This is a genomic window from Sphingosinicella sp. YJ22, from assembly GCF_011320075.1.
Lineage (GTDB): Bacteria > Pseudomonadota > Alphaproteobacteria > Sphingomonadales > Sphingomonadaceae > Allosphingosinicella.
In genome coordinates this window covers 1-52228 of record NZ_JAANPA010000018.1, presented here as the reverse complement: position 1 = coordinate 52228, position 52228 = coordinate 1, and the positions used below count along the sequence as shown (strand labels likewise).

The window sequence follows — 52228 nt, the reverse complement described above, 5'->3', positions numbered from 1 at the left end:
GCAAGCGAGCGTCCAGGCTTCCAGGGATAATCCCGAAGTCCGAGCCCCCTCACCCCAACCCTCTCCCCGTCGGGGAGAGGGAGTTTGCTGATTACTGTCGGTTGCCGGGCTGCGGAGCCGCCTGAGGCTGACCAGCCGGCGGCGGAACCTGCGTGCCGGAACCCTCGGGAGCCGGACCGGCGCCCGGACCCGCGGGAGCGGGACCGCCCGGGCCGCCCGGAGCGCCGGCGGGTCCACCCGGACCGCCAGGAGCGCCACCGGGGCCGCCGGGGCCACCCGGTCCACCGCCCATCATCTGCTGCATCGCCGCCATGCCTTCGAGGATCGAGCCGACGCGCAGGCGGAATTCGAGCACCTCGTCATTGGCGACCGGAGCGCCCGGCGGAAGCGCCTGGCCGAGCGCGACCTGGGCCGGCGCCCACACCTGATAGACGCCGCCTTCGCGCATCTGCAGGATGACGTCGCGAAGGCCCGGGAACGGGCTGTCGACGCTCACCGGAAGCGGCTGGCCGCTGCGTGCGGTGCTGTCGAGAACGGTGCCGTCGGCCTTGCGGATCTCGAACTCGAGCCCGACCAGGTCGGCCGGGGTCACACTCGGGCCGGTGCCGGTCTCGACGACGCGGTAGCGAACACCGTTGGACGCCTCCGCGACCTGCTGCTTGGCGGTGCCGATCCAGGCGAGGCCGACGCCCAAGAGGACGACGGCGATGATCCCGATCCACAGCTTGGCGATGGAGCCCTTCTTGAGCGGCTGGAGCGGAACGGCGGTGACCGACGACATTGAGGCTGATCCCCCTAGGAGCCTAGCGCGGCACCCGCGCAAACGAAAAGAGGCGGCGAGATGTATCGCCGCCCCTTCCGGATGCCAAGGCTAGTTTGGTCGCAGGACAAGGCCCGCGCCCCGAATCGTCATGCTGAACTTGTTTCAGCATCCATTTTCGAACCGCACAGCGGGCGGGAAGATGGACCCTGAACCAAGGTTCAGGCCGACGACTTGTTATTCTTACCGAACGCCGTCGCGCTCGGCCCGCTTGCGCTCAAGCTTGCGGGCGCGGCGGATCGCGGCGGCGCGCTCGCGGGCGCGCTTCTCGGACGGCTTCTCATAGTGACGGCGCAGCTTCATCTCGCGATAGACGCCCTCGCGCTGCAGCTTCTTCTTGAGCGCGCGCAGCGCCTGGTCGACATTGTTATCGCGAACGATGATTTGCATAAAAGCCGTCAGCTCCGTTTCAATTCTGGCTTGATTGCCGGGGGCGGGCACTTGGGCTCCAGCCGCCGTCAGTCCAAACGCATATAGCACAAAACAGGTTTCGCCGCGAGACGGGTCCCGCGACGTTGGCGCGCCCCCTAGCAGGGGAAGGTGCGGGGATCAAGCATTCAAGGGTCGAGCGGCCCGAACTCGGGTTCGGTTTTGCCGAGCCGCGCCTTCACCGCTTCGCCAAGGTCGGCGCTGACGAGGGTCCCGGCATTCCAAAGCGCGACGTCGCGCAGCCCCTCCTCGACCGGGCGGCCGCGGCTGTAATTGAGGCTTCGCTTGGCGCCGGCGACGGCGAGCGGCGACTTGGCGGCGATGGCGCGCGCGATCTCGAGGCCCGACTCGATCGCGGCCTCGCGGCTGTCGGCGATCTGGTTGACGAGGCCGTGGCGCGCCGCCTCCTCGGCGCCCATGCGGCGGCCGGTATAAGTGAGCTCGCGAAGCACGCCGTGGGGAATGAGGAAGCCCAATCGCTGCAGAGTGCCGAGGTCGGCGGTGATCGCCACGTCCACCTCGGCGACCTGGAAGAAGGCGTCGGCGCTGGCGACGCGAAGGTCGCAGGCGGAGGCAATGTCGACCCCAGCGCCGATGCAGCCGCCGTGGATCGCCGCGACGACCGGCACCCGTGCCTGCTCGACCGCGCTGAACGAGTCCTGCAGCCATTCGATGTGGCGAAGCCGCGCCTCCGCCGCCCGGCCCGCGTCGCTCGCCGGCGGGAACTGGCTGGAAGCATATTCGAGGTCGAGCCCGGCGGTGAAATGCCGCCCCTGACCCGATATCAGGATCGCCCGAACTGCCGGATCGCGCCCGACGCGCCGGAAGGTGTCGCCGATCGCCGCGAACATCTCGCCGTCCATGGCATTGAGCTTGTCCGCCCGCGCCAGCTCGACATGCGCGACGCCGCCGTCCTGCGTCACCGTGACTCTCTCGCTCACTACCATTCTCCGTTCGAGCTGAGGCTGTCGAAGCCCTGTCCTTTCTTTCAACCGGTGAACAAGAAAAGGACAGCCCTTCGACAAGCTCAGGGCGAACGGATAGGTGGAAGGCCATGAGCCGCCTCATCGTCAACGGCCAGCCGGTCCAGTATCGCCTCGATCCGCGCACGCCCTTGCTGTTCGCGCTGAGGGAGGCGTCGAACCTGACCGGGGCCAAATATGGCTGCGGCACCGGCCATTGCGGCGCCTGCACCGTCCATGTCGACGGCCAGGCGGTGCGCAGCTGCCAGGTCGCGATCGCCGATTGCGAGGGCAGCCAGGTCACCACCATCGAGGGCCTCGCCGCCAATCGCGCTCACCCGGTTCAGCAGGCCTTCCTCGCCGCCAACCTCGTCCAATGCGGCTTCTGCATCCCGGGCATGGTGATGGCGACGGCCGCCCTGGTCGACCGCGGCCAGGCGTCGGCCGACCAGGACATCGACGGCGCGCTTACCAACATCTGCCGCTGCGGCGTCTATCCTCGGCTGCGCGAGGCGATCCGAACGGCGCTTCAGGCGCGTGGCGGACCGGTCCAGGCGGCGCCGCAAGCCGCGCCCGCGGCGGAGCCGGCCCCCGTTCCCGAGCCCCCGGGCGCGCAGCCTGGCGACGAAATCGTCACGCCGACGGAATGATCCCGAAAAAGGACGTGACCCCAAAAGCTTGCGCGCGGATTTCTGGTTAGTTCAGCAACCGCTCATCCGCGGAGGCGCACAGGTCGCCGCACGGGTGGCACGGGCAAAAGGTCGGCCTTGGGCTCGGTCGTACGCCGCCGCGAAAGGAGTAGAGAGTATGAAAAGGGCAGTGACCCTGGTTCTTCTGGCCGCGACCACGGCCCTTACCGTCCCTGCCGCCGTGGCGCAGGATTCGAACGCCAACGAGGCCCGCTCGGAGCGTCGGGAAACGCGCCAAGCCACTCGCGCCGATCGTCGGGAGGCGCGTCAGCAGCGTCGCAGCGACAGCCCGCGCGCCCAGGCTCCGGCCGAGACGGCCCAGGCTCCGGCCGAGACGCAGGTCGCCCCGGCGCGGACCCCGCCGGCGCCGGCCGCCGTCGTCGCTCAACGTCGCGATCGCGACGGCAACCGCAGTGACCGGGGCAATCGTCCCCGGGTGCCGCAGTCGCAGACCGTGCGCGACGCCTGGCAGGGCAATCCCAACGATCCGGCCCGCGCCCGTTACGAGCGTCAGGCGGCCGAGAACGCGCTTCGCTACGGCACCCGCGAGCAGCGCCGGGAGGTCCGCCAGGACATCCGTCAGGATCGCCGTGAAGACCGTCGGGACCGCCGCGAAGACCGTGCGGAGCGTCGCGAGGATCGCCGTGACTGGCGGCAGGACCGCCGCGCGGACCGGCGCGAGTGGCGCCGCGACTGGCGCAACGACCGCCGCTACGACTGGGGCCGCTATCGCAACCAGAACCGGTTCGTGTTCCGGCTGAACCCCTATTACTCGCCCTATGGCTACGGTTACGGCTACCGCCGCTTCGGGATCGGCTCGGTTCTCGACTCGCTGCTGTTCGGCCGCAATTACTGGGTCTCGGATCCGTGGCAGTATCGCCTGCCGCCGGCGCCTCCGGGCTACCAGTGGGTGCGCTATTACAACGACGTCATCCTGGTCGACACCTGGAACGGCCGAGTCGTCGATGTGATCTACGACTTCTTCTGGTAAGCCTTCTTGCCGAAAGCATGGGGAAGCCCGGGGCGCCCGCCGTCCCGGGCTTTTCTCTTGTCAGCCGAAGCCCGCCTGCGCATTTCTGCCGGCGATGAGCGAGGCTGAGAGCAATTACCGAGTCCGCATCGGCGCCTGGGTCAAGGCGCGGCTGATGCGCAATCCCGACGCGATCAAGATCGACGCGGACGGCCTCGACCTGTTCATCGTCCGCGACGTCGCCGACCCGCAGCTGTGCGGCGACCTCATCCGCCTGATCGACGCCGATCTCGTCCCCTCCGGCCTGCTCGGGCCGACCGACGACAAGGACTTCCGCACCAGCCACACCTCCAATCCCCACCCCGATCACCCGCTGGTCAGGGAGCTCGAGCGGCGAATCCACGAGGTGGTCGGGATCCAGCCCGAGCTTGGCGAATATGTGCAGGGCCAGCGCTACGAGGTCGGCCAGCAGTTCAAGCCGCATTACGACTGGTTCGACACCGCCGCGCCCTATTGGCCGCGGATCATGAAGTGCGGCGGCCAGCGCACCTGGACCGGAATGATGTTCCTCAACGAGCCGGAGGCCGGCGGCCACACTGTCTTCACAGAGGCTAAGGTCTCCGTCCGCCCGCGCGCCGGCAACCTGCTGGTGTGGAACAATCTCGACCCCGACGGGAACATCAACGAACGCTCCAAGCATCAGGGCAGCCCGGTCGAGGCCGGCACCAAATATGTGATCACCAAATGGTATCGCGAGCGCACCTGGAAGCCGCTCCCGCCAGATACCCCGCTTTATTGATTTTTCGAGGCGGCGCACCGGGTTGCCCCGGGTGTATCGTCCTTCTAGGACGCATGAACACCCTGTTTACCGTAAGGCCCGCATGACCCGCCGTTCCGCCGCCCTGCTGATTCTGGGCCTCGCCGCCTGCACCACCCCGACCGGCCCCGCGCCGCAGCCCGCGCCGCCGGCCGCCGACGCGCGCGAGGATCAGGGGGAACGCCTGCGCGCGCTGTTCGCGGCGAGCGACGCGGCGATGCTTCGGCGCAACCCGATCACCGCGATCGGCCGCGGCGACTTCACCAATGCCGACCAGCTCGGCGACTATTATAGCGACTCCTATGTCGCAGCCGAGAAAGCGGCGGTGGAGAGCGATCTCGCCGCCCTCGCCAGCATCGACCGCGCCGCGCTCAACGCCACCGACCAGCTCGCCTACGACGTGTTCAAGTTCGGCCGCGAGCAGGACTTGAAGGGCTTCGCGCCGGATATCCTGCCGCTGACCATCGTCCGCCCGATCAACCATTTCGGCGGCCTGCAGAGCTTCTACCCCGTGTTCGCCTCCGGCCGGAGCATCGCGCCGTTCCACGATGTCGACGATTATGAGGACAACCTCGCCCGCCACCGCCAGTTCGGCGCGCTCGTCGATCGCATCATCGCCCGCTTCCGCCAGGGTCTGTCGTCGGGCGTCGTCGACACCAAGCTGACCGTGCGCAACATGGTCGAGCAGATCGACAATCTGCTCCGCGACGCGCCCGAGGCCTCGCCCTTCTACGATCCCATCGAGAATTTCCCCGCCGCGGTCCCCGCCGGCGAGCGCGAGCGGCTGCGCCAGGCGCATCTCGCCGCCATCCGCGACGACATCTATCCGGCCTATCGCCGCCTCCGCACCTTCCTCCAGGAGGAATATCTGCCGCGCGCCCGCGACCAGGTCGGCCTCCTGTACATGGAGGGCGGCGACCGGCTGTACCGGCGCCTGATCGAGGAGAACACCACCCTGCCGCTCGAGGCGCAGGCGGTCCACGAGCTCGGCCTCAGCGAAGTCGCGCGAATCCGCGGCGAGATGGAGACGGTCAAGAGCCAAGTCGGCTTCGACGGAACGCTCGCGCAATTCTTCGAGCATCTGCGCACCGACCCGCGCTTCACGCCGGCGAGCCGCGAATGGCTGCGCAACCGCTATTTCGAGATCGGTCGAACCGTCGATCAGCGCATCGGCGAGCTGTTCTCGCACTTACCGAGCACCCGCCTCGACATCCGCGAGGTCGAGGCGTTCCGCGAGCGCACCGAGGCGGCCGGCTCCTACCAGGACGGCGCGCCGGACGGGTCGCGGCCGGGCGTCTTCTACTTCAACGCCTACGATCTGCCGGCGCGTCCGGTGTGGGGCATGGAGACGCTCTACCTGCACGAAGGCGCGCCCGGCCATCACTTCCAGATCATGCTTGCGGCCGAGAACGAGGCGCTTCCCAACTTCATGCGCTATGGCGGCAATACCGCCTTCGTCGAAGGTTGGGCGCTCTATGCGGAAACCCTGTGGGACGAGCTCGGCATGGAGACCGACCCCTATCAGCGCTTCGGCGGCCTCAACGATGAGATGCTTCGCGCGATGCGCCTCGTCGTCGACACCGGCATCCATGCCCAGGGTTGGACCCGCGAGCGGGCGATCCGCTACATGCTCGAGAATAGCGGCCTCACCGAGACCGACGTCACCGCCGAGGTCGAGCGCTACATCGCAATCCCCGGTCAGGCGCTCGCCTACAAGCTCGGCCAATTGAAGATCCTCGAGCTTCGCGCTCGCGCCGAGCAGGCGCTCGGAAGCCGGTTCGACATCCGCGCCTTCCACGATCAGGTGCTCAACACCGGCTCGCTGCCGCTGACCGTGCTCGAAGAGAAGATCGACACCTGGATCGCGGAGCAGCGCGCCGGCTAAGCGGCGACGGGAAAACGCAGCAGGCGGTCGCGCACCGGCACCAGCGCCTCGGCGCGGCTACCGACCGCGCGCAAGATCTCGGGATGATGGGCCTCGAGCCCGCCGGTCAGCGATCCGAAGGCGGGCAGGATCAGCTTGGTCTCGGCCATTACGAAGCAGCGCCGCGAGACGAGCCGGCCGCGGCGGTGGACCCGGAATTTCGGATGGAAATGGCCGGACAGCTCTGGTCGGGTCTCGGCGGGATCGGCCTCGTGGCGAAGCACCAGGCCGTCGACCGCCGCCTCGACCATCGTCTCGCCGCCGACCAGCGCCGACACGACGGGATCGTGATTGCCGGTGATCCACACCCAGCGGTGGCTTGCCGTGAGCTCGGCGAGGGTCTCGCACGCCTGGGGCGGCAGCCGCTCGCAGCCGCCGACATCGTGGAAGCTGTCGCCGAGGCACCAGATCTCCGCCGGATCGGTCGCCGCGGCGAGCGCGCCGAGATCGGCAAGCGTCGCCAGCGTGTCATAGGGCGGCAGCATCTGCCCGCCGCGCGCGAACCAGCTCGCTTTCTCGAGATGAAGGTCGGCGACGATCAGCGCGCGCCGGGCAGGCCAATAGAGCGCGCCCTGCGCCAGAGCGACGAGGTCGTGACCACAGAACGAAAAGCGAACCATAATCCCGCTATAATGCGGGCGCGCGTGGACTCAAGCGGCTGGAACGGCGCGTCTTACTGCGCGGCCTGGACCTGCGCGACGGCGGCCGGAGCCGGCATCTGCGACGCTTCGGCAGGCGCCGGGCTCGCCCAGATGAAGAGCGCGCCGGCCGCGAATCCCTGCATCCCGAGCAGGATGGGATTGGTGATGATGGCCTTGAGCTTCTTCACGGGGCGGCTCCACGGGTTACGGGCTCCGGTTGGCAGGACCCGCATAAACGAATGATGAATCTGTCGTTGGAAGGCACCGGCGCCGCGACGAACGGCGCCGGTGCGGCGATCAGGACGTCTTAGGCGCGTTCAACCTCGCCTTCGACGCGACCGGCGTCCGCGCCGGTCTTGGTGTCGCCAGCCTTGTTGTCGATCGTCCGCTGCGCCGGGGCGCCGCCGCTGATGTCGATCTTGCGGGGCTTCATCGCCTCCGGAACCTCACGGACCAGCTCGATGGTGAGCAGGCCGTCGGCGAGGTCGGCCGAGGTCACGCGAACGAAATCGGCCAGCTCGAAGCGGCGCTCGAACGCGCGGGTGGCGATTCCCATGTGCAGGAAATTGCCGTCCCGATTGCGATTCTCCGCCTTGCGGCCGGAGATCACCAGCATGTTCTGAAGCGCGGTGATGTCGATCTCGTCGCGGCGGAAGCCGGCGACCGCGAGGGTGATCCGATACTGGTCATCGGTCACCTTCTCGATGTCGAACGGCGGGTAATTGTCCTGGTCCGCGCGCGCGGCGTTTTCGAGGAAATCGAACAGCCGGTCGAAGCCGACGGTGCTGCGACGATAAGGCGAAAAGTCGAATCCACGCATGATATGTCCTCCTTCGAGCAACAGTTCACGTGAGGGAGCGCCCGGTGCGGAGCGCCCCCGGGGATACAGGCCGGACACCTTAAACCTGGTCGCCCGACAGCAGGAATCTGGGTGGAATCGCGCCGCCTTCAAGAGGCTCCGACGGCGAAAATCAGCCGGCTTGCGCGTCCAGCTGGTCGCCGATCGCCGCCGCCAGTTCGTCCATGCTGAACGGCTTGCGCAGCACCGGCGCGTCGCTCCCGAGCGCGGCCTCGATCTGGCCGCTCTCGGCATAGCCGGTGACGAAGATGATGCGCTGCTCCGGCCGACGGTCGCGGACCTGCCGAGCGAGCTCGGCGCCGTTGCAGCCCGGCATGGCGAAGTCGACAAGCATCAGATCGGGCGCGCCGTTGCCGAGCCGGCGGAGCGCCTCTTCGGCGCCGGCCACCGTCTCCACCTCGTGGCCGAGCTCGCCGAGCGCATCGGCGAGGAAGTTGCGCACTTCGGGGTCATCGTCGACGACGAGGATCCGGCACCCGGTGACCCGACACGCGGCGAGGCCGGGCGTTTCGCTCGCCGGGCTGACGGCTTCGCCTTGAGCCTCCGGCACGTGCGGGAGGAGGATTCTGATCGTGGTGCCCCGCCCCTCCTCGCTTTCGATCCGCACGGTTCCACCCGCCTGCTTCGCGATGCCATAGACTTGGGACAGGCCGAGCCCGGTGCCCTTGCCCACCGGCTTGGTCGAGAAGAACGGTTCGGTCGCCCGGGCGAGGACGTGCGGCGCCATGCCGCGTCCGGTGTCGCTGACGGCGATGCAGGCATAATCGCCGGCGGCGAGGTCGCTCCCCGTCGCCTCGCGATGCCGCCCGGTGGTAATGGTCAGGGTACCGCCCTCCGCCATCGCGTCGCGGGCGTTGATGGCGAGGTTGAGCACCGCATTTTCGAGCTGGTTGGTGTCGCACAGCGCGTGGCCGGCATCGTCGGCGAGCATCGTCTCAACCGCAATATTGGGACCGATCGTGTGCTGCAGGATGCTGCGCAGGTCGGCGATCAGCTTGTTGACGTCGACGGACGTCATCGACAGCCGCTGCAGCCGCGAGAAGGCGAGCAATTGGGTGGCGAGCTTGGCGCCGCGCCGGCCCGAATCGAGCGCCGCCTGGGCGAGACGCTGCAGCCGCGGTTCCTCGAGCCGGCGGACGATCATCTCGAGGCCGCCGATGATCGGCGTGAGCAGATTGTTGAAGTCGTGGGCGATGCCGCCGGTAAGCTGACCGACCGCCTCCATCTTCTGCGACTGGCGCAGCGCCTCCTCGGCGCGCTCGCGTTCCGCCACTTCCTGCCGAACCCGCTCGAGAGCGTCGAGAAGATCCCGGGTCCGCTCCTCGACGCGCCCCTCGAGCGCGGCCTCCGCTTCCTTCGCCTCGGTGACGTCGTGGGCGACGCCGATAAATCCCTCGACTTCCCCGTCGGGACCCCAGCGCGGCTGCGAGGTCGAACGGATCCAGCGCCACTCCCCGTTTCGGCCGCGGTAGCGCGCTTCCAGGTTGAACGGCTGCAGGCTCGCTTCTCCGGCGATCGACTCCGCGACGATTCGGTCATGGTCGTCGGGATGGAGGATGGTGCGCCAGTCGAGCGCCGCCGCTTCCTCGTAGCTCAGCCCGACGAAGTCGACATAGGCCTTGTTGACGAAGCTGCGGGTGCGGTCCGGCTTGCTCACCCACATCGGCACCGGCGCCGAGTCCGCGATCAGTCGGAACCGTTCCTCGCTCTCGCGCAGCTTGAGCTGGACGAGGCGCTGCTCGGTGACGTCGTAGCCGGCGACGAAGATGCCGCTGACGCTTCCGTCCGCCTCGCGGGTCGGCTGGTAGACGAAGTCGACGAGTCGCTGCTCCGATGCGCCATCCGACGCGCGGGCAAGCGAAACCCGTGTCGAGTGGCCGGTATAGGGCTCGCCCGAGGAATAGACCTGGTCGAGCAGCTCGAAGAAACCCTGCCCGCTCACATCCGGCAGCGCGTCGCGGACGGTCTTGCCGATGACATCACGCTCGCCGACGAGACGCAGATAGGAGGCGTTGGCGATCTCGAAGACATGGTCGGGGCCGGCAAGCACCGCGATGAACACGGGCGCGCGGTCGAACAGGGTGCGCAGCCGCTCCATCTCCGTCTCGCGCCGCCGTTCCGCGAGCACGGTCGCGGTGGTCTCGGTGCAGGCGCAGAACATGCCCTCGACCGCGCCGCCGTCCCCGCGCAGCGGGCTGTAGGAGAAAGTGAACCAGGTCTGCTCCTCATAGCCCTTGCGGGTCATGGTGAGCGGCAGATTCTCCCAATAGGTCGCCTCCCCGGCGAGCGCCTGGCTCACGATCGGGGAGATGTCGTCCCAGATTTCGAACCAGATCTGCTCGAACGGCTCGCCGAGCGCCGGATGCTTGGCGCCGAGGATGTCGACGTAGGAATCGTTGTAGAGGAAGGTGAGTTCCGGCCCCCAGGCGAGGAACATGGGGAATTTGGAGCTGAGCATGATCCCGACCGCGGTCTTCAGCGACTGCGGCCAGTCCGCGATCGGGCCGAGCGGCGACGCGCTCCAATCGTGACCGCGGACGGCCTCGCCCATCATTCCCCCCGCGCCGAGGAAGGACAGGCTCAAAGCGGGGAGGGTCGGCTCGGCGGGCTGCATGGGGGGCACTTCACTCCCGTGTCACCCGCCCGTTCTCTTACTAGCCAAGTTACCGCGCCTTGAAAACCCGCGCTTTTCCGCTGTTTCAGCCGGCCGACGGGGCCGCCGCCGCGGCCTGGACCTGGCGCATGACCCTCATCAGATTGCCGCTCATGATCTTGGCGATGTCGGCCTCGCTGATCCCTTCGCGGCGCAGGCGCGCGGTGATCCGCGGAAGCAGCGACACGTCCTCCAGCCCGCGCACGCCGCCGCCTCCGTCCCAGTCGGCACCGAGGCCAACATGGTCCGCGCCCATCACTCGGATGACGTGGAGAAGCGCGCGCATATAGGTCTCGAAGTCCGCATTGCTGAACGGCTGGGCGGCCTCCAGCGCGGCGCGGTCGCGAAGCATCTGCCGACGCTCCTCGTCGCTCATCTGGGCCCAGCGCCGCTGGCGCTGCTCCATGTCGTCATGCCCTTCCGAACTCACTCCGGGGGTCAGGAACAGGCTGTTGAGAAACAGCACGCCGCCCGACCGCGCCAGACGCCGAAGCCGCTCGTCGTCGAGGTTGCGGGGGTGGTCGAAGATCGCCTTCGGCCCCGAATGCGACGCGATCACCGGCGCCCGGCTCAGCTCGACCATCTGGTCGAACGCCGCATCGGACGAATGGCTGACGTCGATCAGCATGCCGAGCCGGTTCATCTCGGCGACCCAGCGCCGGCCGAGCGGCGACAGGCCGCGCCAGCGCGCCTCGCCGGTGGTGCTGTCGGCAAGCTGGTTGGTGCGGCTGTGGACCGGGCCGGCCATGCGCACGCCCAGCTTGTGGAAGGTCTCGAGCAGGCTGAGGTCGTCGCCGAGCGGCCAGCTGTTCTCGATGCTGAGGAAGGCGATTCGCTTGCCCTCGCGCCAGGCCTGCTCGGCCTCGTTCGCCGTCGTCACGAGCGCGACGTCGTCGCGATAGGCCGACAGCATGCGGTGGATTTCCGAGGCGCGCAGAAGCGCGGCGTCGCGCGCCTGGCGGTAACCCGCGGGCGTCACCTCGCCTTGCGGGGTGTAGATGACGAAGAAGCCTCCATCGAGCCCGCCCAGCGCCATGCGCGGCAGGTCGACCTGGCTGTTGTCCTCGGCGAAATAATGGTGGTCGCCGAAATCCCAACCGTCGCGAAAGCGCAGCGGCACGTCGAGATGGGTGTCGAGCACCATCATCCGGTCGTGGACGTAGCGGTCTTCGGGAGTGACGTCGCTCTGCTGTGCCGCGGCCGGCGAGAGAAGGACAAGCGACAGGGCGGCGGCGAAAGCAAGGCGCATGCAGGACGTCCTCGAAGTCATGGGTCGCGGCAGATGATCGACTGCCTGCCGCCGGGTCAAGCCCGACGTGGAACCCGATCGCGCGGATGGATTTAAGCAATTGAGTTCGCTATGCTGCCGCCCTCGTGCGGGGAACCGGTGGGGTCATTGGTGCGCAAGAACAAGTCGGATGAATCGAACGGTGCGCCTCCGACGGAGGCGGCCCTGCGTTGGGAAACCATCCTGCGCGATATCCTGGTCCCGCGACTCACCGAGGCAAAGGGCGACGCCTTTTCAGCATTTGACGCCGAGACGTTCCGCGCCCTGCTGTCGCGAGACGAACCGGTGGAACCGACGGCCGCGCCGGTCGCCTCGGCACCCGCTTCGGAAGCCGCAGCGCAGGACGACGGGCCGGTCGCCAATGATCCGGAGATTGTGGCGACTGTGTTCACGGGCGCGGCCCAGCCCGCGGTGCTGACCGCCCTCCAGGCGATCGACTGGCTGCAGAGCCGCTTCGGCGCGGATATCGATCACGAATCCGCTTTTGGCCCGCCGCAACTCACCGTTTCAGAGAATGGGGTGGGCACCGCCATCGGCTCGGTGTCGATGGACAGCATCGGCGCCGACATCTCAGGGCTTGCCCAAGGCGCGCTGGTCAATTTTGGCGACCGAGCCATCATCGGCGCGAACGAAGGCGATCTTGTCGGCGGCATGTTCCTGGTCATCGACTCGAACGGCCAGGCCGGCTTCCAATATGGCGAGGACGAGATCCTGGTCCTTTTCAAGGGCCTGCCGAGCACCGACCTGACGGTCGACGTCCCCTTTATTTAGGGCACCTCGGTCCGCATCGCCTCGCCGGCGAGCGCCTCGACCTCGATCAGCAAGGCGTCGTCGCCCGCGCCCTCGGTCACCGCCTCGCGGCCGATCATCACCAGCACCGGCACCGCCATCGGCGACACGCGGTCGAGCCTGGCGTGAACCATCGTGTCGGCGGCGCGCTCGACCAGGTCGCCGAGCCGCGCCACTTCGGTGAGGCGGGTGCGAGCATCCTCCCACGCGGCGCGAAGCAGGAGATGGTCGGGCTCGTAGCGCCTGAGCACGTCGTAGATGAGGTCGGTCGAGAAAGTGACCTGCCGCCCCGACTTGCGCTTGCCGAGCTGCTGGCGCTCGACCAGCCCGCCGATGATCGCCACCTCGCGGAACGCGCGCTTGAGCAGGTTCGAGCTCTGCACCCAGTCGACGAACTCGTCCTCGAGGATATCGGAGGAGAACAAAGCGCGCGGGTCCTCGATCGGCTCGAGGCCGTAGACGGCGAGCGCATAGTCGTTGCTGACGAAGCCCAGAGGCTTGAGCCCCGCGCTTTCCATGCGCCGGGTGATCAGCATGCCTAGCGACTGGTGCGCGTTCCAGCCTTCGAAACTGTAGGCGACCATGTAGTGGCGCCCCTCGTGCGGGAAGGTCTCGACGAGCAATTGGTCGGGCTGGGGCAGGATCGAGCGGCGCTGCTGCACCTCCAGCCAGTCGCGCACGTCATCCGGAAAGCGGTGCCATGACGACGGGTCGGCGAGGTATTGGCGGACCCGGTTGGCGAGGTGCGTCGTCATCGCCATGCGGATGCCGGTATAGGTTGGAATGCGCGCCGGCTTGCTGCTCGCCTTGACGATCAGCTCCGGCGCGTCGATCCGCTCCACCTCAAGCGTCAGCCCGGCGAAATGAAAGGTGTCGCCGACCGACAGGGTCGAGGCGAAATAATCTTCGATCGTGCCGAGCCGGCGGCCGTTGCGGAAGCGCACCTCGAGCACCGGCGCCTCGACGATGATCCCGGCATTCTCGCGATGCTGCTGGATGAATTTCGGCGACGTGACCCGCCACTTGCCGTCCGGGCCCTTTCTGAGCCGCTTGAACTTGTCATAGGCGCGAAGCGAATAGCCGCCGCTCTCGATGAAGCTGAGGATGCGGCCGAACAGATCGGCGTCGAGGCCCGCATAAGGCGCCGCTGCGGCGACCTCGGCGAGCAGCTCGGCCTCGTCGAACGGGCCCGAGCAGGCGACCGCCATGACATGCTGGGCCAACACGTCGAGGGCGCCCGCACGGAACCGGTCCGGATCCAGCGCGCGTTCGCCGATCGCGTCCAGCGCCGCCCGCGCCTCGAGATATTCGAAGCGGTTGCCCGGCACGACAAGTGCATCGGACGGCTCGTCGAGCCGGTGGTTGGCGCGGCCGATCCGCTGCAAGAGGCGCGACGAGCCCTTGGGTGCGCCCATCTGGATGACGAGGTCGACATCGCCCCAGTCGACGCCGAGATCGAGGCTGGCGGTGCAGACGAGCCCGCGCAACCGGCCCGCCGCCATCGCCTCCTCGACCTTGCGCCGAGCCTCAATCGACAGGCTGCCATGGTGGATTCCGATCGGCAGCCCCTTATCGTTCACCGCCCACAGATCCTGGAAGGTGAGCTCGGCCAGCCCTCGGGTGTTGCAGAAGACCAGAGTCGTCTTGTGTCGCTCGATCTCGCCCATCACCTGGTGGATCGCCCAGCGCCCGGAGTGACCCGCCCAGGGGACCCGTTCGTCCTGCGGCAGCATGATCTCCACCTGGGGTTCGGCGCCGGGATCGCCCCACACCATGTCGACCAGGTCCATGTCGCCGTGCGGCGCCAGCCAGGCGCGGTACGCGTCCGGGTCGGCGACGGTCGCCGACAAGCCGACACGCCCAAAGCCCGGCGAGAATTTCTCCAGCCGCGACAGTGCGAGTGACAGGAGGTCGCCGCGCTTGCCCGATGCGAAGGCGTGGATCTCGTCGATCACCACCGTCTTCAGCGACGCGAACAGGGTGGCGCTGTCCTCGTGGGTGAGCAGCAGGCTCAGCGATTCCGGCGTCGTGAGAAGCATGTGCGGCGGCTGCTTGCGCTGCCGCGCCTTGCGGTCGGTCGGCGTGTCGCCGGTGCGGGTCTCGACCTTGATCGGCAGACCCATCTCCTCAATCGGCGTCAGGAGATTGCGCCGCACATCCACCGCCAGCGCCTTCAACGGCGAGATGTAGAGGGTGTGGAGGCCGTCGGCCGGCTGCTCGATGAGTTCGATCAAGCTCGGCAAGAAACCCGCCAGCGTCTTGCCCGCTCCGGTCGCCGCCACCAGCAGCACGCTGCGCCCAGCCCGGCCCGCCTCGACCATTTCGAGCTGGTGGCGCCGCGGCGTCCATCCCCGCGATTCGAACCAGTCGGCGATCACGGCGGGCAGCGCGTTGCCGCCTTCGCCGCCTTCTCCTAACGTGGGCGCATGGAGCTCCGCCCTATCGCGCGCGCCGCCGCGCTCGGCCTTGCCGCGACGGCGTTGCTGACGGCGGTCATCTTCGCCTGGGTGCTCGTCCATGCCTATGTCGTCGCGCCCGGCCATGCGCCCGCTCACTATCAGGCTTATGCGGCGCGTGTCGCCCCGCTCGCCGGGATCGCCGTCGGCCTCCCCGTCTTCGCGCTCGCCGGCCATTTCGCGGTCCGCCACCGGGCCTATGCCCTGCCGCTGGCGCTGACTCCGGCCGCGACCTTCATCCTGATCGACCTGGTGCTGCTCGCCGCGTTCCAGCGCGAGGCCTTCACCGCCTGGCCGCTGCTTCTCCTGTCATGGCTCAGCAAGCTGGTCGCGGCCCTGCTCGGCGGCCGCATCGCCTCGCGCGCGGCCTAGATGCGGTCCTCATCGTCGTCGTCGCGATGGACCCGGTCCTCCTCGCGATAGAGGTCGCGGGTCGCCCGCTCGCTCTTGTCCGCGACGTCGCGCGACACGCGGTTGCGCAGCACCGCCACGATGATGACCACGGCCAGGACAAGCGGCCCGATGATGGTGAGAAGGGTCCAGCTGAAGCCCCCGAGGTCCATGTCGTTTGTCCTTCGTCTGCTGTCCGCGGCTTGGCCGGCGGCGGACCGTTGCCCATATAGTGCCGATGGCGCGGCTTGGTTCCTGGATCGTACCGTTTCCGGAAGGGATTTACGTGGCGCCGGCGGACGCCTGGATCGATCCGTCGCAGCCCAAGGGGCGCGCGTTGGTCACTCACGGCCATGGCGACCACGCCCGCGGCGGCCATGCCGAGGTGTGGGCGACGCCGGAAACGCTGGCGATCATGGATTGTCGCTATGGCGCGCAGCAGGGCCGCCCGGTCGCCTATGGCGAAGTGATCCGAGTCGGCGAGGTGGACGTCAGCTTCGTCCCCGCCGGCCACGTCCTCGGCTCCGCCCAGATCGTGCTCGAGCATGCCGGCGAGCGAGTCGTCGTCTCCGGCGACTATAAGCGCCGCCCCGATCCCACCTGCGCGCGGTTCCAGCCGGTGCCGTGCGACATCTTCATCACCGAGGCGACCTTCGGCCTCCCCGTCTTCCGCCACCCCGCGACCGAGAGCGAGGTCGACAAGCTGCTCGCCCGCCTCGCCGACAATCCGGAGCGCTGCGTTCTGGTGGGCGCCTATGCGCTGGGCAAGGCGCAGCGGCTGATCATGGAGCTGCGCGCCCGCGGCCACCGCGACCCGATCTTCATCCACGGCGCGCTCCAGCGCCTGTGCGACCTTTACATCGAATGGGGAGTCGACCTCGGCGACCTCCGCCCCGCCACCGGGGTCGCCAAGGACGAGCTTCGCGGCCGGATCGTCATCGCCCCGCCCGGCGCGCTCAACGACCGCTGGTCGCGCCGCCTGCCCGATCCGATCACCGCCATGGCGTCGGGCTGGATGCGGGTCCGCCAGCGCGCGCGCCAGCGCAACGTCGAGCTGCCGCTGATCATGTCCGACCATGCCGACTGGGACGAGCTGACGACGACCATCCGCGAGATCGCCCCCCGGGAAGTGTGGATCACCCACGGCCGCGAGGACGCGCTGATGCACTGGTGCATGACCCGCCAGATCAAGGCGCGCGAACTGAACCTCGTCGGCTATGAGGACGAGGACGATTAGGCCTGGAGCGCGTTCACCAGCGCGAGGATGACGCCGGCGCCGATCAGGATGGACCAGCGCACGGTGCGCTCGAGAACCGCGTCGTCCCTCTTGCCCAGAAGGTAGCCGCTAACCGGCATCAGCACGCCCATCAGGCCGAAGGTGAGCAGCGCGCCGGCGAGGAACCCTTCCAGCACATAGCCCGCGGTCGCGATCGCCACCCAGGCGACGCAGAAGGCGGCGGCCTCGGGGTGCCACAGCGAGCCCGAGCCCACCTCAGTGGCCCGCCTGCGGCCCGCGCTTCACGCCCGATCGGGCGAGCTGGTCGTCGATCTGAGCGACGAGCCGCTCCAGCCCGGCCTCGTCCTTCGCCTCGGCGCGCGCGACCAGCACGTCCTGCGTGTTCGACGCGCGCAGCAGCCACCAGCCATCGGCGGTGTTGACCCGAGCGCCGTCGGTGCGGTTGACCGTCGCGCCGGTGCTTTCGAGCCGTTCCAGCACCTCCTCGACCACCGCGAACTTGCGGCTCTCGTCGACCTGGAAGCGCATCTCCGGCGTGTTGACCATGTCCGGCATCTCGTCGCGCAGCTGGGCGAGCGGCTTGCCGAGACGGCCGAGCGCCCGGATCAGGCGCACTGCCGCATAGAGGGCGTCGTCGAAGCCGTAATATTCATGGGCGAAGAAAACGTGACCGCTCATCTCGCCGGCGAGCGGCGATCCGGTTTCCTTCATCTTCTGCTTGATGAGGCTGTGGCCGGTCTTCCACATCACCGGCTCGCCGCCGAGCTCAGCGACGCGGTCGTAGAGCGCCTGGCTCGCCTTCACGTCGGCGATGATCGTCGCGCCCGGCACGTCCTCTAACACCGGCTCGGCGAGGATCGACAGCAATTGGTCGCCCCAGATCACCCGGCCCTGGCCGTCGACCGCGCCGATGCGGTCGCCGTCGCCGTCGAACGCGATGCCGAGGTCGAGGCCCTTGTCCGCGATCAGCCCCTTGAGATCGGCGAGATTCTTCTCGTCGGTCGGGTCGGGATGGTGGTTGGGAAAGCGGCTGTCGATGTCGGTGTAGAGCGTGTGATGCTCGCCCGGCAGCCTGGCGACGAGCTTCTCGAGCGCGGGCCCCGCGGCGCCGTTGCCGGCGTCCCAGCCGACCTTCAGCGCCGGCCCGTCGAAGCCCTGAAGCAGCCGATCGACATAGCGGTCCTCGATCTCGACCTGCTCGACCTTGCCCTCGCCGCTTTCCCAGTCTGCGGCGGCGGCCATTTGCCCGAGCTTCTGGATGTCGGCGCCGAAGAAAGGCCCGTGCCGGAGCACCATTTTGAAGCCGTTATAGTCGGGCGGGTTGTGGCTGCCGGTGATCATGATGCCGCCGTCCACGTCGAGCACGGCTTCCGCATAATAGAGCATCGGAGTCGCTCCGAGGCCGACCCGAACCGCGTCCACGCCGGCCGCGTTCAGGCCCTTGACCAGCGCCGCCTCCAGCGCCGGCGAGCTCTGGCGCCCGTCATAGCCGACCGCCACCCGGCTGCCGCCGCCCCGCCGGACCAGCGTTCCGAAGGTGCGGCCGATCGCTTCCGCGTCCGCCTCGCCCAGAGTCTCGCCGACGATGCCGCGGATGTCGTACTCGCGCAGGGTCGTCGGGTGGAATTGGTGCATGGTCGAAAAGCTCCGTCGCCGCGCGTCAGGAAATGGAATCGCGCCGCGACCCGTTGCCGCGTGCGTGCGCGGCGATCAAGGCGTCGCGCGCCGCGTTGATCCGCTGGGCAAGCTCTTCGGAGCCGCCCGCATCGGGATGAACCTTGGCGATGAGCCGGCGGTGGGCGGCGCGGATGTCGGCGATGCTGGCGCCTTCGGGCACGCCGAGCAGGCGCCGCGCGTCCTCCAGCGGCATCGCCGTGTCATGACGAAAGCGGCCGCGGCGGAAGCCGATATAGAGCAGCCCGCCCGCCATCAGAATCGCACCGGGCAGGATCCTGCCCGTGGTCAGCATTCGCGCGCCGAGGACAAAGACAGTGGCGCCGATCGCGTCGTCGAGTGAGAATTGCTTGAGCCGGCCGGTCCACCAGGCCCAGATCAGGGCGAGGGCGAGGATCGGCAGGAGGAACTGCACCTCACCCGGCCATGCGCTGGGGCTCGGGCGCTTCGTCCGCATCGCCCGGCAGGTCGAGGCCGGCGATCATCTCGCGAAGCTCCTGGCGGGCGGTGATGTGGGCGAAGCTCGCCTCGCCGATATGGGGGAGGTCGATCAGCGTCAGGCCCTTGGGGAACAGCTCGCGGTAGATGACCCGCTCGCCGAGCCCCGGGATAACCCGGAAGCCGACCCGGCGCGACAGGTCACTGAGCGCCTCGGCGACGCGGTGCATGTTGCGCGCATTGACGTGCTGCAGGCGGTTCCTGAGCAGCACCCAGTCGACCGTCGCGCCGGTGGTCTTGGCGCGGCGCGTGCGGCTCTGCCACACCACCTCGGCATAGAAGCTCGGCCGGCGCACCTTGTAGGTGTCGGGATCGACCTCGCCGATCAGGTCGAGGTCGACGAAGCTGTCGTTGATCGGCGTGACCAGCGTGTCGGCGCGGATCATCGCCTCGCGCGAATAGGGATCGTCGCGGCCCGGCGTGTCGATGACGAGAACGTCCGCGCCTTCGCCGACGCGGTCGATGACATCGCCGATCTCCACGCCCTTGGCCGGATCGAACGTTTCATGTTCGACCAAAGGGATCGGAATCAGCAGCCGGCGCTGTGTCGCGGCGCGGTTGTCGAGATAGCGGCCAAGCGTACGCTGGCGGGTGTCGAGGTCGAGCGCGGCGACCTTGCGGCCCATGCTCGCCAGCGCGACGGCGGTGTGCACGGCCGTCGTCGACTTGCCGGTGCCGCCCTTCTCGTTGGCGAAGACGATGATGTGGGGGCGGCCTGGGCCCATAGACGCGTCTTCCTCGACCACTTGATCTTACACAAGACGGCCCGCAAAGGAGCCGCCTTCTCTCTTAAGTCATGCCTGTATCGGAGGCCAGAAGGCCGTGCAAATCATCCGTGGAAAAGCCGAGCTTCGCCAAGCGTTAAGCATGTTGCGCGAAGGCGGCGGCACGGTCGCGCTGGTGCCGACCATGGGCGCGCTCCACGCCGGCCATATCGCGCTGGTCGCCGAAGCGCGGCGGCGCGCAACCCACGTCGTCGCGTCGATCTTCGTCAATCCGACGCAATTCGGGGCGAACGAGGATCTGAGCCGCTATCCGCGCCGCGAGGCGGGGGACGCGCGCATGCTTGAGGAAGCCGGGACGGCGATCCTGTGGGCGCCGGACGTCGAGACCATGTACCCCGACGGCCCGGAGATCGACGTGAAGGCCGGGCCGGCCTCGGCCGGATTGGATGGCGACGCCCGCCCGGGCCATTTCGACGGCGTGGCGACGGTGGTCGCGCGTCTGTTCGCTCAGGTCGAGCCCGACATCGCCCTGTTCGGCGAGAAGGACTATCAGCAGCTCCTCGTCATCCGGCAGATGGTCGCCTCCCAGGGCCTCGGCATCGACATCGTCGGCGTTCCGACCCTGCGCGATGCCGACGGCCTCGCCCTCTCCTCGCGCAACGCCTACCTTTCCGACGAGGAGCGCCGCTCCGCCCGCGCCCTTCCGCGCGCCCTAGGCGAAGCGGCCCAGGCGATCATCGACGGCACGCCGGTCGCGGAGGCGATCGACCGTGCCCGCGACAGGCTCGCGGCCGCCGGATTCGCGCCCGTAGACTATGTCGAGCTGCGCGACGCCGCCTCGCTCGAGCCGATGGCGGCTCTCGACCGTCCCGCTCGGCTCCTCGCTGCCGGATTCCTCGGCCACACCCGCCTGATCGACAATCTCCCGGTCGACCCAGCCCCGTAACGCCCGCAAATTACGGCAAATTTCGCGTTAACCATTTGTTTGCCGATGCTGCCTCATTCTAATTCACGCAGAAATAGGGGGCATCACATGGGACACAGCCTACAAGCCGCCGCCTTCCTCATGGAAACGCGCATCGCCGACGCCGCGATGGGCAGCGTCGACGCGCTCTTCCAGCTCGGAATCGCCTATTCGACCGGCAGCGACGGGGTCGATGTCGACCTCATCGAAGCGCACAAATGGTTCAACCTCGCCGCGCTGTCCGGCTCGTTCGAGGCCCAGCAGTGCCGCGCCGACATCGCCGACGAAATGACCGCCCGCGAGATCGCCGAGGCCCAGCGCGGCGCCCGCGCCTGGCTCGCAGCGACCGCGACGGAACGCCGCGCGGCCTGACTCGCGTCCGCCGCCACCCGGCGGCTCGCCATGACGGACTGAGCGGTTCGCCAGTCCGAGGGTGTTCAGCGGTCGCGAAACCGCTAAGCGCGCGCTCATGTCCGCGCCGCGTTCCTCCAGCATCGCCCTTCCCTTTGCCGTCGCCACCCTCGGCATCGCATGCTTTTCGGCGATGGACGCGGTGATGAAGCATCTCGTGATGACGATCGGCGCCTATAATGCGCTGATATGGCGGATGGGCGCGGTCGCCTTGCTCGGCGCGCTCGCCTTCGCTTCGCTGCGTTCGCCCTGGCCCTCTCGCTCGGTGATGCGGATCCATATCATCCGCGGCCTGGTCAGCACGGTGATGGGCTTCCTGTTCTTCTGGGGCCTCGGCCGCGTGCCGCTGGCGCAGGGAGTCGCGCTGGCCTTCATCGCGCCGCTGATCGCGCTCTATCTCGCCGCGGTGTTGCTCCACGAGCGGATCGAGCGGCGCGCGATCCTTGCCTCCCTGCTCGGCCTCGCCGGGGTCGTGGTGATCTTCGGCGGCCAAGCCCAAGCCGATCTCGGGCCGGAGGCCTTGCTCGGCTCGCTCGCCATCCTCGCCTCGGCCTGCCTCTACGCCTACAACATCATCCTGATGCGCCAGCAGGCGCTGGTCGCCGGGCCTTTGGAGGTCGCCTTCTTCATGAGCCTGTTCACGACGCTCGGTCTGCTCCCCGCCGCGCCGTTCCTTGCGGTGCCGCCGACCGTCGAGCATCTGCCGGCGATCGCCGCGGCGGCCCTGCTGTCGTTCGCGTCGCTGATGCTGCTCGCCTGGGCCTATGCGCGGGCGGAGGCGCAGCACCTTGCGCCGGTCGAATATACCGCCTTCATCTGGGCGGTGCTGCTCGGCTGGATCGTCTTCGCCGAAGCGGTTCAGCCGCTGACCCTGCTCGGCGCGGCGATGATCGTCGGCGCATGCCTGCTTGCCGCGACTCGGCGCCGGCCCGATGTCGGCGGCGAGGTCGAAAGCGGCGTCCCGGGAGGCGTGTGATGGCGTGGTTCTGGCTGATCCTGGGTGGCCTGTTCGAAGTCGGTTTCACCACCTCGCTGCGCTTCGTCGACGGCTTCCGAAACCTCCCCTGGACGCTCGCCTTCCTGGTGTCGGTGGGGGTCAGCATGGCGCTGCTCGAGCTTGCCGCGCGCACCATTCCGATGGGCACGGCCTATGCGGTGTGGGGCGGGATCGGCGCGGTCGGCACCGTGCTCGTCGGCATCTTCTTCTTCGGCGAGGCGGCGGGCGCGCTACGCATCGCCCTGATCTTCGGCATCGTCGCCTGCATCGCAGGCCTGAAGCTCATCCACTGATGGCTTACGATGAAGGCATCGTTGCTCTGGTCCAGGACTCGCTGGCGCCGCTCGGCATTGTGACGATGCGGCGGATGATGGGCGCCGCGACGCTCTACCTCGACGGGGTCGTGTTCGCGGTCGTCGAGGAGGAGCTGTGGTTCAAGTCGGACGCGGCGACCGACGCGCAATGGGACGCGGCCGGCTGCGAGCGCTTCACCTTCACCGCCAAGGACGGCCGCACCGAAGTGATGAACTATCGACGGGCGCCGGACGCAGCCTATGACGATCCGGACGAAATGCAGCGCTGGGCACGGCTCGCCGTCGACGCCGGCCTGCGCGCGGCGGCTAAGAAGCGGCCGAAAAAGGGTTAATTCGCGCGCTCGACGGGTCCCAGGCCGGGATTCCTAAAAATTCCCTAACTGTTGCAAAAACGGCTCATCGCTCATCGCGAGCGGCTCATCGCCTAGGCTTTCATGGTTAGCGGCGGCTCGGTCTAGCGGCGATCCTGGCGCAGTACGCCGCTGCGGTCATTTCGGTACATGCAACCTCTCCTGTAGAACGGGCGTTGGGCAGCCAAGTCGAGTTCGAAAGGAGCCAATTGTATGGCGACCAGTATCTTCGAGGCACGCAGCGGTAGCCTCCCTTCGCGGCCTCATGAGCGGGGCTACCACGTGGTCTATCGCGACCATGAGACGAACCACTGCCCGGGCTGCGGCCGCAGCCAGTGGCTGATCGGTCGGCTGATGGCGGAGTGCGCCTTCTGCGCCACCGCTCTGCCGCTCGAGAACGGCGCGCTGATGGGCAGCCAGACCGTGCGTCACACCCGTCGCGACTATCAGCATCCGCTCGCCGCCTGACCTGTTTCCTCGCCGGGGCCCTCGCCCCCTTCCAGGGCCCCGGCCACCCCTCCCCCATTAACCGGCTGTTGAGCATGGCAGGTGTATCCGTTTTCCATGGCGGGGAGCGGATCTTTGCTGTGGTATGCGGCAGGCTTGGTCGGCCTGGTCTCGCTGACACCTGCGTTCGATCACGCCGCCCCCGCGCCTGAGCGCGCCGCCGTCGCGGCGGACGGCTTCACCATCCTGCGTGCCCCGGACGGCCAGTTCTACACCGACGTCAGCATCGGACCCGAGCGGGTTCGCATGCTCGTCGATCCCGGCGCCAGCGACGTGCTGCTGACGCCCGACGATGCCGCGCGGCTCGGCATCGAGGCCGGCGAAGGCTTCACGCCCGTGACCCTGCCGACTCTCGCGCTCGGCCCAATCGCCGCGGCGAGCGTCGACGCTGTGGTCGCGCCCGATTTGCCGGTGTCGCTGCTCGGCCGCTCCTTCCTCGACAAGGTCTCGGTCAGCGTCGACGCGGATCGGATGGTCCTACGCTAGGATTTGCGCCGCACCGGTACCGGCGCGTTGCAGATGTCGACGCCGCCAGCCGGGCGGTTGAAGAAGGTGCCGCCGCGATTGGCCCGGCCTCTCACATAGTCGTTGAACGCCGCTGTATCCGTCCGCATTGCCTCGAAGCGCGGCCGCTCGGCCGCCGGCATGTCGCTGGCGAGGCGGATGCGGCGGATCGGGACCGCCGTCTCGCCGCGATCGGCCTGGTAGAAGCCGAGGTCGCCGGTGCCGCGCGGACGCGCCGAAAGCAGGCTCATTCCTTCCACCACCCGGCCTACATTGGCGATGTTGCGGTCGAGATGGCGCGGTCCGTGGCCGATCACAGCGTAGAGCTCGCCGCCGGTGCCGGTGTCGGGCGCGAGGTCGCGGCCGACGCCGACGGTCCCGTAGCAGTGCGGCAGCCAGGCGAGCCCGGCGGCGCGATCGAACGCGACCGGCCAGCCGTCCGCATAGCCGACCGTTCCGGCATAGGCGTCGGGATAGGGGATTTCGAGCAGCTGGAGCCCGGCAAGCGAGCGCTCATATTCGGCCGGCGGCCGCTGCACGACGCCGGCGGGCAGCGCCACCTCGGCGTCGCCATTGCCCCATTGGGCGACATAATTGTCCTGCATCCGGTAGATGGTGGCTCCGTTCCACCAGCCGCCGCGGGCGAAAGCGCGCACGTTGGCGACATGGACGGGCGCGAAGCCGGGCGCGAGCTCGATCACCACGCGCCCTTCCGGGAGCTCCATCACCATCAAATTGTCGGGCGCGATCTCGCGCCAGTCGGACGGCGCGCTGTTCGCGATCACCTGGGACGGCTCGGTCGCGCCCGGGATCGGCATCGGCCGCCACGCGCCGCGCTCCTGAGTGGAGGAAACGGAACAGCCGGCGAGAAGCATGGCGAGAGCGGCGGCGGTAAGGCGCATCCTGGATCCCCTGTCGTGACGCACCCTTGTTCCGCGCCCGCGTCGGCAAGGCAAGCGGCGCAAAAAAGAAGGGCCCCGGCGAACCGGAGCCCTTCCCTTCGTCATGCCTCGCCCAATCAGACGAAGATGAAGTCGGTGTTGTCGAGGTTGTGGGTGCCCATGACCACCAGCGCGAAGTCCGCCGGGCCGCCGTCGGTGTTGCCGAACACGACCGTCACCTGGCCGCCGAACGGGCTCGGGCCGTCGACGCCGTCGATGTCGATGCCGAGCGCCTTCTCGGCCGCGTTGATGTTGCCGAACGTCTTGATCGACAGGTCGCCGGCATCCTTGTTCGCGGCATGGCCCTTCCAGGTGAAGGCGCCGAGATCGGACACGTCGATCTTGTCGACGCCCTTCTCGAAGTCGAGGATGAGATCGAGCGAGATGAGGCCGTCCTTGCCGGCGACCTTGGTGTCGTTGATCTCCGCCACGAAGACGTCCGCGCCGGCGCCGCCGATCATGTGGTCGACGCCGTCGCCGCCGATCAGCACGTCGTTGCCGGCCTCGCCCCTGAGCAGATTGCCGAGATCGTTGCCGGTGATGACGTTGTCGAGGCCGTTGCCGGTGCCGCTGACGGCGCTGCCGGTGAGGACCAGGTTCTCGACATGGTCGACGAGGACATAGTCGATCGACGACTTGACCAGGTCGGTGCCTTCGCCGGCCAGCTCGGTGACGATGTCGCCCGCTTCGCCGACGATGAAGGTGTCGTCGCCGATTCCGCCGAGCATCGTGTCGTTGCCGGTGCCGCCGTCGAGCAGGTCGTTGCCCGCGCCCGCGCCGATGATGTCGTTGCCGGCATTGCCGCGCAGGACGTTGTCTACGCTGTTGCCGAGCAGCGAGTCATGGCCGTGGCCGCCGATGGCGTTCTCGATGATCGCGCCATAAGCGATGCCGACATTGTTGGTGAGGCGGCCGACGACCGGGTTTGCCAGCAATGCCGCCATATTGGCGTTGTAAGTGGCCAGGGCGACCGGCGGCAGACCGTTGGCCGCGCGGTTGGCGTTGACCTGCTCGAAGCTCGGCGCGGTGTCGTAGGTGACTCCGCCGATGCTGCTCAGCGAGCCCGGCGCCAGGTCGATGATCTGGTCGGTATGATAGCCCGACGCGTCGATCGTGTCGTTTCCGCCCGCGTCCCAGATCGCCATGATCGGCGCCGGGGTCTTGGTGAAGTCGTAGGAATCGCGGCCAGCATTGCTGTTGAAGCCATAGACCGTGTCGCCGGTGCGGGTGGTCATGTCGGCGCCGTAGATGCGCTGGATGGCGAGGATGTCGTGGACCAGCGGAGTCGCCGCATAGACCGTGGTCGAGACGTGGAAGTCGAAGTGGCGGGTGCCGGAGATCGAGCTGCCCTCGAAATAGGACATCACCGAATAGGCGCGGGTGTCCTGGGCATATTCGGCGTTGACCGGATAGGTGATCGAGACGCCCGGCGCGGCATTATAGGCCCCCGGGTGGCTGAGGCCGAGCGAGTGGCCGATCTCGTGGACCAGGGTGTGGATGCCGTACTGGCCCTCGTCGAGGCGGAAGTTGCTGGCCTGGCTCGCCGACACCCAGATGTCGCCGCCGATCTCGCGGACCTGGCCCCCGAGCGTCGCGTCGAGCGCGGCGGTCGGGATGCGCGAATAGGCCTGGGTGGTCGGCGCGCTGGCGAGATTGGCGAAGTTGATGTCGGCCTCGTCGGCGCCGACTTCGCGGAAGCTCACCGCGACGAGATCGTCCCAGGCCTGCATCGACTCGCGCGCGGCGTCGCGCTGGGCGGAGCTGAACGGCGCGAAGTTGAAATATTCGGAGAGGCCGAACAGCTGGCCACCGGAGGCGTAGACGTAGCCGTTGGTGAACAGCTGCGACTGGGAGTCGAAGAAGCCGTAGGTGATGACCGTGTTGTCGTCGCCGATATTGTTCTGCTGGCCGACGAAGGGCGTGTCGTTAAAGCCGTCCGCATAGCCGCCGCCGGTGCGGTTGAGGTGGGCGGCGACCTGCTCGGCGGTCAGGATCGGCTTCCCGTTGAGCGTGCCGCCCGCCTGCGGGTCGATCGACCCGTCGACGCGGTCGTTGAGGTCGAGCTGCAGGTTGGAGCAAGCGGTGCAGGCGCAGCCGGGTGCATCGGAATGTCGGATCACGTCAGGCATTTGGTCCCCTCCTCAGTGGATTTAGTCGATGGGTCGTGCTCCCTGTGGCGCGACGCGCCACGGCAGGACATGGGTCAGCGCGGCCGCGAGGGCGCGCTCGATCTGGGTGGCGTCGCCGGCCGGGACGGCGCGCGGCGCGGGGCCGAACAGGGTCACGCTGTCCGGGCCGGCATTGCGGAACGAGCGCAGCGACAGGGCCAGCACAGGCGCGCCGCCGATCCGCTCGAGCGAAGCATGAAGGAGCAGGTTGAGCGCGGCGGGATCGAGCACCGCCGGGTCGCCGAGCTGAACCACCGTGACCGGGACCGGCGCGCCGGCAGACACGAGCCGCTGCAGGCGCGCGCACAGGTCCGACTGGAGGCGCGCGTCCGAGCCGCCCGCGACGAGGCAGAGGATATGGACTCGTCCGATGTCGCGAACGGAGGCGGGCGGAGGCGAGGCCTGCACCTGAGCGGCGGCAGGGGCCGCGCTCGTCGCGGCCGAAGCGCAGGCCGCGGCGAGGACGCACAGCGGTATCATCCGCCCAAGGCGGCCAAGAGCCACGCAGGAAGCCCCGAAGAAGAGAATCGGCCCCACCCCCAAAAAGCCCGGAAATCCGCGACCGCGAACCGCCTCGAATCCGTGCTAAGTGGTTTGGCTATTTAGAAAAGTTATGGTGGTCAATTGTTAACCATTGCTTGTTTCGTGCCCGTTCCAAAAACGGGACGAGCGGTTCGTCTCACCAGATCCTGACGCGCTGCTCGGGCGGCAGGTAAAGCGCGTCGCCGGGCTTCACGTCGAAGGCGCGGTACCAGGCGTCCATGTTCCGAACGATGCCGTTGACCCGGTAGGCGGGCGGCGCGTGCTCGTCGGTCAGCACGATCGATTGCATCAGCGTGTTGCCGATATAGCTGGCCCAGGTCTGGGCGTAGGACAGGAAGAAGCGCTGGTCGCCGGTGAGGCCGCCAACGACGGCCGGCTCGCCGTGCTGGGCGACGTGGCGGCGATAAGCCTCATAGGCGATCTCGAGGCCGCCCAGGTCGCCGATATTCTCGCCCATCGTCGCCTCGGCATTGACTCGGAAGCCGGGCACCGGCTCGTAGGTCGCGAACTGGCGGCCGAGCTGCTCGGCGCGCTCGTGGAAGCGTTGCGCCGCGGCCGGCGTCCACCAGTCGCGCAGGCGCCCGACGCCGTCGAAGCGGCGGCCCTGATCGTCGAAGCCGTGGCCGAGCTCGTGGCCGATGGCGGCGCCGATCCGCCCGTAATTGACCGCGGCGTCATAGGTCGGGTGAAACAGCGGGCGCTGGAGGATTCCGGCCGGAAAGGTGATCTGGTTGGTCAGCACGTTGTAGGACGCGCCGACCGTCTGCGCGGTCATGTCCCACAAATTGCGGTCGACCGGCTCGCGCAGCCGCGCGATCTCGCGGGCGAAGTTGAAGTCGCCGAGGCGCATGATGTTGCCGACCATGTCGGCCCGGTCGAGGCGCAGCCTCGCATAGTCGATGGTGCGCTCCGGCCCGCCGACGCGGGCGCCGAACGCCTCGAGCTTGGCGAGCGCCTCGGCACGGGTCGGCGCGTCCATCCAGTCGATCCGGCGCAGCCTCTCGGCGAAGGCGCCGCGCAAATTGCCGATCATCTCCTCGACGACTCGCTTGCTCTCGTTCGGGAAATGGCGGGCCATGTAGATTCGGCCGACCGCCTCGCCGAGCGCGCCGTCGGCCAGCTGCACGCCACGCCGCCAGCGCTCGTGCGGCTGGTTCATGCCGTTCAGCACCTGGTTGTGGAAGGTGAAGGCGGCGCGGTCGAATTGCGACGACATGTAGGGCGCGAAGGCGTCGATGAAGTGGAAGGTGAGCCACGCCTTCCAGGTGTCGAGCGGCACCTCGTCGAGCAGCCGGCCGGCCGCCTGGATCGCGGTCGTCTCGCCGACCAGCAGGGTGTCGACGTCGCCCATCTGGAGCAGGCGCAAGGTGTTCGGCCAGTCGAATTCCGGCGCGAGCCGCTGCAGCTCCGCCACCGTCATGCGGTTCATGCTCTGCGATACGTCGCGGCTGCGCTCGGGCGGCCAGTGCGCCTCGGCAAGGCGCCGCTCGAGACCGAAGATCGCCTCCGCCTTGGCCGGGGCGCCGTCGATTCCGGCAAGCTGGAGCAATTGTGTCACGTAGCTTCGATAGGCGGCGCGGTAGCGGTCGAACTCGGGGCCCTCGCGCAGATAGTAATCGCGGGTCGGCATCAGCGTGCCGGCCTGGCCGATCGCGACGATGTGGCGGGTCGGATTGCCGGGATCGGGAATGACGCCGATGCTGAACGGCATGTTGTAGCCGTTCTCGCTGAACGTCTTGAGGAGGTCCGCGCGGTTGCGGATGCGCGCGATCCGATCGAAATAGGGCCGAAGCGGAGTCACCCCCAGGCGCTCGATCGTCGCCGTGTCCATGAAGCCGCGGTAGAGCTCCGAGATCTGCTGCGCGGCCGGGTCGCCGGCCGGGTTCTCGACGATTGCGCGGACCTGTGCCTCGACGTCCTCGTTCAATTGCGCCTGGATCGAGTAGGAGAATTCCTGGGCGCCGCCCGAGACCCGGATGAAGCGCATCCAGGCGCCGTTGGCGTAGAGATTGAAGTCGTTACCGGGGCGGACGCTGAGGTCGCGGGCGGCGAGGTTGATGCCGGTCTCGTTGAAGCCGAGCAGCATCGCCACGGCCTGCTCGCGCGTGATCTGAGCGGGCGCGGGCGCCGGCGGCGCGGGGCTGGCGAAGCCCGAAGCTGGACTGAAGATCAGCGCGGCGGCGAGCAGCAGGCGAAGGATCACGGGCACTCCACGAGAAAAAGGGGGCCGGTCGCCCGGCCCCCTGACATAATTACCAGATATGGACGCGCTGTTCAGGCGGCAAATAGAGCGCGTCGTCGGGCGTCACGTTGAACGCGCGGTACCAGGCGTCGATGTTGCGGACCGCGCCGTTGACCCGATATTCGTCCGGGCTGTGCGGATCGGTCAGCACACGCTGGCGAGTCGCGCCTTCGCGCTGCTTGCTGCGCCACACCTGCGCCCAGGACAGGAAGAAACGCTGGTCGCCGGTGAGGCCGTTGAGAACCGGCGGCTCGCCATGCTGGGCGACGTGGCGGCGATAGGCGGCATAGGCCATTTCGAGCCCGCCGAGGTCGCCGATATTCTCGCCCATGGTAAGCTGGCCGTTGACGTTAAGTCCGGGCAGCGGGCTGTACTGGCTATATTGCTGGCCGAGCCGCGTGGTGCGCTCGGTGAAGCGCTCGGCCGATGCCGCCGTCCACCAGTCGCGGACTCGGCCGGTGGGGTCGAAGCGGCGGCCCTGGTCGTCGAAGCCATGGCCGATCTCGTGGCCGATCACCGCGCCGATCGCCCCGTAATTGACCGCCGGGTCGGCATTGGGATCGAAGAACGGCGCCTGGAGGATGCCGGCCGGGAAGGTGATCTGGTTCATCAGCGGGTTGTAGGACGCGTTGATGATTTGCGGGTTCATGCCCCACAGCCGGCGATCGACCGGGTTCGGGAAGCGCGACAGCTGCAGGTTCCAGCCGAACTCGGCGGCGCGGACCATGTTGCCGAGCAGGTCGCCGCGGTCGACCTGGTAGTTGGAATAGTCGATCCACACTTCGGGATGGCCGATCCGCGGCTCGAACGAGTCGAGCTTGGCGAGCGCCTGGGCGCGGGTCTCGTCGTCCATCCAGTCGAGGGTCCGCAGCCGCTCGCCGAACGCGGTGCGCAGATTGGTGATCAGCTCGTCCATCTGGCGCCGGCTCTCGGCCGGGAAGTGGCGCTCGACATAGATTCGGCCGACCGCCTCGCCGAGCGCGGCGTTGACCAGGCCGAGGCCGCGCTTCCAGCGGTCGCGCTGCTGCTCCTGGCCGGCGATGGTGCGGCTGAAGAAGTTGAACTTCGCCTCGTCGAAGGCGCGCGGCAGGTAGTTCGCGTAGCTGTTGATGAAGTGGAAGGCGAGATACTCCTTCCACGTGTCGAGCGGCACCTCGTCGAGCAGTCGGCCGATGCCCTGGATCGCGGTCGTCTGGGTCGCGATCACGGTCTCGGCGGCGCCGAGGCCGCGGCGCTGGAGATAGGTCTCCCACTCGAACTGCGGCGCCAGCTCCATCAGCTGGGCGCGGGTCATCGGATTGTTGATCGCGGCGATGTCGCGGCTGCGCTCCGGCGTCCAGTGCGCCTCGGCGATTCGCCGCTCGAGCGCGATGATTCGGTCGGCCCTGGCCGCGCCGTCCGCGATTCCGGCGAGGGTGTGGAGCTGGACGATATAGTCGCGGTAGGCGGCGCGGTAGCGGTCATATTCCGCGCCCTCGCGCAGGTAATAATCGCGGTTCGGCATGCCGAGCCCGCCCTGGCCGGCGACGGCGGTGTAGCGGGTCGGATCGGCGAGGTTCGGGATGATGCCGACGCCGACCGGCGACACGAAGCCCGGCGTCGCGAAGGTCGCGAGCAGCTGGTCGCGGTTGCCGATGCCGGCGATGCGCTGGAGGTAGGGGTGAAGCGGGGCGGTGCCGCGCGCCTCGATCCCGGCCTCGTCCATCCAGGCGGCGTAGAAATCGCCGACCTTGCGCTGCGCCGGGTCGGTCGACGCCGCCGCGTCGGTGACGATCGCGCGCAACTGCTGCTCGATATCCTCGGACAGGACGGTCCACAGGCTCCAGCTGGTGCGGTCGGCGGGAATCTCGGTGGCGTTCAGCCAGGTGCCGTTGGCGTAGCGGAAGAAATCGTCGCCCGGATCGACGGCGACGTCACGGGCGGCAAGGTCGAGGCCGAACGAGCCGTAGCGCGGTTGGCCCTGGCGCGCGGCCGAGCCCGGCGAGACCTGCGGCGGGCGCGCCTCGGCGGCACGCGGCTGCGATTGGGCATATACCGGCGCGGTGCCCGCGAGCAGCAGAATTGCGCAAAGCGCAAGGCGATGATTTCTCATGATAATCCCCTCCGGTCAGGTCAGGGGACGAGACTTTGCGGTTTGCGGCGAGTCGCGCAAGCAAAATCCGTATTAGCCGCGCAACTCACCTGCCCACGGGATGGGTGTTCGGCCCTTGCGCCAGCTCGCCGATGCCCTCGCCGGTGACGCCCCACATCCGCACCGCGTCCGTGCCGGTGGCGACGGCGAGAGGACGGCCGCTCCACAGCGACAGGAAGACATGGAGCTCGCCCGGCAGCTCGGCGTCGCGGGCGTTGACGACGAGCGGCCGCGGCCGCTGGCCGGCGGCGAGCGGCGCGAGGCGCAGTTCGGTGCACTCGCCGGCGAGGGCCACGGTGTCCCCGACACTGCCGTCGGCGGCGACCTCGGTCCGGTAATGGCCGCCGGCCGGGACCGCCTCCGCGGCCATGCGCGGGCTGATGCGATAGACCAGCACGGGCGCGGCGGCGGATTCGGGCGGCAGGATGATCGTGTTGAAGTCGCCGCCGCCGCCGCACGGCGTCTGCTGGAGATCGCCGACCGCGCTTCGCGCCGCGGCCATTCGCGCGGCGTTGCCGGTCAGCGCCGGGCGGCTGCCGGCCTCGAACACTTCCGGGGACACGGCGCGGCCGCCGAGCATCTGGCTGCGATAGACGGCGGCGTAGCCGTCGCCTTCGCGGGCATAATAAGTGACGGTGACGGCATTGCCTTCGGGCTCGGCGACCCAGCCGACGATTCCGGCCGCGGCGGGATCGGCGACGCGCGCGAGCATGTCGCGGGTGGTGACCGCGCCGGCGCGGTCGATCGCCGCGATCAGACGGCCGCGGCGGATCGCCTCGGCGATCGACGCGCGATGCGCCGCAGTGAGCTGCAGCGGTGGCGCAGCGGGCGCGGCGGTGACCTGCGCCTTCTGCGCCGCGCTTTCGTCCTGCCGGGCGAAAGCCGGTGCGGCGACGGCCGCGGCAGCGGCGAGCAGGAGGAACATGCGCATGTCGGTCATCCCTTAAATCTTTGAAATTGGCTTAGGCCCCGGCTCCGCGGGCGGCAAGTTGCCCGCTTCGCCTGTCGCCAGCATGAACGTCACGATTGGCGCAAAGAGCGCGGGGAGCGATCCGAGCAGACCGAGGAGGAGCGTCAAACCCGTGCCGGCGGCAAGCGTTCCGAGCGGCAGCGTGACTTGGCAAGCGTCGATGACGTAAGGCGCGGTCATGCGGTCCGGCAACGAGAGCGAAGGCGGAGCGGCGCTTCAGGGGCGGCGCGGCTTCCTCGTCCATGCCGCGCTGACCGCGCTGACCCTGCCGATCGCGGCCGCGGCTCAGCCCCGCCCGGCGCCGTCCGACGAGGTCCACATCTTCGCGCTCGGCGACAGCCTCACCGCGGGCTTCGGCTTGCCGCGCGAACTCGGCTTCGTGCCGCAGCTCGAGGCGCATCTGCGGCGTCACGGCGTCCCGGCGCGCCTGACCAATGCCGGCGTGTCGGGCGACACCGCGGCGCAGGGGCTTCGCCGCCTCGCCTGGACCCTGGACGGGCTGGAGCGGAAGCCGGACCTCGCGATCGTCGCGCTGGGCGCCAACGACATGCTGCGCAGGCTCCCGGTGGCGCAGACCCGTGCGGCGCTCGACTCCATTCTCGCCGAACTGGCGCGGCGCGAGGTGAAGCTGCTCGTCGCGGGCATGATCGCCGCGCCCAACCTCGGCCCGGACTATGCCAATGCCTACAGTCCGATGTTCGCCGAGCTGGCGCGCGCCCACGACGCCGCCTTCCACCCCTTCCTCCTCGACGGAGTCGCCGGCGACCGGGCGCTCAACCAGGCCGACGGCCTCCATCCCAATTTCCAGGGGGTGAAGCGCATGGTGAGCGCGATCACCCCGCGCGTAATTGAGGCGCTCCGACAGTAGTCGGGCCGGTTTCGCCGGGGCGAGGCCGGACTCAGCCTTTCCCGCTGCTTATGCTATTCTTCGTCGCTTCACCGGGGAGAACTCGCGATGCTCGACGCGGATCTGCCGATCGACCGAGTTACCGAGGCCTATCGCACGTGGCGCGAGAGCCGCGGGCACAATGTCGACGAGATCATCGACATGATGGCCGACGAGATCGAGATGGGCTCGGTGCTCGACCCCGGCCTCCCGGACGATCTCGCCGCCGACCGCAAGACCCGGGAGGAGGCGCGGCAATATTTCGAGATCCTCTCCCGCGACTGGGAGATGATCGACTATCCCCAGGAGAAGATCGTCGCCGACGGCGACACCGTGGTGTGGATCGGCCGCTGCCATTGGCGCCACAAGCCCACCGGCCGCGAGATCAACTCGCCCAAGGTCGACATCTGGACGTTCCGCGACGGCAAGGCGGTGAAGTTCATGGAGATGTTCGACAGCCTCGGCTTCGCGGCGACCACCGGCCTGATCTGAGCGCCGAGCGGCCTAGGCCCGCTCCATCCGAGCGAAGGCGAGCTCGATCGTCTCGACGAGCACGCCTTCCGCGCTCGCATCGAGCAGGCCGTAGTGGAGCGCCGCGAGCCGCGCCTCGGTGAACCGCCAGGCGAAGATCGGGCCCAGGTCGGCGCCGACCATGGTGACCGTGACGGCGCGCCTCTTGCCCCGGCCGCCGCGGGTCTCCTCCCACCAATCGTGGAACGACCGGTCGGCGCTCGCCGCCCTTCGCAGGGTCAGCAGCGGTTCGGAATCATATTCGGGCTGGGCCGGAAAGCGCGGCAGGATGACCTGGCTGATCGTGCTCGCATCGATCCCCTTGCCGAGATCGACTCGGAAGTTGCGGGCGAGCGCCGGCCGCTGCTGCGGCGCGCGCGCCATCACTCCATCTCCAGCCGCTCATAGGCGAGGACCAGCTCCTCCATCGCCACGTCCGTCCCCTCCGCGTTGAGGGAGCCGGCGACGTAGCGGACCGGCCGCGCGCGGATCAGCTTCCACACGAGCACAGGCGTTCGGTCCTCGGCGAGCAGGGTGATGGTGACGGTGCGGATCGCGCCCGCATCGCCGTTCCGAACGTCGTTGAACCAGCGATAGAGACGGAGCGTGCCGATGATCCCGCGCTTCAGGGTGACGTCGGCCACTCGGGCGAGGCCGGTGATCTTGGTCGGGCTGGAATCGCGGCCGGCGCCGCTGCGATATTCGGTGACGTCGACCCAGGTGTCGAGGCCGCTGACCTCGCTAAAGGCGCCGTCGGGCTCGTCGGTCAGGCCGTCGCCGAGATCGACGAGGAAATTCTGTTCACCGTAAGGCTTGTCGCGCTGCACAGCCATCCGCCGCCCTCCCCAGGAGTCGGAGCCGGCGGGAAATCTAACATGGATCGCGATCCGATCCCATTCCGGCGGAGGCGATGCCGGCAGAGCAGGTCAGGCGAGGCAGATAGGGTCGCCGAACTGAAGACCGACGCAGCCGTCCTTTACCCAGCGCACCGTGGCGTTGAGCGGGTCGCAGCCTTCGAACTTCACCACGACGCGATCGTCGACCAGCGGCCGAGCGGCTACCTTCAGCATCGCACCGCTCGTCGAGATGTTGCCGATCCGGGCCGCGTAGGAGCCGCCGGCCCTGAGGAACAGGGTCGCGCGCTGGCCTTCGGAACAGGTGTAGCGCGGCTCCGAACGCTGCTCGACCTGCGGCGGACGCAGAAGATTCAGCAACGGCACCCGCCGCAAAATGCTCTCGTCGAATTTCGCCAGCATCGCCCCACTCCCGCAACAAACAGGGTGGGGACGTTAAGTCCCCACTCCCTAACGAGAAATTACTGCGCGGGTGCGGATTGCGAATCTTCCCAGAAATAAGGCTGCCGCTGGCGGTTGCCGGTGACTTCCTCGTTCAGGGTCTGCGCGTTGTAGAGGCGGCCGTTGACCATCACATGGGTGATGTCGTCGCTGTTGCGGATGTCGGCGACCGGATCGGCCGACAGCACGACGAGATCGGCGAGCTTGCCCGGCGCGATCACGCCGATGTCGCGGAAGCCATAAGCGCGGGCGGCATCGACCGTGGCATGCTGAAGCGCCTCGAGCGGCGTGGCGCCGCCGCGGACGTGGCTCCACAGCTCCCAGTGGGTGGCGAGGCCCTGCTGCTGGCCGTGGCCGCCGGTCGCAACGAGCACGCCGCGCGCATCGAGGCGATCGGCCTCGCGGGCGCTGACCTGGTCGACGAACTGATCGGCGGGCGCGGTCTGCACGCGGACGCGGTTGGCGAGCTCGCCCGGCGGCACATGGCGGGTAAGCAAAGGATGCTGCCACACCGGCTCGGCCTGCGACCAATAAGGATCGCCGGCGAGGCCGCCATAGGTCACGACCAGGGTCGGATTGTAGGCGACCCGGCTCTGGCTGAAGAAGCTCAGCACGTCCTCGTAGAGCCGCGCCTGCGGGATGTTGTGCTCGAGCACCGTGTTGCCGTCGGCGATCAGGGTCATGTCCATGGTGAACAGCGACCCGCCCTCGGCGACCGAGGCGATATTCTCGGCGCGCGCCGCGGCGACCACCTGCTGGCGCTGGTTGCGGCGCGGCTGGTTGTAGTTCTTGACCGAGTGGGCGCCTTCCGCGCGAAGCCGGCGGACGTGACCGAGCGCGTCGTCATAGCTGTCGATCTGCGCGTACACGCCGGGCGCGCGGGCGCCGTAGACCACTTCGCCGGTCGAGAAGAGGCGCGGGCCCTGGATGATGCCGGCGCGCTGCATCTCGGCCGCGGCGAACACCTCGCTCGCGGTGCTCGACGGGTCGTGGATGGTGGTGACGCCCAGCGCCATGTGCGACAGGATCGACCAGTTCTGCTGCGGCACCAGCTCGTCGACGCCATAGGGGCCGTGGCCGTGGCCATCGATGAACCCGGGGACGATGGTTCGGCCGGCCATATCGACCTGGCGCGCATCGGCCGGGATCTGGGTCGAGCCGCGCGGGCCGACCGCACGGATTCGGTTGCCCTCGATGATCACGACGCCGTCGTCGATGATTCCGCCATTGTCGTCCTGCATCGACACGATGCGGGCGCCGACCAGCGCGACCACGCCTTGCGGCACGTCGGCCGGGACGGTGATCGACAGGTTGGTGCCCTGCGCCGGCGCGGTATAGCTCGCGCCCGGAGCGCGGCTCACTAGGGCGGCGGTGTCGGCGGTGTAGAGGGTCGGCCCGAAGGTCCAGCTGAACGTGCGTCCGCCCGCGCCCCAGCGGCCGAACTGGCCGGCATGGCGGGTGGCGCGGGTCACCGGCAGCGGTCCGGAGCGGCTCGACAGGTTCATCGTCGCAGCCCCGTTGAAAAACGGGGTCACGAACCAGTTGTAATTCTCGCGGAAAGCGAGGGCGCGGCCGTCTGGCGCAACCTCGAAGCCGGTGATGAGGTCGCCCTCGGCATGGACCCGGCGGTTGCCGCCGCCGAGATCGACGCTGACCAGCCGCTGCTTCTGATTCTCCGAGACCTGGAGGAAGATGCGGTCGTTGAGATTGCCGAAATGCGGGTTGGCGCCCGAGCCGAGGACTCGGGCCGCTTCGCCGCCGTTGGCGGGCACGCGGTAGATTCCGGTCTCGCCCGAATAGAGCTCGGAGGTGAGGAAGCCGCCGCTGTCGCGCTCGAACACGATGGTCTGGCCGTCCGGCGAGAAGCGCGGCCGGCGGTAATGACCCGGCGTGGCGGTGACGGTGGTGAGGTTCGAGCCGTCCGGCGACACGGTGCGGATGTGGCCGAGCGTGCGGTCGTTCCACGACGAGAAGACGATCCGGCTGCCGTCGCGCGACCAGCTCGGCCACAGCTGGAAGTCTCCGTCGGCGGCGGTCAGCGGACGCGCCGAGCCGCCGCTCATGTCGCGGACGTAGAGCCGGCCGAGGCTCTCGAACACGACTTGGCGGCCGTCAGGGGACACAGAGGGGAAGCGCACCATTCGGGTGGTGACGGTGGCCGGGGCGACGTCCACTTCCGGCCGCGGCGGATCGATCACCGCGCGGGTGTCGTTCACCCGGAACGGGATTTCGGTCGCCGCCCCGCCGGCCGCGTCGATGCGGCGGATGTGGCCGCCCGCCCAGAACACGATCGAGCGGCTGTCCGGAGTCCAGTCCATGGTCGGATAGACGCCGTGGACCGCCCAGGTCTCCTGCAGGTCCTGGTCGAGATCGTCGTAGATGCGGCGCTCCCGGCCGGTGGCGAGGTCCTTGACGAACAGGCGGCTGCGGCCTTCCTCGCGGCGAACGAAGGCGAGGCTTCGCCCGTCGGGCGAGGGCGTGGGACGGACCGCGCCGCCGGGGCCGCCGGCGATCGTCGTGCGCTCGCCGGTCGCGACCGTGTAGCGCTCGATCGCGAACACCTGCTGGTTGGAATCCTGGGCATATTGGAAGGTGCCGCCCGGGGTGGTGTCGCGCGAGAAATAGATGTGGGCGCCGTCCGGGCTGAACACCGGCTCGCCTAGTTCCTTCTGGTGCTGCGGGTTGGGGCGCTCAACGAGCGCGACGCCATTGCCCTGGCCGCTCGCATCGTAGAGCCAGATCTCGCCGGTGCCGAGCGAGCGCTGCGTGGTGAAATGCTTGCGCGCGGCGATGAAGCGCCCGTCGGGGCTCCACGTCGGCGCGTTGGTCAGGGTGAAGGTCTCGTTGGTGATCTGGCGGACGCCGCTGCCGTCGGCGTTCATCACCCAGATATTGTCGCCGCCGCCGCGATCCGAGGTGAAGGCGATTCGGCTGCCATCGGGCGAGAAGGTCGGCTGGTGGTCGAAGGCGAGGCCCGAGGTCAGCCGGCGCGGCGTGCCGCCGACGACCGGCATCACATAGATGTCGCCGAGCATGTCGAACGCGATGGTGCGGCCGTCCGGCGACAGATCGACGTTCATCCAGGTGCCTTCGTCGGTGTCGATCCGAACCTGGCGGAGGGTCTGGCCGGGAGGGGCGTTGACGTCCCAGGCGGGCGCGCTGCCCGAGCCGCCGCCGCCGCGGCCCTGTTGGGCGGTGGCGAGGCTGGTGCTGGACAGCAGAAGAAGCGAAACGGCGGCGAGGCCCCTGAACATGATTACCCTCCCTGAGCGAGTCTTTGCCCGCTTGTGTTCTGGTTCGTGATGGGGACCCGCTGCACTATTCGACCAAGGCAGGCAAGCACTCGACGGGCGCGGGAGCGGGCGAGTCAGCCCTTCGGCAGCGCCCGCTTCAGTTCCTCGAGCCACGGCGCGGCGGTGCCGTCGCTCGGCGCGCGCCAGTCGCCGCGCGGACTCAACGCGCCACCCGCCGACACCTTGGGCGAGTTGGGGATGGCGCTGCGCTTGAACTGGCTGATCTGGAAGAAGCGGAACAGGAACACCTCGAGCCATTTGACGATCGTGGCGAGGTCATATTCGCGCTTGAGAGGCTCGGGATAGTCGAACGGCCACAGGCCCGCCGAGCGGTCCTTCCACGCCTGCCAGGCGAGGAACGCGACCTTGGACGGCTTTTGGCCGTGGCGAAGGACGTGCCACAGGAAGAAGTCGTGAAGCTCGTACGGGCCGATCCGGTCCTCGGTCGACTGAATCGCGCCTTCGTCGTCGGCGGGGACCAGCTCGGGCGAGATCTTGGTGTCGAGGATAGCCTGAAGCACCTTGTTGGTCTCGGCGTCGAACTGGCCCGACTTGATCACCCAGCGCACGAGATATTGGATCAGCGTCTTGGGCACGCCGGCATTGACGCCGTAATGGCTCATCTGGTCGCCGACCCCATAGGTCGACCAGCCCAAGGCCACCTCGCTGAGGTCGCCGGTGCCGACGACGAAGCCGCCGCGATGGTTGGCGAGGCGGAACAGATAGTCGGTGCGAAGCCCCGCCTGAACATTCTCGAAGGTGATGTCGTAGACTTGCTCGCCCTTGGCGAAGGGGTGACCCATGTCCTTGAGCATCTGGGTCGCGGCCGGGCGGATGTCGATCTCCGCCGCCTCGATGCCGAGCGCGCGCATCAGCGCCCAGGCGTTGGACTTTGTGGTCTCGCCCGTGGCGAAGCCCGGCATGGTGTAGCCGAGGATGGTCGAGCGCGGGATGTCGAGCCAGTCGCACACTTTGGCCGCGACGATCAGGGCGTGGGTGGAATCGAGCCCGCCCGACACGCCGATGACGAGGTGCTTGCCGCTCGTCGTCTGGAAGCGCTTGGCGAGGCCCTGGATCTGGATGTTGAACGCCTCGTAGCAGTCCTGGTCGAGCTGGTCGGCGCGGTTCGGCACATAGGGAAAGCGGCGCAGGATCCGCTCGAAGCCGATGTCGCGGTCGGCCAGGGCGTGATCGAACCCGACCCGACGGAAGCTCTTCTCCGGGTGGCCGGCGGCGCGGGCATTGTCGTTGAACGTGCCGTTGCGCATCCGCTCCAGCCGCAGCCGCTGGACGTCGATGTCGGCGACCGCGAGCTCGTTGCCGCGGTCGAAGCGGCCGGTCTCGGCGAGCAGCTCGCCGAGCTCGTAGACCGAGCCCTGGCCGTCCCAGGCGAGGTCGGTGGTGCTCTCGCCCGGCCCCGACGCCGAATAGACATAGGCGGCGTGGCAGCGGCTCGCCTGGGCGGCGCAGAGCAGCTTGCGCTCGTCGGCCTTGCCGATGGTGATGTTGGAGGCGGAAAGATTGGTGAGGATCAAGGCGCCGGCCATCGCGCCGTTGGTCGAGGGCGGAAGCGGCGCCCAATAATCCTCGCACAGCTCGATGTGGAAGATGAAGTCCGGCAGGCTATCCGCAGCGAAGATCTGGTCGGGGCCGAACGGTACCTCCTGCCCGGCGACACGGATGGTCAGCCCCTCGGTGCCGATGCCGGAGGCGAACCAGCGCTTCTCATAATATTCGCGGTAATTGGGCAGGAAGCATTTCGGCACCACGCCGAGGATCCGGCCGCGCGAGAGGGCAAGGCCGCAATTGTAGAGCCGGCCGTTGCGGCGGAGCGGAGCGCCGACCAGCAGCACCGTTTTCAGGTCCGCTGTCTCGCGCGCGAGCCGGCCGATCCCCAGCTCGACCGCGTCGAGGAAGGCGTCCTGCAAGTGGAGGTCGTCGACCGCGTAGGAGGAGATGTTGAGCTCGGGGAAGACGGCGAGATCGACTCCGCGCTCATGCGCCTCCCGCGCCAGCGCGATGGTCTGGTCGACGTTGAACGTGACGTCGCCCGACGACGCGCACGGGCTCGCCGCCGCGACTCGGACGAAGCCGTGGCGGTGGATCGACTCGAACGGCAGCGCCTCGATCGCGTTCATCTCCGCCGCCATCACAGCATCTCCGTCATCATCTCGATGCCGACGCGAAGGCATTCGACGCGCGTCGGCCCGCGCCCGATCGGGCCGAAATGCTCCTCGCGATGCGCTGTCTTGCGGCCGGGGCGGGCGCAGGCGAAGTGGACCAGGCCCGGCTCGTCGCCCTTGTCGGCGAAGCCGGTGACGGCGAGAGCCATGTTGGCGCGCGACCGCTCCAGCGCGCCCTCGGCCATGGCGATCGCCACCTCTTTCGACACCGCACCTTTCTCCTTGAGAAGCTCCTTGGGCACGCCGAGCATCTCGTTCTTGGATTCGTCGGTATAGGTGATGAAGCCGCGCTCGAAGGCGTGGGCGATGCCGGGCACATCGGTCAGCAGCGAGGCGAGCATGCCGCCGGTGCAGCTCTCGGCGGTGGCGAGACTGATGTCGCGCTCGCACGCCTTGTCGAGCAGCCGGCGGGTCGCTTCCTCAAGCTCGCCCGGGATCGCCGGGGACAATGTTTCGGTCTCGTTCAACGGGCCTTTCCTCGTCGACAAGCTGGTTAGGGCGGCGGAACCGGCGCGTCACCCCGATTGTTCCTCTACCGCAACCAACCACGACACTGACGAAGGGGTTTAACGCCCATGGAACGCAACCGCACCAATGCGATCCTTGCCATGTTGGGAACCGCCGCGGCGGGCATTGGCCTCGTGGCGCTGGTCCGCCGGCTCGGCGGCCGCGCCAGCCACCATGCCTCGGCGGTGAGCGAGCGCGAGGACCATGTCCACAGCGGCGACGTCAACGCGACCCGCGCCGCCGGGCCGGGCGCGATGCGCGACCCCCCCAAGACCTGGGACCGGGTCGACGAAGCCGTCGACGAGAGCTTCCCCGCCAGCGACCCTGCTCCGGCGCTGTCGCGGGTCGACTAGGAAGCGTTTGTTCATCCTACCGCAAGTAACGGCGAACCGTTCGGCACAGGCGGTAAAGTGACGGGTAAGACTCGACTTTGCGAGCCTTACAAACTTTGTCTGTGAAACACCACGACGCTTCGTCCGTTTTACACTCCACAAGGCGCGAGGGGCGTAGTGGAGTATCAGATGATGAAACGGTTTATTATCACCCTGGCGGCGCTTCCGATCGCGACGATGGCGGTCGAGGCGTCCGCGCAGACCTATGTGACCAGCAACGCCAACGCGAATGCCACGGTCCAGAACCAGATCGTTCAGCTGCAGACGCAGCTCAATGCCGGCGTGCGCGCCGGCACGATCGACGCGACCGAGCGCCGTCGTCTGCGCCAGGAAATCCGCACCCTGACCCGCCTGCGGGCCCGCTATGCCGCCAACGGCATCAGCCAGCAGGAATGGAACGTGCTTCAACAGCGGGTCGGCAATCTGAGCCAGCAGCTTCAGGTCGCTGGCGGCGCCTATGCTTATGGCTATGCCCAGCCGGGCGCCGGCTACGCTTACGGCAACACCGGCTATACCTATGACCAATATGGCCGCCGCGTCCTGGCGCCGGGCTACACCTACGACCAGTATGGCCGTCCGGTGCCGGTCCAGAACGGCTATTACGGCCAGGGCGGCCCTTACGCGCCGTATCCGCAGACCCGCACCAATAGCGGCGTCGGCAACGTTCTCGGCGGCGTGCTGGGCAGCGTGCTCGGCGGCGGCGGCATGGGTGGCAACATCCTCGGCAGCATCCTCGGCAATGGCGGCCTTCGAGTCGGCGATCTGATCACCGGCACGATCGGCAGCGTTCTCCGCCCGGCGCCGAGCACCAGCTACCAGGGCCGTAGCGACGTCTATTTCCGCTCTGACGGCCAGCGCGTCTACGAGATCGACGCACGCACCAACCAGGTCATCGCCATCCACCCGCTGCGCTAAGCGCAGAGCGGGTGTTGCGAGGGAGGCGCCCCGGAGCGATCCGGGGCGCCTTTTTCGTCAGCGCAGGTCAGCCGGCAGGGTCGGCTGGCTGAGGATTCGCCGCATCGCCGCCCAGCGCGCGCCGCGATCCGGCCCGGCCGCCTCGATATGGGCGCGGACCATGTCCTTGCCGAGCCCGTAATTGATCACATAGGTCCGGTACTGGTCGATGAAACCGACCGACTGGTCGGCGCGGCGCGCGCCGACGAGCTGGTAGCGCTGGGTCAGCTCGACCGCCCGGGCGCGGTCGATTCGGCCTTCCAGATAGTCGCGCGCAATGGTGAAGCGGGCGCCGGCCAGCTCCTCGATCGCCAACTGGAGGTCGAGATAGCGGGACGCGTCGCCTGGCTGGATCCCGGCGAGCGGGTAGAGCGTCGTGCGCTCGAAGGCGAGCCGCTCCTCGGGCGTGAAGGCGAGGTCGATTCCGTAATTGGCCGAGCCTTCGGCGATGAGCGACTGCGGCGAGTAGAGCGGATAGACCATATATTCGACCCAGCCGCGGCCGCGCGCGAGCTCGCGCTCGAGCAGCGCGTTGTAGGCGTGATGGCCGGGATAACCCTCGTGGCAGCCGAGGTCGACGGCGCGGCTCAGCCGCACCGGCAGGTCGGTGTTGATCTGGATGAGGCTGCGATAATCGCCCTGGTACCAATTGTAGCCTGACCAACTCTTGTCGCGCACGAATTCGAGGGTGAACGCCTCCCCTTGCGGCATCGGGATATGCTGGATGGTGCGGCGCCGGCACTCGGCGATGGCGGCGCGCATCACCGAGTCGAGCCGGTCGGGCGGAATGACGAAGCGGCCCTGGAACGCTTCGACCCGCTCGGGGAGCGGCGCGGTGCCGGGCACCAGCCGCTCGATGCGGGCGAGCACCCCGTCATAATGAGTGAGCGGCCGGATTTCCGGCGTGACCCCGAACAGCCCTTGCGCCTCCTCGGCGAAGCTCAGTCGCTCGCCGGCGATCATCCTGAGGCGCGTGCGCGCGGCGGTCAGCTGCGCGTCGAGGAAGGCACGGCGGCGCTGGACGAGGGGATCCGTGGGCGCCGCAGTCGCGCGCAGCCGCGCCTGCAGGTCGGCCGCGGCCGATGCGAGAACTGGCACCGCGCGCGGGTTCGCCTCCGCCGCCTGCTTCCACTCGGCCGGCCCATAATAGGCGTCGACATAGCCTTCCTCGTGGGTGCCGATCTCGAGGCTGAGGCCGACATAGTCGCGGGCGATGGCGTCGAGGCTGTCGGCGCTCTGCTGCGGCGTCATGCATCCGGCGAGCAGCAAAGCCGCGACCACGCTCCAGAGCCATTTCATGTCATTCTCCTGCTGCCTCGCGGCCTTGTTAGCCGCGGCGCGGCGCGCCGGCCAGCCGGCCGGATCCATAAGGAGGATCGATGCGATCCATCGGAATTTCCATCCTCGGGCCCATTGGAAGGTTTCATTTGCGCACTTATCATTCGAGACGCCGGCATGGTGCCGGCCTTCCAAGGAGCGGCACCAATGGCCAGCCTGTTCGACCCCATCCAGCTCGGCGCGGTGAGCGCGCCCAACCGAATCCTGATGGCGCCGCTGACCCGCGCTCGCGCCACGCGCGAGGCGGTGCCGACGCCGGTCATGGCGGACTATTACAGCCAGCGCGCCGGCGCCGGCCTGATCATCTCCGAGGCGACCGGGATCAGCCGCGAAGGCCTCGGCTGGCCGTTCGCGCCGGGCCTGTGGAACGAGGCGCAGGTCGAGGCGTGGAAGCCGGTCACCGGCGCCGTCCGCGAAGCGGGCGGGCGCATCTTCGCCCAGCTGTGGCACATGGGCCGGCTCGTCCACCCCGATCTCGGCGGCGGCCAACCGGTCTCCGCCTCCGCGACCACCGCGCCGGCTTACGCCCACACCTATGAAGGCAAGAAGCACTACGTCGAGGCGCGGGCCGTCACCCAAGACGACATCCAGCGCATCGTCGAGGATTATGCGCGCGCTTCGGCCAACGCCATCGCCGCCGGCTTCGACGGAGTCCAGATCCACGCCGCCAATGGCTATCTGATCGACCAGTTCCTGCGCGAGGCGGCGAACCTGCGCGACGACGATTATGGCGGCGCGCCGGCGAAGCGAATCCGTTTCCTGGTCGAGGTCGCCGAGGCGATCGCCGGCACGATCGGCGGCGGGCGCACCGCCGTCCGCTTCTCGCCCAACGGCGCGTCGCAGGGCGTCGAGGACAGCGATCCCGCCTCGGTGTTCGTGCCCGCCGCCCGCGAAATGGAGCGGATCGGTCTCGCCTTCATCGAGCTGCGCGAGCAGGGACCGGACGGCACCTTCGGACGAAGCGACCAGGCCAAGGTCTCGCCGCTGATCCGGGCCGCGGTGACGACGCCGCTGATCCTCAACCAGGATTTCACGGGTATCGCCGCGCAGGCGGCGGTGGCCGAAGGACTGGCCGACGGCATCGCCTTCGGCCGCCCGTTCATCGCCAATCCCGACCTTGCCGAGCGCATCCGCACCGGCGCGCGCTGGAACGCCGACGACATGGCGACCTGGTACAGCCAGGGCCCCGACGGCTATGTCGACTACCCGACGCTCGAAGAGGAGCGCGAGGCAGCCTAGAAGCCGCTGAGGAAGGCGGCGACGTTGGCGCCGAGCGCATCGGTCGCGTAGCCGCCTTCCATGACGATCGCGGTCGGCAGGCCCAGCGACGCGATCTCGCGGGCCATCAGCGGATAGTCGGCGGTGTCCAGCGCGAAATGGGAGATGGGGTCGCCGACGAACGTGTCGGCGCCGTAGGAGACGATCAGCAGCTCCGCGCCGAACGCCGCGATCCGCTCCAGCGCCTGGGCGAGCGCGGGGCGGTAGGCGGCGAAATCGGTGCCCTGCGGCAGCGGCAGGTTGAGGGTCGCGCCCTCGCCCGCACCCTCGCCGGCCTCGTCGACGTGGCCCCAGTAGAAGGGATAGTCGGTCGCCGGGTCGGCATGGATCGACACGAACAGCACGTCGCCGCGGTCGTAGAAGATGTCCTGAGTGCCGTTGCCGTGATGATAGTCGACGTCGAGGACCGCGACGCGCTTCTTGCCCGCCGCCAGCGCCGCCTCGGCCGCGATGGCGGCATTGTTGAGATAGCAATAGCCGCCGAGATAGTCGGCGCCGCAATGGTGGCCCGGCGGCCGGCACAAGGCGAAGGCCGAGCGCTCGCCGCCCAGCACCGCCTCGGTCGCGGCAAGCGCCGTCTGAGCGCCCCAATAGGAGGCCGTCCACGTCCCCGCCGCCACCGGAGTCGCGGCGTCATAGCTGTACTGGCCGAGCCGGGCGTCGATCCGCGAGAGGTTGAGCGGCCGCCGCCGCGCCACCGGCCAGGTATAGCCGATCGCATTGCCCGGCCGCCCCGCCGACTGCCAATCGGCATGAGCGGTCTTGAGGAAGCCGAGATAATCGGCGGGATGGACGCGCAGCAGCGGCGCCTCGCCCCGGTCGCTCGGCGTCTCGGTCGCGCCGACCGCCGAGACGATGGCGCGCGTCCGCCCGGGATGCTCGGAATGCGCCATCCACGCGCCGTTGTGCAGCTCCTGCTGCGGATCGTGCTCGAGCTGACGGGAGTCGAAGAAGATACGCATGGCAGCTCAGACTTTCGGCATTTGACGGTGTCGGGCCACGAGCAGGGGCGCGCAGAGCTGCACGTGGAGCCGGCCGGCGCTCGCGTCCTCAGCGTCGCCCAGCCCACAACGCAAGGTCGCCGCCTGGGCGGGCGACATGCGGTTATAGGTGCCGAACAGTCGATCCCAGAAGGTGAAGACCTCGCCGTAATTGCTGTCGGTTTCGACCTGGGCGGCGGAATGGTGGACCGAATGGGCGGCCGGAGTCACGACCAGCAGGCGAAGCGCCCGATCGAGCGCGGGCGGGAGGCCGGCATTGGCGTGGGACCATAAGGAAAAGCCGACCGCGGCAGCCTCATAGACGGCGACGGCCTCGGGCGAGAGGCCGAGGCCGGCGGCCAGCAAGGCGACCAACGAGGCGACGTAGAGCAGCTCGAGCGGATGGTGACGCAGCCCGGTGGTCAGGTCGACGGCCGCGTCGCAGTGGTGGACCTTGTGCACACGCCACAGCAATTGCCAGCGGTGGGCCGCCCGATGCAGTGCGTAGCCGGCAAGGCTTCGAGCAGCGAGGGTGAGGACGATCGCCGCGACGCCGCCGACGCCGAGGCGCGGGAGCAGGCCGAAACCGCTCTCGCGGGACCATTGGGCCGCGATAACGGCGGACAAGGGAAGCAACGACAGCAACAGGACGTTGATCGCGGCTAGCCCGAAATTGGTGACAAGGCGGCCCCCGCCCTCCGCTTGGCCGCGGCGCATGGGCCAGGCGAGCTCGGCAGCGAACAGCGCCAGCAGGAGCAGCCAGAACCCTGCGATGGGAAGCCAGTCAGTGGGCATTCCGGGCGTTCTCTCTCCTGTCGACGCCGGGCGCCGCGCCCCGGTTTACGCAGGCCGCGTTCTGGGGCAAGTCGGCTCTCACCGCAACGCGCGGTCCAAGTCACAAAAGGGGGAGTCATCGATGCTATCTCGTCTTGCCGGTGCCGGCCTGATTGCCGCCGGAACCCTGTTTGCGGCCTCTCCGGCGATCGCCGGTGTCGTCGTTCCGGCTCCGATCCTCGGCGCGGGCCTGCCCGCCTTGGCGCTGTTTGCCGGCGGCTACTATCTCGTGAAGAAGCGCCGCTCGCGCTGATCCACTTCGCGCGGGAGACGGCAGGATGAATTCGGCCGCCAGCGCAGAGGCGCGGCTGCCAGCCGTTTCCCGCGCCAGCCTCTTCTTCGGCCTGTTCCTGCTGGCGACGCTGAACGCGTTTGTCGGCCTGGCCTTGCGGCACCTCGAAGGGATGGGGTTCGTCGCCGCAGCGCTCAATCTGTTCGGCGTGAGCGCAATCCTGTGGGCCGCGCTTGCCGCCGGTCTGTCGATCGCGCGCGAGGGCGACGCAACCGAACCGTGGCGGCGCGGCGACGCCCTGGTCGCGGCGCTGGTCGTCGCCGGGGCCCTGTTTCCGGTGCCGACCGCGAGCGCGGTCGCGCTTACCGGCGCATCCTTGTGGACGGTGTTCACCAGCGCGCCCGGATCGCCGCTACGCCGCTCCGGTCTCGTCTTTCTCGCCATCACCGGGGCGGTCTTGTGGGGCCGGCTGCTCCTCGCCCTGTTCAGCGGCCCGCTGCTCGCCCTGGACGCCGTCTTCGTTGCCGGCAGCCTCGGCGTCGAGCATGTCGGCAACACGCTCTGGTCGACGGACAGGGCGACGCGCCTGATCGTCGCCCCCGGCTGCTCGTCGATGCAGGGCATGTCGCTGGCCATCGTCTTCTGGGCGACGGTCAACCAGCTGTTCCGCGTGCCCTTCAGCTGGGGCGCGGTCGCTTGGTGCGCGGCTGCGCTGGCGGCGACGGTCGCGGTCAACGTCGTCCGCATCGGCGCGATGCTCTCGTTCCCCGATCATCTCGAGGCGCTCCACAATGGCTGGGGCTACAGCCTGTTCAATTGGCTGACCCTGGTGCTGGTCGTCGCCATCGTCCTGTTCGGCGCGCGCCGGGAGGTGTTCGGTGCGCGCTAGGGTTGCGCTCGGCGCCGCCCTGCTGCTCAGCCTCTGCGTGAAGGCGGCCTGGGCGCGCGAGGCGCCGCCCATCGATTCCTCGGCGTTCGATGTCCAGGCCGAGGAGCTGCTGCGCCGCAGCGGGTTCGAGGTGCGGCGGGAGCGACAGCGCTTCGGCACCGTCGTTCACGGCCGCTCGGGCGCTTGCGTCGTGCTGGTCGCCGACTACCCGCCGCATGGCACACTGCGCCAGGTCCTCGGCATCGCGGCGCGAGGCGTGGCGCCGCTTCGCTATGCATGGCGTGGCAGCCTCAGCGAAGACGCGCCCAAGCTGCTGCCGCTGCTCGACTTCTACGTCTGGCGGGAGGCGTCGCGGCTGGGATTGAGGCCGGCGCGCCACCCGATCACGGCCGTCGCCCTGTCGCCGGGCTGCCCGCCCAGCCGAATCGACTGGCACGGGCTCGCGAGCGTCTAGAGCTTCTCGGTGAGCTCGGGGACAAGCTTGAACAGGTCGCCGACGAGGCCGATGTCGGCGACCTGGAAGATCGGCGCGTCCTCGTCCTTGTTGATGGCGACGATGGTCTTCGAATCCTTCATGCCGGCGAGATGCTGGATCGCGCCCGAGATTCCGACCGCGACATAGAGCTCCGGAGCGACGATCTTGCCGGTCTGGCCGACCTGATAGTCGTTGGGCGCATAGCCGGCGTCGACCGCGGCGCGCGACGCGCCGACCGCGGCGCCGAGCTTGTCGGCGAGCGGCTCGAGAAGCGCGTGGAACTGGTCCGACGAGCCGAACGCGCGGCCGCCCGACACGATGATCTTGGCGCTGGTCAGCTCGGGGCGCTCGGAGTGCGCGATGTCGGCGCCGACGAAGCTGGACAGGCCCGCATCGCCGGGGCCCGAGACCGGCTCGACCACGCCGTTGCCGCCTTCCTTGTCCGCCTTGGCGAAGGCGGTGGTGCGGACGGTGAGGACCTTCTTGGTATCGCCCGACTTCACCGTTGCGATGGCGTTTCCGGCGTAGATCGGCCGGGTAAAGGTGTCGGCATCCTCGACGCTGAGGATGTCGCTGACCTGCATGACGTCGAGCAGGGCGGCGACGCGCGGGGCGATGTTCTTGCCCGTGGTCGTCGCCGGCGCGACGAAATAGTCGCAATGGTCGCTGACGATGCCGGCGACCAGCGGTGCGACATTCTCGGCCAGCGCATGGTCGTAGGCCGAGTCGTCGGCGACATGGACCTTGGTCACGCCCGCGATCTTCGCGGCGGCCTCGGCGACGGAACCCACGCCCGCGCCGGCGACCAGCGCATGGACTTCGCCCAACTTGGCGGCGGCGGTGACGGTGGCGAGGGTGGCGTCCTTGACCGCGCCGTCCTCATGCTCGACCCAGACCAGCGCGATCATCCGATGACTCCCGTTTCCTTGATCTTGGCGATCAGCTCGTCGACGCTGCCGACCTTCACGCCGGCCTGGCGCTTGGAGGGCTCGGTCACCTTGAGCACCGTGAGCCGCGGCGCGGTGTCGACGCCGTAATCGGCCGGGCTCTTGGTCGCGAGCGGCTTTGACTTGGCCTTCATGATGTTGGGCAGGGTCGCATAGCGCGGCTCGTTCAGGCGAAGGTCGGTGGTGACGATCGCCGGGGTCTTCAATTTCACCGTCTCGAGGCCGCCGTCGACCTCGCGGGTGACGCTGACGCTGTCGCCCTCGACCTCGACCTTCGACGCGAACGTGCCCTGGCCCCAGCCGAGCAGTGCGCCCAGCATCTGGCCGACCTGATTGGAATCGTCGTCGATCGCCTGCTTGCCGAGGATGATCATCCCCGGCTGCTCTTCCTCTGCGATCTTGGCGAGGATCTTGGCGACCGCCAGCGGCTCGACCTCGTCGTCACTCTGGACGAGGATCGCGCGGTCGGCGCCCATCGCCAGCGCGGTGCGCAACGTCTCCTGCGCCTTCGCCGGTCCGATCGACACCGCGACGATCTCGGTCGCCGCGCCCTTCTCCTTGAGGCGGATGGCTTCCTCGACCGCGATCTCGTCGAACGGGTTCATGCTCATCTTGACGTTGGCGAGGTCGACCCCCGTCCCGTCCGCCTTCACCCGCGGCTTCACGTTGTAATCGAGCACCCGTTTGACCGGGACCAGGAGCTTCATGGCCTTCCTCTCAATCGCTTGCAGGCAGCCGCTACCGCCCACCTTCCGTTAACGTCAAGCGCCCCGCGAACGCTTCAGGCGACCAGCTTCACCACGATCACGGCAAGAAGCGCACCCATGCCCGCGCCCTTCAACGCCGCCCAGGCGAGCTCGCGCCCGCCCGGTCCGTAGCGTTTGTGGGCGTTGGCCAGGTTCGGCTTGATCACGCCGGAACCGCCTCTTTCACCTGCGCGACGATCTTGCGCGCCGCGTCGCCGAGGTCGTCGGCGGGCAGGATGTCGAGGCCGGATTCGGCGAGGATGCGCTTGCCCTCGTCGACATTGGTGCCCTCGAGGCGTACGACCAGCGGCACCGTGATGTGGCACTCGCGCGCCGCCTCGACGATTCCTTCCGCGATGATGTCGCAGCGCATGATTCCGCCGAAGATGTTGACGAGGATGCCCTCGACCGCGGGATCGCTGAGGATGATCTTGAACGCCGCGGTGACCTTCTCCTTCGAGGCGCCGCCGCCGACGTCGAGGAAGTTGGCCGGGAAGGCGCCGTTCAGCTTGATGATGTCCATCGTCGCCATGGCGAGGCCGGCGCCGTTGACCATGCAGCCGATATTTCCGTCGAGCTTGATGTAGGCGAGGTCGTACTTCGACGCCTCCAGCTCCATCGGGTCCTCCTCGGTCTCGTCGCGAAGCGCGGCGAGGTCCTTGTGGCGGAACATGGCGTTGGAATCGAAGCCGACCTTGGCGTCGAGGACGAGCAGCTCGCCCTTGTCGGTGACCGCGAGCGGGTTGATCTCGATCTGCTCGGCGTCGGTGCCGAGGAAGGCGTCGTACAGCTTGGCCGCGACCTTCTGCGCCTGCTTGGCGAGGTCGCCGGTCAGCTCCAGCGCCTTGGCGACGGCGCGGCCATGATGCGGCATGAAGCCGGTCGCCGGGTCGATGACGAGCGTGTGGATCTTCTCGGGCGTGTCATGGGCCACGTCCTCGATGTTCATGCCGCCCTCGGTCGAGGCAACGAACGCGATCCGGCCGGTCGCGCGGTCGACGAGCAGCGCCAGGTAGAATTCCTTGGCGATGTCGACGCCGTCGGTGACGTAGAGGCGGTTGACCTGCTTGCCTTCGGCCCCGGTCTGGATCGTGACGAGGGTGTTGCCGAGCATCTCCTCGGCCGCCGCGCGGACCTCTTCCTTGCTTCGGGCGAGGCGGACGCCGCCCTTGGCGTCGGGGCCCAATTCCTTGAACTTGCCCTTGCCGCGGCCGCCGGCATGGATCTGCGCCTTGACGACGTAGAGCGGCCCGGGGAGCGTGTCGACGGCGGCGACCGCCTCCTCGACGCTCATCGCGGCAACGCCGGCCGGAACCGGCACGCCGAACTTCGCGAGCAGCTCCTTGGCCTGATATTCGTGGATGTTCATGTCTGTGGGAGTCCTTCGGATCGCACCTGTGGTTGGGCGCGCCTAAAGCATAGCGGACGCGCAATGGGAAGGTTCTTCACCCCTCCCTTTCAAGGGAGGGGACGGGGGTGGGTGCGCGCGTCTGCGCGCCAGGGAACTCCCCCTCGCGGCCTCGAAAGCGCTTCGGCGGCATCGAGCCGCCTCAGCGCTCCCCGGCCCTTGAACGGCTTCCCTGAAGGGAGGGGGCGGGCGCTGGGGGCGTCGCGGCCCGATACCCC

General features: G+C 68.5%; 56 protein-coding genes. 22 read left to right on the top strand and 34 right to left on the bottom strand.

Annotated features, from left to right (window positions below):
- Positions 1 to 91: 91 nt before the first annotated feature.
- The 3 genes from G7B71_RS08295 to G7B71_RS08285 all read right to left on the bottom strand — a co-directional run bounded on the left by G7B71_RS08295 (position 92) and on the right by G7B71_RS08285 (position 2196).
- Positions 92 to 781 carry an FKBP-type peptidyl-prolyl cis-trans isomerase gene (locus G7B71_RS08295; RefSeq protein WP_166039789.1) on the bottom strand — a complete coding sequence of 230 codons (690 nt, stop codon included), beginning with the start codon at positions 779 to 781 and terminating at the stop codon, positions 92 to 94.
- Between the two features lie 222 nt (positions 782 to 1003).
- Entirely contained in the window at positions 1004 to 1210 is a 207-nt protein-coding gene (gene rpsU, locus G7B71_RS08290) for a 30S ribosomal protein S21 (RefSeq protein ID WP_010126124.1), read from the bottom strand.
- A gap of 167 nt (positions 1211 to 1377) precedes the next feature.
- Positions 1378 to 2196: an enoyl-CoA hydratase-related protein gene (locus G7B71_RS08285; protein ID WP_166039787.1), complete on the bottom strand. Its 819-nt coding sequence runs from the start codon at positions 2194 to 2196 to the stop codon at positions 1378 to 1380.
- 107 nt (positions 2197 to 2303) lie between these two features.
- On the opposite strand from G7B71_RS08285, the gene G7B71_RS08280 reads away from it, so the two are divergent.
- From G7B71_RS08280 to G7B71_RS08265, 4 genes are all read left to right on the top strand, one after another.
- Positions 2304 to 2861, top strand: a complete 558-nt coding sequence (locus tag G7B71_RS08280; protein ID WP_166039785.1) for a (2Fe-2S)-binding protein — start codon at positions 2304 to 2306, stop codon at positions 2859 to 2861.
- A gap of 157 nt (positions 2862 to 3018) precedes the next feature.
- On the top strand, positions 3019 to 3891 hold the full coding sequence (locus tag G7B71_RS08275) for an RcnB family protein (protein ID WP_166039783.1): 873 nt from the start codon (positions 3019 to 3021) through the stop codon (positions 3889 to 3891).
- Positions 3892 to 3985: 94 nt separating this feature from the next.
- A complete protein-coding gene (locus G7B71_RS08270; protein WP_166039781.1) occupies positions 3986 to 4669 on the top strand; it encodes a 2OG-Fe(II) oxygenase in 684 nt (227 codons plus the stop codon).
- Positions 4670 to 4751: 82 nt separating this feature from the next.
- Positions 4752 to 6572 carry a DUF885 domain-containing protein gene (locus G7B71_RS08265; RefSeq protein ID WP_166039780.1) on the top strand — a complete coding sequence of 607 codons (1821 nt, stop codon included), beginning with the start codon at positions 4752 to 4754 and terminating at the stop codon, positions 6570 to 6572.
- Here G7B71_RS08265 and pdeM read toward each other — a convergent pair.
- The 5 genes from pdeM to G7B71_RS08240 form a co-directional block, all read right to left on the bottom strand.
- Positions 6569 to 7231, bottom strand: coding sequence for a ligase-associated DNA damage response endonuclease PdeM (pdeM, locus tag G7B71_RS08260; protein ID WP_166039778.1), 663 nt, complete (start codon positions 7229 to 7231; stop codon positions 6569 to 6571). The genes G7B71_RS08265 and pdeM overlap by 4 nt on opposite strands.
- Positions 7232 to 7284: 53 nt before the next feature.
- Entirely contained in the window at positions 7285 to 7440 is a 156-nt protein-coding gene (locus G7B71_RS08255; protein ID WP_166039776.1) for a hypothetical protein, read from the bottom strand.
- A 119-nt stretch (positions 7441 to 7559) separates the two neighbouring features.
- Positions 7560 to 8072 (bottom strand): Hsp20 family protein, encoded by a 513-nt coding sequence (locus G7B71_RS08250; RefSeq protein ID WP_166039774.1) that lies wholly within the window; start codon positions 8070 to 8072, stop codon positions 7560 to 7562.
- Positions 8073 to 8223: 151 nt separating this feature from the next.
- Entirely contained in the window at positions 8224 to 10725 is a 2502-nt protein-coding gene (locus G7B71_RS08245; RefSeq protein WP_166039772.1) for a PAS domain-containing sensor histidine kinase, read from the bottom strand.
- A gap of 85 nt (positions 10726 to 10810) precedes the next feature.
- The gene (locus G7B71_RS08240) at positions 10811 to 12013 is read right to left on the bottom strand and encodes a dipeptidase (protein ID WP_166039770.1); all 1203 of its coding nucleotides are present in this window, start codon (positions 12011 to 12013) and stop codon (positions 10811 to 10813) included.
- Between the two features lie 150 nt (positions 12014 to 12163).
- On the opposite strand from G7B71_RS08240, the gene G7B71_RS08235 reads away from it, so the two are divergent.
- The gene (locus tag G7B71_RS08235) at positions 12164 to 12823 is read left to right on the top strand and encodes a hypothetical protein (RefSeq protein WP_166039768.1); all 660 of its coding nucleotides are present in this window, start codon (positions 12164 to 12166) and stop codon (positions 12821 to 12823) included.
- Here G7B71_RS08235 and G7B71_RS08230 read toward each other — a convergent pair.
- Positions 12820 to 15228: a ligase-associated DNA damage response DEXH box helicase gene (locus G7B71_RS08230; RefSeq protein ID WP_279338397.1), complete on the bottom strand. Its 2409-nt coding sequence runs from the start codon at positions 15226 to 15228 to the stop codon at positions 12820 to 12822. The genes G7B71_RS08235 and G7B71_RS08230 overlap by 4 nt on opposite strands.
- Positions 15229 to 15267: 39 nt before the next feature.
- Between G7B71_RS08230 and G7B71_RS08225 the strand changes: the two genes are divergently transcribed.
- Complete coding sequence (locus tag G7B71_RS08225; RefSeq protein ID WP_166039687.1) at positions 15268 to 15669, top strand: hypothetical protein; 402 nt, start codon at positions 15268 to 15270, stop codon at positions 15667 to 15669.
- On the opposite strand, the gene G7B71_RS08220 is transcribed toward G7B71_RS08225, so the two are convergent.
- Positions 15666 to 15860, bottom strand: a complete 195-nt coding sequence (locus G7B71_RS08220) for a hypothetical protein (RefSeq protein ID WP_166039764.1) — start codon at positions 15858 to 15860, stop codon at positions 15666 to 15668. The genes G7B71_RS08225 and G7B71_RS08220 overlap by 4 nt on opposite strands.
- A 65-nt stretch (positions 15861 to 15925) precedes the next feature.
- Here G7B71_RS08220 and G7B71_RS08215 point away from each other — a divergent pair, with 65 nt between their 5' ends.
- Entirely contained in the window at positions 15926 to 16924 is a 999-nt protein-coding gene (locus tag G7B71_RS08215) for a ligase-associated DNA damage response exonuclease (RefSeq protein ID WP_166039762.1), read from the top strand.
- On the opposite strand, the gene G7B71_RS08210 is transcribed toward G7B71_RS08215, so the two are convergent.
- From G7B71_RS08210 to G7B71_RS08195, 4 genes are read right to left on the bottom strand one after another with little or no spacing between them, the layout of a single operon-like run.
- Positions 16921 to 17178 (bottom strand): hypothetical protein, encoded by a 258-nt coding sequence (locus G7B71_RS08210; protein ID WP_166039760.1) that lies wholly within the window; start codon positions 17176 to 17178, stop codon positions 16921 to 16923. The two genes, G7B71_RS08215 and G7B71_RS08210, sit on opposite strands and share 4 nt — an antisense overlap.
- 1 nt (position 17179) lies before the next feature.
- Complete coding sequence (locus G7B71_RS08205) at positions 17180 to 18559, bottom strand: phosphomannomutase/phosphoglucomutase (protein ID WP_166039758.1); 1380 nt, start codon at positions 18557 to 18559, stop codon at positions 17180 to 17182.
- 25 nt (positions 18560 to 18584) lie between these two features.
- A complete protein-coding gene (locus G7B71_RS08200; protein WP_243406160.1) occupies positions 18585 to 19013 on the bottom strand; it encodes a DnaJ domain-containing protein in 429 nt (142 codons plus the stop codon).
- 1 nt (position 19014) lies between these two features.
- Positions 19015 to 19821 (bottom strand): division plane positioning ATPase MipZ, encoded by an 807-nt coding sequence (locus tag G7B71_RS08195; protein ID WP_166039754.1) that lies wholly within the window; start codon positions 19819 to 19821, stop codon positions 19015 to 19017.
- Between the two features lie 97 nt (positions 19822 to 19918).
- Between G7B71_RS08195 and panC the strand changes: the two genes are divergently transcribed.
- The 7 genes from panC (at position 19919) to G7B71_RS08160 (ending at position 23850) form a co-directional block, all read left to right on the top strand.
- Positions 19919 to 20767 (top strand): pantoate--beta-alanine ligase, encoded by an 849-nt coding sequence (panC, locus tag G7B71_RS08190; RefSeq protein WP_166039751.1) that lies wholly within the window; start codon positions 19919 to 19921, stop codon positions 20765 to 20767.
- Between the two features lie 87 nt (positions 20768 to 20854).
- Complete coding sequence (locus G7B71_RS08185; RefSeq protein WP_166039749.1) at positions 20855 to 21157, top strand: SEL1-like repeat protein; 303 nt, start codon at positions 20855 to 20857, stop codon at positions 21155 to 21157.
- Between the two features lie 97 nt (positions 21158 to 21254).
- A complete protein-coding gene (locus tag G7B71_RS08180) occupies positions 21255 to 22172 on the top strand; it encodes a DMT family transporter (protein WP_166039748.1) in 918 nt (305 codons plus the stop codon).
- Positions 22172 to 22486, top strand: a complete 315-nt coding sequence (locus G7B71_RS08175; protein ID WP_166039745.1) for a multidrug efflux SMR transporter — start codon at positions 22172 to 22174, stop codon at positions 22484 to 22486. Before G7B71_RS08180 ends, G7B71_RS08175 begins: the two co-directional genes overlap by 1 nt.
- Entirely contained in the window at positions 22486 to 22839 is a 354-nt protein-coding gene (locus G7B71_RS08170) for a TfoX/Sxy family protein (protein WP_166039744.1), read from the top strand. The genes G7B71_RS08175 and G7B71_RS08170 overlap by 1 nt, the downstream gene beginning before the upstream one ends.
- 231 nt (positions 22840 to 23070) lie before the next feature.
- Positions 23071 to 23325, top strand: coding sequence for a hypothetical protein (locus tag G7B71_RS08165; protein ID WP_243406159.1), 255 nt, complete (start codon positions 23071 to 23073; stop codon positions 23323 to 23325).
- A 114-nt stretch (positions 23326 to 23439) separates the two neighbouring features.
- A complete protein-coding gene (locus tag G7B71_RS08160; RefSeq protein ID WP_166039741.1) occupies positions 23440 to 23850 on the top strand; it encodes a retroviral-like aspartic protease family protein in 411 nt (136 codons plus the stop codon).
- Here G7B71_RS08160 and G7B71_RS08155 read toward each other — a convergent pair.
- The 7 genes from G7B71_RS08155 to G7B71_RS08125 all read right to left on the bottom strand — a co-directional run bounded on the left by G7B71_RS08155 (position 23847) and on the right by G7B71_RS08125 (position 33043).
- Positions 23847 to 24770, bottom strand: coding sequence for a peptidylprolyl isomerase (locus G7B71_RS08155; RefSeq protein WP_166039739.1), 924 nt, complete (start codon positions 24768 to 24770; stop codon positions 23847 to 23849). The two genes, G7B71_RS08160 and G7B71_RS08155, sit on opposite strands and share 4 nt — an antisense overlap.
- Before the next feature lie 116 nt (positions 24771 to 24886).
- Entirely contained in the window at positions 24887 to 26938 is a 2052-nt protein-coding gene (locus G7B71_RS08150) for a M10 family metallopeptidase C-terminal domain-containing protein (protein ID WP_166039737.1), read from the bottom strand.
- A gap of 21 nt (positions 26939 to 26959) precedes the next feature.
- Positions 26960 to 27457: a hypothetical protein gene (locus G7B71_RS08145; RefSeq protein WP_166039734.1), complete on the bottom strand. Its 498-nt coding sequence runs from the start codon at positions 27455 to 27457 to the stop codon at positions 26960 to 26962.
- A 199-nt stretch (positions 27458 to 27656) separates the two neighbouring features.
- Entirely contained in the window at positions 27657 to 29723 is a 2067-nt protein-coding gene (locus G7B71_RS08140) for a M13 family metallopeptidase (RefSeq protein WP_166039732.1), read from the bottom strand.
- 49 nt (positions 29724 to 29772) lie between these two features.
- Positions 29773 to 31854, bottom strand: a complete 2082-nt coding sequence (locus tag G7B71_RS08135) for a M13 family metallopeptidase (protein ID WP_166039730.1) — start codon at positions 31852 to 31854, stop codon at positions 29773 to 29775.
- Between the two features lie 85 nt (positions 31855 to 31939).
- A complete protein-coding gene (locus tag G7B71_RS08130) occupies positions 31940 to 32833 on the bottom strand; it encodes a hypothetical protein (protein ID WP_166039728.1) in 894 nt (297 codons plus the stop codon).
- Between the two features lie 3 nt (positions 32834 to 32836).
- Positions 32837 to 33043, bottom strand: a complete 207-nt coding sequence (locus tag G7B71_RS08125) for a hypothetical protein (RefSeq protein ID WP_166039725.1) — start codon at positions 33041 to 33043, stop codon at positions 32837 to 32839.
- Here G7B71_RS08125 and G7B71_RS08120 point away from each other — a divergent pair.
- Together G7B71_RS08120 and G7B71_RS08115 are read left to right on the top strand one after the other, a co-directional pair.
- Positions 33042 to 33731: an arylesterase gene (locus G7B71_RS08120; RefSeq protein WP_166039723.1), complete on the top strand. Its 690-nt coding sequence runs from the start codon at positions 33042 to 33044 to the stop codon at positions 33729 to 33731. The genes G7B71_RS08125 and G7B71_RS08120 overlap by 2 nt on opposite strands.
- Before the next feature lie 87 nt (positions 33732 to 33818).
- Positions 33819 to 34241 carry a nuclear transport factor 2 family protein gene (locus G7B71_RS08115; RefSeq protein WP_166039721.1) on the top strand — a complete coding sequence of 141 codons (423 nt, stop codon included), beginning with the start codon at positions 33819 to 33821 and terminating at the stop codon, positions 34239 to 34241.
- 12 nt (positions 34242 to 34253) lie between these two features.
- On the opposite strand, the gene G7B71_RS08110 is transcribed toward G7B71_RS08115, so the two are convergent.
- The 6 genes from G7B71_RS08110 to G7B71_RS08085 form a co-directional block, all read right to left on the bottom strand.
- Entirely contained in the window at positions 34254 to 34643 is a 390-nt protein-coding gene (locus G7B71_RS08110; RefSeq protein ID WP_166039719.1) for a phage tail protein, read from the bottom strand.
- Positions 34643 to 35092, bottom strand: coding sequence for a phage tail protein (locus tag G7B71_RS08105; protein ID WP_166039717.1), 450 nt, complete (start codon positions 35090 to 35092; stop codon positions 34643 to 34645). The genes G7B71_RS08110 and G7B71_RS08105 overlap by 1 nt, the downstream gene beginning before the upstream one ends.
- A 93-nt stretch (positions 35093 to 35185) precedes the next feature.
- Positions 35186 to 35515: a PilZ domain-containing protein gene (locus tag G7B71_RS08100; protein ID WP_166039714.1), complete on the bottom strand. Its 330-nt coding sequence runs from the start codon at positions 35513 to 35515 to the stop codon at positions 35186 to 35188.
- A 59-nt stretch (positions 35516 to 35574) separates the two neighbouring features.
- Positions 35575 to 38808 carry an amidohydrolase family protein gene (locus G7B71_RS08095; RefSeq protein ID WP_166039712.1) on the bottom strand — a complete coding sequence of 1078 codons (3234 nt, stop codon included), beginning with the start codon at positions 38806 to 38808 and terminating at the stop codon, positions 35575 to 35577.
- 113 nt (positions 38809 to 38921) lie between these two features.
- Positions 38922 to 40985, bottom strand: a complete 2064-nt coding sequence (locus G7B71_RS08090; protein ID WP_166039791.1) for an NAD(+) synthase — start codon at positions 40983 to 40985, stop codon at positions 38922 to 38924.
- Between the two features lie 11 nt (positions 40986 to 40996).
- Entirely contained in the window at positions 40997 to 41497 is a 501-nt protein-coding gene (locus G7B71_RS08085; RefSeq protein WP_243406158.1) for a CinA family protein, read from the bottom strand.
- A 108-nt stretch (positions 41498 to 41605) separates the two neighbouring features.
- On the opposite strand from G7B71_RS08085, the gene G7B71_RS08080 reads away from it, so the two are divergent.
- Together G7B71_RS08080 and G7B71_RS08075 are read left to right on the top strand one after the other, a co-directional pair.
- A complete protein-coding gene (locus G7B71_RS08080; protein ID WP_166039686.1) occupies positions 41606 to 41890 on the top strand; it encodes a hypothetical protein in 285 nt (94 codons plus the stop codon).
- A gap of 168 nt (positions 41891 to 42058) precedes the next feature.
- Positions 42059 to 42844 (top strand): hypothetical protein, encoded by a 786-nt coding sequence (locus G7B71_RS08075; protein WP_166039684.1) that lies wholly within the window; start codon positions 42059 to 42061, stop codon positions 42842 to 42844.
- Positions 42845 to 42901: 57 nt separating this feature from the next.
- Here G7B71_RS08075 and G7B71_RS08070 read toward each other — a convergent pair whose 3' ends face one another.
- Positions 42902 to 44182 (bottom strand): hypothetical protein, encoded by a 1281-nt coding sequence (locus tag G7B71_RS08070; protein WP_207774745.1) that lies wholly within the window; start codon positions 44180 to 44182, stop codon positions 42902 to 42904.
- Between the two features lie 186 nt (positions 44183 to 44368).
- Here G7B71_RS08070 and G7B71_RS08065 point away from each other — a divergent pair, with 186 nt between their 5' ends.
- Entirely contained in the window at positions 44369 to 45460 is a 1092-nt protein-coding gene (locus tag G7B71_RS08065) for an alkene reductase (RefSeq protein WP_166039706.1), read from the top strand.
- Here the strand turns inward: G7B71_RS08065 and G7B71_RS08060 are convergent.
- Complete coding sequence (locus G7B71_RS08060; protein ID WP_166039704.1) at positions 45457 to 46461, bottom strand: histone deacetylase family protein; 1005 nt, start codon at positions 46459 to 46461, stop codon at positions 45457 to 45459. The genes G7B71_RS08065 and G7B71_RS08060 overlap by 4 nt on opposite strands.
- Before the next feature lie 6 nt (positions 46462 to 46467).
- Positions 46468 to 47274, bottom strand: coding sequence for a sterol desaturase family protein (locus G7B71_RS08055; protein ID WP_166039702.1), 807 nt, complete (start codon positions 47272 to 47274; stop codon positions 46468 to 46470).
- Positions 47275 to 47395: 121 nt separating this feature from the next.
- On the opposite strand from G7B71_RS08055, the gene G7B71_RS08050 reads away from it, so the two are divergent.
- From G7B71_RS08050 to G7B71_RS08040, 3 genes are read left to right on the top strand one after another with little or no spacing between them, the layout of a single operon-like run.
- Positions 47396 to 47566: a hypothetical protein gene (locus G7B71_RS08050; RefSeq protein WP_166039700.1), complete on the top strand. Its 171-nt coding sequence runs from the start codon at positions 47396 to 47398 to the stop codon at positions 47564 to 47566.
- Between the two features lie 25 nt (positions 47567 to 47591).
- Positions 47592 to 48434, top strand: coding sequence for a hypothetical protein (locus G7B71_RS08045; RefSeq protein ID WP_166039698.1), 843 nt, complete (start codon positions 47592 to 47594; stop codon positions 48432 to 48434).
- On the top strand, positions 48424 to 48888 hold the full coding sequence (locus tag G7B71_RS08040) for a hypothetical protein (RefSeq protein ID WP_166039696.1): 465 nt from the start codon (positions 48424 to 48426) through the stop codon (positions 48886 to 48888). The genes G7B71_RS08045 and G7B71_RS08040 overlap by 11 nt, the downstream gene beginning before the upstream one ends.
- On the opposite strand, the gene G7B71_RS08035 is transcribed toward G7B71_RS08040, so the two are convergent.
- The 4 genes from G7B71_RS08035 to sucC all read right to left on the bottom strand — a co-directional run bounded on the left by G7B71_RS08035 (position 48885) and on the right by sucC (position 51971).
- Positions 48885 to 49817 (bottom strand): FAD-binding protein, encoded by a 933-nt coding sequence (locus G7B71_RS08035; protein WP_166039694.1) that lies wholly within the window; start codon positions 49815 to 49817, stop codon positions 48885 to 48887. The genes G7B71_RS08040 and G7B71_RS08035 overlap by 4 nt on opposite strands.
- Positions 49814 to 50563 (bottom strand): electron transfer flavoprotein subunit beta/FixA family protein, encoded by a 750-nt coding sequence (locus G7B71_RS08030; RefSeq protein ID WP_166039692.1) that lies wholly within the window; start codon positions 50561 to 50563, stop codon positions 49814 to 49816. Before G7B71_RS08030 ends, G7B71_RS08035 begins: the two co-directional genes overlap by 4 nt.
- Positions 50564 to 50637: 74 nt before the next feature.
- Positions 50638 to 50769, bottom strand: a complete 132-nt coding sequence (locus tag G7B71_RS15785) for a hypothetical protein (RefSeq protein ID WP_279338396.1) — start codon at positions 50767 to 50769, stop codon at positions 50638 to 50640.
- Positions 50766 to 51971 carry an ADP-forming succinate--CoA ligase subunit beta gene (sucC, locus tag G7B71_RS08025; RefSeq protein WP_166039689.1) on the bottom strand — a complete coding sequence of 402 codons (1206 nt, stop codon included), beginning with the start codon at positions 51969 to 51971 and terminating at the stop codon, positions 50766 to 50768. Before sucC ends, G7B71_RS15785 begins: the two co-directional genes overlap by 4 nt.
- Between the last annotated feature and the right edge of the window lie 257 nt (positions 51972 to 52228).

Bases quoted from the DNA above. Each gene is read 5' to 3' on its own strand.
- G7B71_RS08205 (WP_166039758.1), bottom strand. From the start codon at position 18,559: ATGCACCAATTCCACCCGACGACCCTGCGCGAGTACGACATCCGCGGC.
- G7B71_RS08095 (WP_166039712.1), bottom strand. From the start codon at position 38,808: ATGTTCAGGGGCCTCGCCGCCGTTTCGCTTCTTCTGCTGTCCAGCACC.
- G7B71_RS08240 (WP_166039770.1), bottom strand. From the start codon at position 12,013: ATGCGCCTTGCTTTCGCCGCCGCCCTGTCGCTTGTCCTTCTCTCGCCG.
- G7B71_RS08295 (WP_166039789.1), bottom strand. From the start codon at position 781: ATGTCGTCGGTCACCGCCGTTCCGCTCCAGCCGCTCAAGAAGGGCTCC.
- G7B71_RS08170 (WP_166039744.1), top strand. From the start codon at position 22,486: ATGGCTTACGATGAAGGCATCGTTGCTCTGGTCCAGGACTCGCTGGCG.
- G7B71_RS08225 (WP_166039687.1), top strand. From the start codon at position 15,268: ATGGAGCTCCGCCCTATCGCGCGCGCCGCCGCGCTCGGCCTTGCCGCG.
- G7B71_RS08245 (WP_166039772.1), bottom strand. From the start codon at position 10,725: ATGCAGCCCGCCGAGCCGACCCTCCCCGCTTTGAGCCTGTCCTTCCTC.
- G7B71_RS08050 (WP_166039700.1), top strand. From the start codon at position 47,396: ATGCTATCTCGTCTTGCCGGTGCCGGCCTGATTGCCGCCGGAACCCTG.
- G7B71_RS08180 (WP_166039748.1), top strand. From the start codon at position 21,255: ATGTCCGCGCCGCGTTCCTCCAGCATCGCCCTTCCCTTTGCCGTCGCC.
- G7B71_RS08030 (WP_166039692.1), bottom strand. From the start codon at position 50,563: ATGAAGCTCCTGGTCCCGGTCAAACGGGTGCTCGATTACAACGTGAAG.
- rpsU (WP_010126124.1), bottom strand. From the start codon at position 1,210: ATGCAAATCATCGTTCGCGATAACAATGTCGACCAGGCGCTGCGCGCG.
- G7B71_RS08150 (WP_166039737.1), bottom strand. From the start codon at position 26,938: ATGCCTGACGTGATCCGACATTCCGATGCACCCGGCTGCGCCTGCACC.
- G7B71_RS08065 (WP_166039706.1), top strand. From the start codon at position 44,369: ATGGCCAGCCTGTTCGACCCCATCCAGCTCGGCGCGGTGAGCGCGCCC.
- G7B71_RS08105 (WP_166039717.1), bottom strand. From the start codon at position 35,092: ATGGCTGTGCAGCGCGACAAGCCTTACGGTGAACAGAATTTCCTCGTC.
- G7B71_RS08110 (WP_166039719.1), bottom strand. From the start codon at position 34,643: ATGGCGCGCGCGCCGCAGCAGCGGCCGGCGCTCGCCCGCAACTTCCGA.
- G7B71_RS08145 (WP_166039734.1), bottom strand. From the start codon at position 27,457: ATGATACCGCTGTGCGTCCTCGCCGCGGCCTGCGCTTCGGCCGCGACG.
- G7B71_RS08175 (WP_166039745.1), top strand. From the start codon at position 22,172: ATGGCGTGGTTCTGGCTGATCCTGGGTGGCCTGTTCGAAGTCGGTTTC.
- G7B71_RS08070 (WP_207774745.1), bottom strand. From the start codon at position 44,182: ATGAAATGGCTCTGGAGCGTGGTCGCGGCTTTGCTGCTCGCCGGATGC.
- G7B71_RS08055 (WP_166039702.1), bottom strand. From the start codon at position 47,274: ATGCCCACTGACTGGCTTCCCATCGCAGGGTTCTGGCTGCTCCTGCTG.
- G7B71_RS08265 (WP_166039780.1), top strand. From the start codon at position 4,752: ATGACCCGCCGTTCCGCCGCCCTGCTGATTCTGGGCCTCGCCGCCTGC.
- G7B71_RS08285 (WP_166039787.1), bottom strand. From the start codon at position 2,196: ATGGTAGTGAGCGAGAGAGTCACGGTGACGCAGGACGGCGGCGTCGCG.
- G7B71_RS08115 (WP_166039721.1), top strand. From the start codon at position 33,819: ATGCTCGACGCGGATCTGCCGATCGACCGAGTTACCGAGGCCTATCGC.
- G7B71_RS08125 (WP_166039725.1), bottom strand. From the start codon at position 33,043: ATGACCGCGCCTTACGTCATCGACGCTTGCCAAGTCACGCTGCCGCTC.
- G7B71_RS08080 (WP_166039686.1), top strand. From the start codon at position 41,606: ATGGAACGCAACCGCACCAATGCGATCCTTGCCATGTTGGGAACCGCC.
- G7B71_RS08090 (WP_166039791.1), bottom strand. From the start codon at position 40,985: ATGAACGCGATCGAGGCGCTGCCGTTCGAGTCGATCCACCGCCACGGC.
- G7B71_RS08250 (WP_166039774.1), bottom strand. From the start codon at position 8,072: ATGCGTGGATTCGACTTTTCGCCTTATCGTCGCAGCACCGTCGGCTTC.
- G7B71_RS08220 (WP_166039764.1), bottom strand. From the start codon at position 15,860: ATGGACCTCGGGGGCTTCAGCTGGACCCTTCTCACCATCATCGGGCCG.
- G7B71_RS08035 (WP_166039694.1), bottom strand. From the start codon at position 49,817: ATGATCGCGCTGGTCTGGGTCGAGCATGAGGACGGCGCGGTCAAGGAC.
- sucC (WP_166039689.1), bottom strand. From the start codon at position 51,971: ATGAACATCCACGAATATCAGGCCAAGGAGCTGCTCGCGAAGTTCGGC.
- G7B71_RS08275 (WP_166039783.1), top strand. From the start codon at position 3,019: ATGAAAAGGGCAGTGACCCTGGTTCTTCTGGCCGCGACCACGGCCCTT.
- G7B71_RS08155 (WP_166039739.1), bottom strand. From the start codon at position 24,770: ATGCGCCTTACCGCCGCCGCTCTCGCCATGCTTCTCGCCGGCTGTTCC.
- G7B71_RS08130 (WP_166039728.1), bottom strand. From the start codon at position 32,833: ATGACCGACATGCGCATGTTCCTCCTGCTCGCCGCTGCCGCGGCCGTC.
- G7B71_RS08195 (WP_166039754.1), bottom strand. From the start codon at position 19,821: ATGGGCCCAGGCCGCCCCCACATCATCGTCTTCGCCAACGAGAAGGGC.
- pdeM (WP_166039778.1), bottom strand. From the start codon at position 7,231: ATGGTTCGCTTTTCGTTCTGTGGTCACGACCTCGTCGCTCTGGCGCAG.
- G7B71_RS08215 (WP_166039762.1), top strand. From the start codon at position 15,926: ATGGCGCGGCTTGGTTCCTGGATCGTACCGTTTCCGGAAGGGATTTAC.
- G7B71_RS08185 (WP_166039749.1), top strand. From the start codon at position 20,855: ATGGGACACAGCCTACAAGCCGCCGCCTTCCTCATGGAAACGCGCATC.
- G7B71_RS08165 (WP_243406159.1), top strand. From the start codon at position 23,071: ATGGCGACCAGTATCTTCGAGGCACGCAGCGGTAGCCTCCCTTCGCGG.
- G7B71_RS08075 (WP_166039684.1), top strand. From the start codon at position 42,059: ATGATGAAACGGTTTATTATCACCCTGGCGGCGCTTCCGATCGCGACG.
- G7B71_RS08135 (WP_166039730.1), bottom strand. From the start codon at position 31,854: ATGAGAAATCATCGCCTTGCGCTTTGCGCAATTCTGCTGCTCGCGGGC.
- G7B71_RS08270 (WP_166039781.1), top strand. From the start codon at position 3,986: ATGAGCGAGGCTGAGAGCAATTACCGAGTCCGCATCGGCGCCTGGGTC.
- G7B71_RS08120 (WP_166039723.1), top strand. From the start codon at position 33,042: ATGCGGTCCGGCAACGAGAGCGAAGGCGGAGCGGCGCTTCAGGGGCGG.
- G7B71_RS08100 (WP_166039714.1), bottom strand. From the start codon at position 35,515: ATGCTGGCGAAATTCGACGAGAGCATTTTGCGGCGGGTGCCGTTGCTG.
- G7B71_RS08060 (WP_166039704.1), bottom strand. From the start codon at position 46,461: ATGCGTATCTTCTTCGACTCCCGTCAGCTCGAGCACGATCCGCAGCAG.
- G7B71_RS08280 (WP_166039785.1), top strand. From the start codon at position 2,304: ATGAGCCGCCTCATCGTCAACGGCCAGCCGGTCCAGTATCGCCTCGAT.
- G7B71_RS08045 (WP_166039698.1), top strand. From the start codon at position 47,592: ATGAATTCGGCCGCCAGCGCAGAGGCGCGGCTGCCAGCCGTTTCCCGC.